Here is a 57,671-nt window from a genome sequence, read left to right on the forward strand (position 1 = left end):
CCCCCACACAGACCCCCCGACTGGGGCAGGATGCGGGCATGCGGATCGCTGTCACCGGTTCGACCGGGCTCATCGGTAAGGCGCTGGTGCGCTCCCTGCGGGCGGACGGGCACGAGGTGGTGCGGCTGGTGCGCAGGCCGCCCGCCGCTCCCGACGAACTGACGTGGGACCCCAAGCGCGGTTACGTCGCCGAGCCCGGCCTGGCCGACTGCGACGCGGTGGTGCACCTCGCGGGCGCCGGGATCGGGGACCACCGGTGGACGGACGCGTACAAGAAGGAGATCCGCGACAGCCGCGTCCTGGGCACCCGTACCATCGCCGAGGCCGTCGCCACGCTGCCCGACCCGCCGCGCGTGCTGGTCAGCGCCTCGGGCGTGGGCTACTACGGCGACGGGGGCGACCGGGTCCTGGACGAGGAGTCCCCCGCGGGAGCGGGCTTCCTGCCCACCGTGTGCGCGGAATGGGAGGCGGCCACGGCCCCGGCCGCGGCGGCCGGCGTGCGGACCGTGCTGGCCCGCAACGGCCTGGTGGTGTCGGGCTCCGGCGGGGCGTGGGGCCGGATGTGGCCGCTGTTCCGGCTGGGGCTGGGCGGACGGTTGGGGAGTGGGCGCCAGTACTGGAGCTGGATCTCGCTGCGCGACCACATCGCGGCGCTGCGCTTCCTGATCGAGGACTCGGCGCTCGCGGGGCCCGTGAACCTGACCGGTCCGCTGCCGGCCACCAACCGCGAGGTGACCGCGGCCATGGGGCACGTGCTGCACCGCCCGACGGTGTGCGCGGTACCCGAGTTCGCGTTGCGGCTCGTCCTGGGCGAACTCGCCCAGGACGTGTTGGGCAGTCAGCGGGCGGTACCGAAGCGGCTGGTGGCCGCCAGCTTCGCGTTCACGGACGGGACGATCGAGTCCGCCCTGCGGGCGGCACTCGACGAGAACGCCGCCGACCACAGCCGACGCTGACGCGGGCGCGTCGTCGCGGCACTCGCCGCGACGCCCCGCGGCCCTACCCCGCGGCCAGCGCCCCGCGACCCAACCCCGCGGCCCTACCCCGCGCCCCGCTCCCCACGGCCCGCACCCGACCCACTCCTGACCTCTCGCCCACCCCTCCCACCGGACACCCCTCCCACCGGACACCCCCACCCGCGTCTGCGCCCCACCCCACCAGTACCAGCCACCCCGCGCGCCCACGGCCGACCGAATACGACCGCCGTGCGACCGGCGTGCGACCGTATGCGACCGGACTTGCGCCCATTCTCGTACCGGACTCGGGTTCTGCTGGAGCCCGTTGGGGGAAGGAGGATCCCCACACCAGCCGCGCCGACCTCGGGGAGGGGCACGTGCTCAGCAGCGCACATCACGCGGACGTCGTCATCGTGGGAGCGGGAGTCTCCGGACTCGCGGCCGCGCACCACCTCATCGGCGCCGGAGTCAACGTCACCGTGCTGGAAGCGGCGGACGGACCGGGCGGCCGGATGGCCACCGAGACCGTCGACGGGTTCCGGCTCGACCGGATCGGCCAGTTGCTCAACACCTCGTACCCGGAGCTCAGCCGCACTCCGGGGCTGACCGGCCTCGTCCTGCGGCCGTTCACCCCGGGCGTCCTGGTCTGCGGGGAGGGCGGCCGGCAGCAGCGGGTCGGCGGCACGCGCACGGCCGCCCGCGCCCTGGCCAGCGGCTCGTTCCTGAACGCGGCGCTGGCCCGGCTGGCCGCCGTACCCGTGGACCGGCTGCTGGCGCGGCCCGAGCGGACCGCCCTCGCCGCCCTGCCGCGCCCCTTCTCGGGGGTCCTCAAGCCCCTGCTCGCTACGCTCCTCAGCGACGCCGAGCTCGGTACGTCCAGCCGGTGCGCGGACCTGGCGCTGCGCGGCTTCGCGCGCGGGCGGCTGGCCGTGCCCGAGGGCGGCGCGGCCGCCCTGCCCGACCTGCTGGCGGCGGGGCTGCCGCCCGGCACGCTGCGCACCGGGGTACGGGTGCGGTCCGTGTCGACGAGCGTGGTGCGGACCGCCGACCACGGCGACTTCCGGTGCCGGGCAGTACTGCTGGCCACGGGGGCGCGGGCGGCCGCGGAACTGCTGCCGGGGCTGCGGGTGCCGGAGTTCCACGAGGTCAGCGTGTTCCACCACACCGTGCCGGCGGGGGCGGCGGCGCCGCTGGACGCGTCGCTGCTGCTGGAGGGCGACGGGCGCGGGCCCGTGGCGCACTCGGCCGTCATGTCCGCCGTCGACCCGCTGCGGGCCCCGGCCGGACGGGCGCTGGTCTCCTCCACCGTGCTCGGGCGGCCGCCCGCCGAGTCGGTCGTCCGGGCGCACCTGGCGTTCCTGTACGGGCCTGGCGCGGCCGTGTGGGAACCGCTGGCGATGCACCACACGCGGGAGGCGGTGCCGGCGATGCCGCCGCCGCACGATCTGCGGCGCCCGGTGCGGGTGCTGTCGGGTCTGTACGTGTGCGGCGACCACCGGGACACGAACACGGTCCAGGGGGCCCTGTTCTCGGCCCGGCGCGCGGTGCAGTCGGTGCTGCGTGACTTCGGGGTGCCGGCCGCGGAGCCGCCGGTGCCGATGCCTGCGGCTGCCTGAGCGGGCCCGTCTCCCGGTCCGCCCCTTCGCCGGGCGGGGTCGTGGCGATCCACCGGCGCCCCGGGCCGGCCGGGCAACGCCGCGGCCCTGCGGGGCGGTTCCCCCACCCACCCTCCACCCTTCCCCCGTTCCCCGGGCTCCGCCCCGGGCCCACCCGGCGCCCCGCGCCGGACCCACCCGGCCCCCCGGACCCACCCGGACCCCCGGACCCACCCAGCGCCCCAGACCTCACCCGGCGCTCCGCCCCGGACCCACCCGGCGCCCCGCGCCGGCCTCCCGGGGCTCCGCCCCCGACCCGCGCCTCAAACGCCGGCGAGGCTGGAACTCCCGGAACCGGGACGGGAGGGGCCGGAAGATCCAGCCCGCGGGGGGGAGCGACGCGGTCGGCCTGCGCGCGGGCACCGGAGAGCGGTGCCCGCTTTTGACCGCACCCGGCGCGCAGCGCCAGGTCTACGGCAAGGAGGCGACCCGGTCGCGGTACGTGCGGACGGCGGCGGCGTCGCGGTACGGCTCCAGCCGCCGCTCGAAGTCCCGCACGTACTCGACCGCCCGCACCGACCGCATCTCCGTGGCCTGCTGCGCAGCCTCCGCCCCCAGCGCGCACGCCTGGTCCAGCTCACCCAGCCCCAACCGCGCCGAGGCCAGTACGACGCGGCAGAAGAGCCGGGAGCGCGCGTAGCCGGGGGCGCGCAGCTGGAGGGAGCGCTCGGCGTGCTGCGCCGCGGCCCGGTACTGCTGGAGGTCCCGGTGCGCGTGCGCGAACTCGTCCGCCAGCTGCGCCTCGTCGAAGAACCGCGCCCAGTGCGGCACGTCGTCCCCCGGCCGCGCCGCCCCCAGCGTCCGCTCGGCCCGCACCAGCGACGCCGTGCACGCCCGCACCTCGCCCAGCACGCCGTGCCCGCGCGCCTCCGCCGCGTGCAGCAGCGCCTGCACCACCGGCGGGGCGCCGGTGCCCACGCCCTGCTGCGCGACCCGGGTGAGCTGCACCGCCTCCCGGCCGTGCCCGAGGTAGACCGCCTGCCGGCTCATGGTGACGAGGACGTACGACCCGTACGGCCGGTCCCCCGCGGCCTGCGCGAGCCGCAGCGCCTGTACGAAGTACCGCTGGGCCAGCCCGTGTGCGGCGATGTCGTACGAGGTCCAGCCCGCGAGCCGGGTCAGGTCGGCGGCGGCTGCGAACAGCCGCCGCCCTGTCGCCTCCCCGTAGGTGCCGCGCAGCATCGGCTCGGCCTCGTGCTCGAGGTAGCGCACCAGCGCCTGGCGGGCGTGCCCGCCGCCGTAGGCCTGGTCCAGCGTCCGGAACAGCTCGCCCACCGAGCGCAGCGCGGCGATGTCCCCGCCGGTCACGCGCTGTCCGGGCCCGCGGTCGACGGCCCGCTGCCGGGGCACGGTGAAGCGCCCCTGGCCGGGGACGCGCGCGACGGCCGAGTCGCCGCGGCCCACCCGCTCGTCCGGGCGGCCGATGAGCCAGTCGCGGCTGGGGACGACCAGGCCGGCCGGGGTGAAGGCGATCTTGCGGAGTTCGGCGTGGCTTCCGGAATCCTTGCGCCACAGCCCGCTCGCGATGTCCACGGCCTCCTCGGGCGTGGCCGCGAACTCCAGGCCCGCGTAGACCGGGGCGCAGGCGTCGAGGCCGAGGTCCTGGGCGGAGAGCCGGCGGCCGAGGCGCCGCGTGAAGACCTCCGCGATCAGTGCGGGGGTGGTGCCGCGCGGCTGCTGCCCGCGCAGCCACCGGGTCACGGAGGTCTTGTCGTACCGCAGGTCGAGGCCGTGTTCCAGGCCGAGCTGGTCGACCCTGCGGGCCAGCCCGGCATTGGAGAAGCCCGCTTCCGCGATCAGGGCCGCGAGCTGCCGGTTGGGGACGCGCTGCGGGGGTCGTTCCGTCATCGGCTCCACGGTCTCCTGACTTCCGGACCGCTGCTGCCCGGTCCTGTGCGGACCACTGCCCGGTCCTCTGCGGGCCCTGCCCGGCCCTGTGAACGGCGTGAATGTAGCGGCCATCCCGGCCTTTCCCGCCCGCTCTGCCCCACATTCATCCGATCGTGCGAAGAACTCGCCCGCCCCTTTACGGATCACCCCTACGCCCTTGCGTACGCTGCCGGGCATGAACCCGCACGACCCCGTCCACGCACCGCAGGCCCCGGAGATCACCGAGGCGGAGTGCCGCCGGTGCGGGACCCTGATCGCCGGGTTGGACGGGCGCTACGCGTGCGGCGTGTGCGGCTGGGTGAACGACCACTCGGAGGGGCACCGGGCGCTGCCCCGGGCCGAGGACGACCCCGACTTCCCGCGCGGTCGGCGGCGCAGGCCGCAGCTCCCGCCGGAGCTCGCGGAACCGGCCCCGGCGATCGGCCCCTGACCTCGACCCCTGACCTCGACCGTCCCCTGAGCTCGGTCCCTGAGCTCGGCCCCTGAGCTCGGTCCCTGAGCTCGGTCCCTGGACCTCGGCCCCTGACCTCGGCCCCTGACCTCGGTCCCTGAACCTCGGCCCCTGACCTCGGTCCCTGAACCTCGGACCCTGACCTCGGACGCTGTCCGGCGTCCCGCACCTCGGCCCTTCCCCGGACGTGCCCCTCCCCGCCCCCGGCGGCCCGCCCCGGGGCCCCGCGAGGGCCCGCCGTACCCTGGGTGGGTGCGGTATGCACGCACAGCCGTTTCAACGAGGAGGCGCTGCGGTGGCTGAGCTGCGGTTTGTCCGTCTGGGCTTCGGTTCGGAGTCCGTCGAGTACACCGAGGCGTGGGAGGAGCAGCGCCGGGTCCACGCCGCCCGCTTCGCGGACGAGATCGGCGACACCTGCCTGCTGCTGGAGCACCCGCCGGTCTACACCGCCGGCCGCCGCACGGCGGACAGCGAGCGCCCGCTGGACGGCACCCCCGTCATCGACGTCGACCGCGGCGGGAAGATCACCTGGCACGGGCCGGGCCAGCTGGTCGGCTACCCGATCATGAAGCTGCCGCGTCCCGTGGACGTGGTCGCCCACGTGCGCCGCCTCGAAGAGGCCCTCATCCGCACCGCCGCCGAGTTCGGCGTGGAGACCACCCGCGTCGAGGGCCGGTCGGGCGTGTGGGTGCTCGGCGACCCGGTGGACCAGCGCCCGTCCCCGGGCGGCCTGGAGCTGGACTTCGACCCTCGGCTGGCGGACGAGGAGTTCGACCCGCGGCTGAACGGCCCCGAGTACGCCCCCTCCAACGCCGGCCAGCGCCGCGAGGACCGCAAGCTCGCCGCCATCGGCATCCGCGTCGCCAAGGGCGTCACGATGCACGGATTCGCGCTCAACGTGAATCCCGACGCGACCTGGTTCGACCGGATCATCCCGTGCGGGATCCGCGACGCCGGTGTGACGTCCCTCTCGGAGGAACTGGGCAAGGAGATCACCATCGCCGACGTCCTGCCGGTGGCCGAACGCCACCTGGCGGAGGTCATGGCCGACGCGACGCTGGCCCCGCGCGAGGTGCCGCACCCCGCCGCACGGGCCTCCGCGGAGCCCGCGGCCGCCCCGGCCCCCGAGGCGACCCCGGCCTGACCCGACCGGACCTACCGACGGGTAGGCCGGTCCCCGGTCCGACCCGGGAATGCCTCCGCGCAGTCTCAGGTTGGCCGGACGTAAGAGCGTACGAATAACGGGCGTACCCTGGTGGGCGCCGAGGAATCAAAAGTCACAGGGAGCCGGTCGTGTCCGCAGTCGCACCCGACGGACGCAAGATGCTGCGCCTCGAGGTCCGTAACGCCCAGACCCCCATCGAGCGCAAGCCCGAGTGGATCAAGACCCGGGCGAAGATGGGTCCCGAGTACAAGGCGATGCAGAGCCTCGTGAAGAGCGAGGGCCTGCACACCGTGTGCCAGGAGGCCGGCTGTCCGAACATCTACGAATGCTGGGAGGACCGCGAGGCCACCTTCCTCATCGGCGGCGACCAGTGCACGCGGCGCTGCGACTTCTGCCAGATCGACACCGGCAAGCCCGAGGCCCTCGACCGCGACGAGCCCCGCCGCGTCGGCGAGTCCGTCGTCACGATGGACCTGAACTACGCCACCATCACCGGCGTCGCGCGCGACGACCTCGAGGACGGCGGCGCCTGGCTGTACGCCGAGACCGTGCGCCAGATCCACCAGCAGACCGCCGGTCGCGAGGGCGGCCACACCAAGGTCGAGCTGCTGGCCCCCGACTTCAACGCGGTGCCGGAGCTGCTGGAGGAGGTCTTCGCCTCCCGCCCCGAGGTCTTCGCGCACAACGTCGAGACCGTGCCGCGGATCTTCCGCCGCATCCGGCCGGGCTTCCGGTACGAGCGCTCGCTGGAGGTCATCACCAAGGCGCGCGCGTACGGCCTGGTCACCAAGTCGAACCTCATCCTCGGCATGGGCGAGGAGCGCGAGGAGATCAGCCAGGCGCTGCGCGACCTGCACGAGGCCGGCACCGAGCTCATCACCATCACCCAGTACCTGCGGCCCACGCCGCGGCACCACCCCGTGGAGCGCTGGGTGAAGCCGGACGAGTTCGTCGAGCTGGCGAAGGAGGCCGAGGAGATCGGCTTCTCCGGCGTGATGTCCGGCCCGCTGGTCCGGTCCTCGTACCGTGCCGGCCGCCTGTACCAGCAGGCGATGGACAAGCGCGCGAACGCCTGACCGGCGACCGACATGACCGGAAGCGGCCCGCAGGGAACCCCTGCGGGCCGCTTCGTCGTTCCCTGACCGGCGCCCTCGACGGGCCTCGGCGCCACGCCTGTGGAATGGCGCACACCGCCGCACGCAGGCGATCACCCAGCGTCACATCAGCCCCATGAGCCCCACCCGCACCATCAAGGTTTCATCACTGTTTGACCGCCGGGTCATGCGCTGGTAACACCAGTCAGTGACGATGGCTCCACGCACCGCACACACCACGTTCAGAGCGCCACCACGAAGGGATCGTCACCATGCAGGCCGCGCCCGTACGCGCCACCGCCATCCCGACCGTCAAGGACGCGCTCCACGCGATCGAGTCGGTCCTCATGCGCACCGCCCGCCGCAACGCCTGGACCGCGGTCCTGGAGGACCGCCGCCGCGCGAGCGACCGCGTCGAAACCGAGCACGCGCTCGAGGCCGTGGCTACCCGTCTGCCGTAGGACACGTAAACTTCGGTTTATGGCGAGGAAGGAAAACGCAGCAGCGACTGCGAACCCCGGGCGACTCAAGCAGATCGCACTGACGTACAAGATGACCCGCAAGGCCGACCCGAAGGTCGGGCTGATCGTCGCGGGCGTGGGCATCATCACCTTCGGTGTCTTCCTCGGCATCGGCTTCCTGATCGACCACCCGGTCTACCTGGGCATCCTGGGCTTCCTGGTCGCCTTCCTGGCCATGGCGATCATCTTCGGCCGACGCGCGGAGAAGGCGGCCTTCGGTCAGATGGAGGGCCAGCCGGGAGCCGCCGCGGCGGTTCTGGAGAACGTGGGCCGCGGCTGGACCACCACCCCGGCCGTCGCGATGAACCGCAACCAGGACATCGTCCACCGCGCGGTCGGCAAGGCCGGCATCGTGCTGGTGGCGGAGGGCAACCCGAACCGGGTCAAGACCCTCCTCGCCGCCGAGAAGAAGAAGATGAACCGCATCCTCCCCGACATCCCGGTCCACGACGTCATCGTGGGTACGGGCGAGGGCGAGGTCCCGCTCAAGAAGGTCCGCACCACGCTGCTGAAGCTGCCGCGCGTGCTGGCCGGCCCGCAGGTCACCACGGTCAACGACCGGCTGCGCGCGATGGGCGACCTGATGAGCAACATGCCGCTGCCGAAGGGTCCGCTGCCGGGCCGCGGCGGCGCGCGGATGCCGCGCGGCAAGATGCGCTGACCACCCCCTCGTCGTATACGGCTGTGGCCCCGGGAACCTGGTTCCCGGGGCCACAGCCGTATACGGGGCACGCCGCAGAGCCGTACACCGGGCACGCCACAGCCGTGTACTGGGCACGGGGCCGCTGCCGGGTACGGCGGAGGAGAGCCGTGCGACGGGACGAGCGGCGGGCGGTCAGATCCGGACCTGGACGGCCTTCGCGAGCCGGTCGTGCAGTCCGCGGCCGTCGCGGTCCCAGATCAGGGCCGGGACGAAGAGCGCCAGCAGCACGCTGCGCAGCACCGCGCGGGGGAGGCTCAGCCGGCCGCCGCCCTCGGCCACCACGCGCAGGCCCACGATCCGCTTTCCGGGCGTGAACCCCACGGTGCCGACGGTCAGGACGCTGAGCACGAGGAAGACCAGCAGCGGCCAGCTGCCCATCTTCTGCACGTCACCGTCGGCGATCAGCCTGAATGCGATCAGCGAGCACAGGCCCCAGTCGACGGCGATCGCCGCCATGCGCCGCCCGACCCGGGCGACGGAGCCGGGACCGTCCTGCGGAAGCCCCAGTCGCTCCCCGCGGTACCCGAAGTCGACGCCCATCTCCTCGGCCGCCGCACGGGGTCCCGAGAGCCACGATCCGATTGCTTCTCTGTTGTCCACCCGTCCACGGTACCCGCCACCCCGGGGCGATCTTCAGGGCCTCACGGGGTATGGAATGCGACCTGACGGGGTACGCGAGCGAGGACGTCGCGTGTTACCGGACGGTCCTCCGGTTAACTTGTGCGAAACAAATGGGTCATGCTTGAGAAATCCCGCCTGCTTATGGTCGGGGCAGCGTGCGCCACCGCACTGACGCACCACGAGCTACGCAACCCGCCCCTCCCCCGGGGGTCGGGGGTAGGAGGAGTTGGATGTTCCAGAACGCCGACGACGCGAAGAAGTACATCGCGGACAACGACATCAAGTTCGTTGATGTCCGGTTCTGCGACCTGCCCGGTGTGATGCAGCACTTCAGCATCCCGGCGGCGGCGTTCGACCCGAGCGAGGAGCTGGCCTTCGACGGCTCCTCGATCCGCGGCTTCCAGGCCATCCACGAGTCGGACATGGCGCTGCGCGCCGACCTGTCCACCGCGCGCCTGGACCCGTTCCGCCGCGACAAGACGCTGAACGTCAACTTCTTCATCCACGACCCGATCACGGGCGAGGCCTACAGCCGCGACCCGCGCAACATCGCGAAGAAGGCCGAGGCCTACCTCGCCTCCACCGGCATCGCCGACACCGCGTACTTCGGCCCCGAGGCCGAGTTCTACGTGTTCGACTCGGTGCGCTTCGCCACCTCCGCGAACGAGGGCTTCTACCACATCGACTCCGAGGCCGGCGCCTGGAACACCGGCTCCGAGGAGAACAACCGCGGCTACAAGGTGCGCTACAAGGGCGGTTACTTCCCGGTCGCCCCGGTCGACCACTTCGCCGACCTGCGCGCCGAGATCTCCCTTGAGCTGGACCGCCAGGGCCTGCAGGTCGAGCGCCAGCACCACGAGGTCGGCACCGCCGGCCAGGCCGAGATCAACTACAAGTTCAACACGCTGCTCGCCGCGGCCGACGACCTGATGCTCTTCAAGTACATCGTGAAGAACGTCGCCTGGCGCAACGGCAAGACCGCGACCTTCATGCCGAAGCCGATCTTCGGTGACAACGGCTCGGGCATGCACGTCCACCAGTCGCTGTGGCAGGGCGGCGAGCCGCTCTTCTACGACGAGACCGGCTACGCGGGCCTCTCGGACACCGCCCGCTACTACATCGGCGGCATCCTCAAGCACGCCCCGTCGCTGCTGGCCTTCACCAACCCGACGGTGAACTCCTACCACCGCCTGGTGCCCGGCTTCGAGGCCCCGGTCAACATGGTGTACTCGCAGCGCAACCGCTCCGCGGCCATGCGCATCCCGATCACCGGCTCCAACCCGAAGGCCAAGCGCGTCGAGTTCCGCGCGCCGGACCCGTCGTCCAACCCGTACCTCGCCTTCTCGGCGCTGCTGCTGGCCGGCCTCGACGGTGTGAAGAACAAGATCGAGCCGATGGAGCCGATCGACAAGGACCTCTACGAGCTCGCCCCCGACGAGCACGCGGCCGTCCCGCAGGTCCCGACCTCCCTCGACGCGGTGCTCACCGCGCTGGAGAACGACAACGAGTACCTCCAGGCCGGCGGTGTCTTCACCAGCGACCTGATCGAGACCTGGATCGACTACAAGCGCCAGCACGAGATCGCCCCGATCCAGCTGCGCCCGCACCCGCACGAGTTCGAGCTCTACTTCGACATCTAGGACGGCCGGTTCCTACTGATGGGGAACCCGGCCTGAGCTCGACGAACGGCCCCCGGCCCCGCTCTTCGGAGCGGCGCCGGGGGCCGTTCGCGCTTTGACAGGCCCGCGGGACGGAGTAAGGGTGGAAGAGGGGTGAAAGCAGACGTACCGATACAAGTGCGGAGGTGCATGGACATGCGCCGCAGGATGGTTGCAGGGGTCGTCACCGGGGCCTTCGCGGTCTCGCTCGGCCTCCTCCCCGCCGTCAGCGCTTCGGCCACCTCGGTCTCGACCGCTCCGACCCACGACCGGCCGCAGTGGTGCGAGGACGCCCGGCAGTCGCACGACTGGCGCTGGTGGAACGAGTGCTGCAACCGCGACTGGAACGACCGGCCCAGCTGGTGCTGGGACGACGACCACGGAACCTGGAGCGACCCGAACCACAACCGACTTGACGACCGGAACGACAACAGGAACGACAACCTCCACCACGACGACGGGAACTGGTACTGGAACGACAGCCGGAACGACGGCCGCACCTCGTAACGGGGAGGGCAGCGGCCGCCGGTGAGCCGACAGTGAGGTCGTCGTAGCCGTCGCCCCCGGAAAGGGCGGCGGCACGATGGTGCCCCGTCAGTTCATGAGGGAGCGGACCAGGCGGCAGGTGGTGTTGGACGGGCGGTGGATGCCGGTGCGGACCGCCATCGTGCGGATCTTCCGGTTGGTCGCGCGCTTCGCGTCGTAGGTGCCCGAGTCGAGCAGGGATATGGCCAGGCGCATGGCCTTCAGCCGGCGGTTGTGGTTCTCGTACCACTCGCGCGGCAGGCCGGCGGGCAGCGGCTTCTTCTTGACGGGGACCAGGGTGGAAGCGGTCATCGGCAGCCTCCCGAAGGGCGGTGTCGGACGGTCACTTACTGCTTCGATTTTAGTGCGGGGCACTGACAATCGCCCCTGGTCGAGGGCCGGTTGAGGCCCCGAGGGCGGTTGTGGAGGGGGGTGCGGGCGGGGCGGCACGACGCCGGTTCCGGGGCCTGCCGCGGGCCCGGGTCGGGCGGTGGGGCGGCGGGCGGCGGGCGGCGGGCGGCGGGCGGCGGGCGGTACGGTTTCCGGCATGGAGATCTGGATCAATCCCGCCTGTTCCAAGTGCCGCAGCGCGCTGCACCTGCTCGACGAGGAGGGCGCCGAGTACACCGTGCGCCGCTACCTGGAGGACGTACCCACCGAGGACGAGATCCGCGCCGTGCTGGACCGGCTCGGCCTGGAGCCGTGGGACATCACGCGGACCGCGGAGGCCGTCGCGAAGGAGCTCGGGCTCAAGGACTGGGCGCGCGACGAGGGCGACCGGGACCGGTGGATCGCCGCGCTCGCCGCGCACCCGAAGCTGATCCAGCGTCCCATCATCACCGCCGACGACGGCACGGCGGTGGTCGCGCGCACGCCCGAGGCGGTCCAGGAGGCCATGGCGCGCAGCACGTCTTGACGCCGCCCTCATCCGGGGGTGCGTAACGTTGCCGCGGTCAGGGGGACGGCAGCGGAAGGAAAGACGTGAACGAGCAGCGGGCCCCCGAGACGATCCTGGAGACCGGCGCACGGCCGGAGGCGGGTACGGCGCCGGAGACCGGTACACGGCCGGAGACCGGCGCGTGGCCGGAGACCGCGGCCCCACCCGCGTTCGACCCCGTCCTGCGCACCCGGACCGCCGCGGCGCGCGGCGGGGCCGAGTGGATCTTCGGAGGGGTGTACGGAACCATCCTGTCCAGCGCGCTGCTGGCCGCCCTCCAGAACGGAGGCACCCCCTACACCCCGTTCTACGACGCGGCCTGGGTGCTGGTGACGGTCGCCGCGGCCGCGCTGGTGCACGGCTACGCCCACCACATGTCCTCGCACGGGGCGGCCTCCCCGGAGCACCGGGGCGCCGACCGCTGGAAGCGGCTGGGGCGGGAGCTGCGCGACGAGTGGCCGATGCTCGCGGCCTCGCTGCCCACGGTGCTGCTGCTCTGCCTGGCCGGCTTCGGCGGCTGGCACGAACCGGCCACGACGGCCGTCGGACTGGGCCTGAACACGGCGCTGCTGTTCGCGTGGGGCGCCTTCGCGGCGCTGCGGAGCGGCTACCGGCTCGCCCCGGCGCTGCTGATCGGCCTGGCGGACGCCGCGATCGGGCTGGCGATCGTGGTGGCCAACGCCGTCATCAAGTGACGTCCCGTCGGGCGCACGACGGGCGGCCGACGGGCGGACTCCCCCGGCGGTCGTCCGGCACGGCTCACGGCTGGGCCAGCTGTTCCTCCGCCTGCGCCAGCAGTTCGGTCAGCCGCAGTCCGAACGAGGCGTCGCAGGGGTGCGGATCGCCGGTGCGGGCCGCGTGCAGCAGGGCGTCGAGCGCCCTCCCGTAGGCGCCGGGTACGTCGGTCCAGTCGGGCAGTGCGGCGATCCCGGGCAGCCCGCGCAGCTCGACGCCGACGCCGGACGCGGCCTTGGGCGCGCTCAGCGTCAGCGCGGCCGTGCTGGAGGCGCCGGAGGTGTGCCGCAGCGTGAGGTGGACCAGGTCCGCCGGACCGCGGGCGGCCGTCAGCGCGGTGACGTCGCCGAGGACGGGGAGGAGGACGGACAGCGCGTGCGGGCCGACGTCCCACAGCCCGCCCTTCTCCTGCCGCCACGGCGAGGCGGCGTACGGGCTCTTCGTGCCGTCCGGCGGGTAGACCGCTCCGTACCAGTGCGCCCGGGCGGTGAACCAGCCGTCCCGTCCGGCCTGCTCCGCCACCCAGTCCGAGGTGGGCTCGGCGAACCGCAGGGTGAGGAAGACGATGCTGGCGACCCCGTGCCGGGCGGCGGCACCGGCCAGCGCGCGGGCGCCCGCGACCGTGGTGGCGACGGGTTTGTCGAGGAGCAGGTGGCAGCCGGCCGCGGCGGCCTCGACCGCCAGCGGGGCCTGGACGTCCGGCGGCAGCGCGAAGGCGACGACGTCACAGTCCGCGAAGAGCGCCTCCGGCGAGTCGTACACCTTCACGCCGTGCGCGTCGGCGAGTTCGGCCGCGGCGGCGGGGCGGCGGCCCCACACTCCGGCGAACTCGGAGCCGGCGTGCGCGGCGAGGGCGGGTGCGTGGGTACGGGCGGCCCAGGGACCGGTTCCCAGCAGGCCGACGCGGGGTCGGGTGCCGAGGGGTCGCCGGGCGCCGGCCGGGCCGTCGGAGTTCAAATCGTACGAAATGCTCACCCGCACAGTGTGCCGCACGTCCGGCCCGGCACCCCGGCGGGCACCCTGCACGGCACCGGGGCGGTCCGCGACCCCCGGTAACACGGGGTTCACAACCGGGCAACGGACGGGAAATCGCGCCTTGGCACGCTGCGGTCATCACCGCAGCGTGCGCAGCGCAGCGCAGCCGCCCATCGCAGCACCCGCAGCCGAAGGACGAGGGCCCGTGACCTACAAGGCCGAGTACATCTGGATCGACGGCACCGAGCCGACCGCCAAGCTCCGCTCCAAGACGAAGATCCTCGCCGACGGTGCCGAGCTGCCGATCTGGGGCTTCGACGGCTCCAGCACCAACCAGGCCGAGGGCCACGCCTCCGACCGCGTGCTCCAGCCCGTCTTCTCCTGCCCGGACCCGATCCGCGGCGGTGACGACGTCCTGGTGCTGTGCGAGGTCCTGAACATCGACATGACCCCGCACGAGTCGAACACCCGCGCGCTGCTGCGTCCGGTGGCGGAGAAGTTCGCCGGGCAGGAGCCGATCTTCGGCATCGAGCAGGAGTACACGTTCTTCGACGGGGCGCGCCCGCTCGGCTTCCCGGTCGGCGGCTTCCCGGCTGCTCAGGGCGGTTACTACTGCGGCGTCGGCTCGGACGAGATCTTCGGCCGCGAGATCGTCGAGAAGCACCTCGACCACTGCCTGGCTGCCGGGCTGGACATCTCCGGCATCAACGCCGAGGTCATGCCGGGCCAGTGGGAGTTCCAGGTGGGCCCGCTGGCCCCGCTGGAGGTCGCCGACCAGCTGTGGGTGGCCCGCTGGCTGCTCTACCGCACGGCGGAGGACTTCAGCGTCTCCGCGACGCTCAACCCGAAGCCGGTGAAGGGCGACTGGAACGGCGCCGGCGCGCACACCAACTTCTCGACGAAGAAGATGCGCGAGGACTACCGCGCCATCATCACCGCGTGCGAGGCGCTGGGCGAGGGCAGCAAGCCGCTGGACCACGTCAAGAACTACGGCGCGGGCATCGACGAGCGCCTGACGGGTCTGCACGAGACCGCCCCGTGGAACGAGTTCAGCTACGGGGTCTCGGACCGCGGCGCCTCCGTGCGCATCCCGTGGCAGGTGGAGAAGGACGGCAAGGGCTACATCGAGGACCGCCGCCCGAACGCGAACGTGGACCCGTACGTGGTGACGCGGCTGATCGTGGACACCTGCTGCACGGGGCTGGAGAAGGAGGGGCTGGTCTGACCGACCGCCCCCGTCCCCACCGCCACCCCCGCCACCCCCGCCGCCCTGCTCCCGCCCTGCCGGCCCGACCGGAGGGCGAGACGGGACGTGGACAGGGCAGCGCCCGCCGTTCCGACGGCGGGCGCTTTGCCCTTTCATGGTGGATTCGCCCCGAGGGCATCACCCTTGCATGGTGCGGAATTTGGACTTCCGGGTCTATTGACTGAGACGGGACTACGACGGAGACGTTTCGTCTGCTTCAATGGGCGCATGGCCAGCCACTGGAACACCCCGACGGGTCGCAGCGACCTGGAGCCGTTCTGGCCGTCCCGTCAGCACCACGATTTCGACCGGGTGTGTTGCCGCGCGGAGAACGCGCCGGCCCTCTAACGCCTTCCTTCCTGCCGAAGGCCTTCGGTCTGCGCGGTACGAGTACGTCCCACGTCTCCTGCCGACGACTTCCGCGTGAAAAGAGCTGACCACTCATGGCGAACACCCGTGTCTTCCCGTCCGCTGCCTCCTCCGCTGCGACCGCCACCCTTCCGGTCCCCGCCCACCGCCACCGGCTGCGCGCCGTGGACCCCGACGAGGTCCCGCGCGGGGCCGACTGGTTGCCGCCGGGCGCCACCTGGCTGCCCGCGCCGCAGCACACCGTCCCCGCGCTGCCGGGCCGCCCCCCGATGGTCGGCTACCTGGTGCTCGTACCGGCCGACCAGCAGCCGCTGCCGGCGCGGGGCCCGATCGCGCAGCCGCCCGCCTTCACCCTGGCGCCGAGCGCCGCCCCGGTCCTTCCCGACCCCTCCGGCTCCGCCCGCTCCACCCGCCCGGTGACCGGCCAGGTGTCCGGTCCGGTGTCCGGTCCGGTGTCCGCCGCCGCACCCGACGACGGCGCCGTCACCGGAGACGGCCTGGTCCGGATCGACCCGGCACGCCGTACGGCCGAGGTGGCCGGGCGCGAACTGGACCTGACCTACCTGGAGTTCGAGCTGCTGGCCCATCTGGTGGCGAACCCGCACCGGGTGCACAGCCGCGACCAGCTGGTCTCCACAGTCTGGGGCTACGGCCACGTGGGCGACGGCCGCACGGTCGACGTCCACGTCGCCCGGCTGCGCCGCAAGCTGGGCGCTGCGCACCGCGGGGCGATCCAGACCGTGCGGCGCGTGGGCTACAAGTACGCGCCCTGAGGCCCGGCCCCGGCCGGGGCGCCGCGCCCGTACACGGCGGTGGGCCCCGCACTCCGCGCCGGAGTGCGGGGCCCACCCCCGTGCGGGCCGCCCCGTTACGCGGTCCGGGCCTTCAGGACCCGGCCCGTGACGACGTCCAGTACCAGGAACGCCACGAGGCTGATCCCGAGCAGCGGCACGAACCAGCCCACCAGGCCGGTCACCGCCGCCAGCGGCAGCAGGAGCGGCAGCGGGACCCTGCGCCACGCACCCGGCGCGTACGCCGGGCCGAAGGAGGGGCCCTCGTCCCTCGTCGGCCGGCGCAGCCACCACATGCGGTAGCCCCACACCGTCAGGAACACCAGCGCCAGGCCCAGTGCGGCCAGTGCCAGCTGGTTGACCAGGCCGAACAGGACGCCCATGTGGATGTCGATGCCCCAGCGGGTCAGCTTGGCGAGCACCGGGTAGTCGGCGAAGCGGAGGGTGTCCATGACCTTGCCGTCGGCCGGGTCCACGGCGACCGAGTCGAGGTGGGTCGGGAACTGCCGGTCGCGCTCCTTGACCACGTACCCCTTGCCCTCGGCGGGCAGGGTGATCTGTACCTGCGTGTCCACGCCGGCGGCGCGGGCCGACTCGACCACCTCGTCGATGCCGACGTCCGCGGTCTTGGGCATCGGCATGTCCATGGGCATGTCGGGGCTCATGTGGTGGCCGGCGTGTTCGCCGCCCGCGCCTCCGGTCGCGCCCGGCAGGGCGGCGGCGACGGCCGGGGTGGCGCCGCCGAGCCTGTCCTGGACCTCACCGATGTTCTCGCCCGCGTACGTCGACCAGGTCAGGCCGGTGGCGGAGAGGACGACCAGGCCCGCCGCGGACCACAGGCCCACGGAGCCGTGCCAGGACAGGGTCCTGCGACGCCCGGCGGCCCCGCGCTCGGGGAGCAGCAGCAGTCGGGCCCTGCGGGCGGTGCGGCGGCGGCCGATCCACAGGGCGAGGCCGCCGAGGGCCACCACCCACATCCAGCTCGCGGCCAGTTCGCTGTAGATCCGGCCGGGCTCGCCGAGGTGGAGGTTGCTGTGGAACGTCGACAGCCAGGCGCGCAGCGGGAGCGCGTCGCCCGAGGTCTCCAGGCTGCCGCGCACGGTGGCGGTGTACGGGTCGACGAAGACGGTGAGGTCGCGGTCCTCGGTGGTGACCTCGGGGCTCGCCATGAGGACCCGGGTGGTGGCGCCCTCCTGGGGGGCCGGCCAGACGGCGGTCACCGTGCCGTCGGGGTGCGCGGCCCGGGCGGCGGCGACCTGTGCGCTGAGGGGGCGGGTCGAGTCGCCGGCGGGGACGGTCAGCTCGTGGCGGTACAGCAGCTTCTCGGCGGGGTACGACAGGGCGTACAGCGTGCCGGTGACGGCGGCCAGGAGCAGCACGGGCGCGATGAGCAGGCCCGCGTAGAAGTGCATCCGCAGGGTCAGCGGGCGCAGGGCGCTCCAGGCGGAGCGGCGGCGGGCGGCCGGCGGCCGCTCCGCGGGCGGGTCCGCAACCGGGGCCGGGGCTGTATCGGGGTCGGCGGACGGGATCCCCTTGACGGGGTCGATGATGGCCATGACGGTCCTAGGTGTTGGCGTAGACATGGGGAACCGGCCCCGCGTCACGCCGCCTCGCGGCCCGTTCGGACGTCAGGCGAGGGCGGGCCGGCCGGGGGCCGTGGCGCTCGGTGCTCGGAGCCCGGGCGGCCCACGCCGGACCAGGGTGTGGGCGGGCAGCGCGCCGCGCAGCCGACGCGGCCGGCCGGCGTACGCGCGCGGGCGGCGCGGCGGCACGGCGACCGGAGCGGCCCGCACGAGCAGGCGCACGAGCGCCAGGGCGCGGCGCAGCGGGGCCGCGGCGCGCAGCGCCACGACGCGCGCGAGCCGGAAGACGGCGGCCTCACCGCGGGCCAGCCAGAAGGCGCAGAACAGCCCGGCGAGCACGTGCGCGGCCAGCATCCCGAGGCCGCCGTGCCCGGCCATGTCGGCCATGTCGGCCATACCGGCCGCGCCGGTCATCGCGTGGGTCCCTGCGTCGATCCCCGTGTCCATGCCCATGTCCATGGACGAACTCGCGTCCGTGCCCATGTGCATGCCGGCGTCCGTGCCGCCCATGTCCATGTGCATGGACGGGGCACCGGCGGACGCGGATCCCGGACCCTCGGTGGTGGCGAACAGCAGGTGCAGCGCTCCCTGGACGGCCAGGAGCGCGCCCGATATGGCGAACGCCCCGCGCCGCCCGCGGGCGGCGACCCACGCCAGCCCACCGACCACACCAAAAGCCCCCAAAAGGGGACCAATGGGTATGTCATGACCGGACATGAGCGAATGCCCCACGGCTGCCAGCGCCACGCACATCGCCGCGAACACCGCGGCCCGCACTGCCCGCACCGGCGCCGAAACCCTGATCATGTCCTCGCCATGGTCCCACTCCGGGACGCCCCGCATCACACCGCCCCCGGCGACCCCCGCCGCGGCCCGGTCGTGCGGGGCGCGGGGTGATGGCGGATCATCAAGCACGAGCGCCCCTACGAACGAGCCGGAGCCCTTACATGACCGCCACCGCCACCCCGTCCACGACCGTCGCCAACCTGCGGGACCTCGGCGGCGCCCCGCTCGCCGGCGGGCGCACGGTGCGCGCGGGGCTCGTCCTGCGTTCGGGCCAGCTGGACCGGCTGGACGTGGCGGCCGACCCCGTGGTGGCGGCACTGGGGCTGCGGACGATCGTGGACTTCCGGACGGACGCCGAGCGGGCCGACCGCCCCGACCGGGTACCGGAGGGCGCACGACTGCTGGTGGCGGACGTGCTGGCGGACAAGGTGGAGTCCGGCGAGATCCCGGCCGCCGCACAGCTCAAGCACCTGCTGGCCGATCCGATCACGGCCGAGCGGGAGCTGGGCGGCGGACGCGTCGAGCGGTTGTTCGAGCAGACGTATCGTTCCTTCGTCAGCTCCGGATCCGGCAAGGCGGCGTACCGGACGCTCCTGACCGCGCTGGCGGACGAGGAGTCCGGGCCGCTGCTGTTCCACTGCACGGCGGGCAAGGACCGCACCGGCTGGGCCGCGACGGTGCTCCTGACGCTGCTCGGCGCCGACGAGGAGACGGTCATGACCGAGTACCTGTCCGTCAACCCGGCGGTGCGGCAGGCGTTCGCCCCGATGATCGAGGGGTTCACGATCTCGGGCGGCAACCCGGCCACGGCACTCGCGATGATCGGCGTCGTGCCGTCGTACCTGGAGGCGGCGCTGGACGAGGTGGCCACGCGGTACGGGTCCATGGAGGCGTACGTGCGCGAGGGGCTGGGCGTCCCGGACACGGCCGTCGCCGCGATCCGGGCCCGGTTGACGGCCTGACCCGGGCGCGGCGGGCACCCCGCCGCTTCGAGGGCCGGTGACCATCCGGGGATTCGCTCGTTCTGCTGAACGTGCCTACCCCGGATGCCGTCACCCGCCCCGATCCCGCCACGCCGAAGGCCGCCCCGTCCGAGGGCGCCGCGCCGCGGGGGCCGCGTCCCGCCGCGGGCGCCGCCCCGGCCGCGCACCCCCCGGCGGGCGCCCCGGCCGCGACCGCCGCCGTGGGCGTCGAGCGGGCCGAGGCCGCGATCGTCGAGCACTACCCGCGGCTGGTCCGGATGGCCTACCTCGTCCTCCCGCCCTCCCTCGGGCGGCACCGACGCGTCCTGACCGCGCACGCCCTCGCGCAGGGCGCCCTGCCCCGGTCGTCCCGCGCCACCGCCCGCTCGCGGGCCACGGGGTCCGGCACCGGCACCGGCACCGGCACCGGCACCGGGAGCGTTTCCAGGTCCGGCACCGGCACCGTCCCCACGCCCCGGGCCGGCCTGGACCGGGTGGGCGGCGACGCCGGGTACGCCTACGTCCGGCTGCGCGTGCTGCGGGCCGCGCTGGAGGCCGGGCTCCCGCTGCGCCGCCTCGCCCTGCCGAAGCGGGCCCAACTGCCGCCCCTCCTCCCCCAGGTCCGGGGCCTGCGGGTGTTCCCGCGCGCCGGCGGCGCCGACGAGCTCGCGCTCGACCAGTGGCTGGCCAGCCTGACCGGCGAGGGCCGGGCCGCGTTCGTCCTGCGGGCCATGGAGCGGCTCCCCGAGCCCGAGGTGCTGCGGCTGCTCGCGGAGGCGGGGGTGGCCGACCCGGCCGAGGCCCTCGCGCAGGTGGGCGAGGCGGAGTCGGACGCGCTGCTGGACTCCCCCGAGTTCGACCCGTGCGTGCTCCAGGCCCGGCCGACCGACCTGATGCGCCGCCGCCGGCACGCCCGGGCCTGGCTCGCGGCCGCGGCCGCCGCCGCGGTGGCCGGGACGCTGCTCGCGCTGCCCGGCGGCGGCTGGGGGGCCGACGGCGCGGCAGCCCCGCCGTACGCCCGCAACGCCGCCGCCGAGCAGGCCCTCGACCCGGCGCGCGTGACGGTGGCCGGCGCGACGGACTGGCGCGCGTCGACCCGTACGGACTTCTCGGCGTGGCCCGCGCGCGGCGACCGGACCGGCGACCACGGACTGCTGCGCCGGGCCCTCGCGGTGTGGGCGCGGCCCGGGTCGTCCGTCCAGGCGTCGGCCACCCCCGGGACCCCGTCGGGGCCGCCGATGGGCCCGCCGCAGCTGCTGTTCGCCGGCGAGGTGGACCAGGCGGTGGTGGTCCTGCTGTACGACGGCCTGCGGATCGCCCGGTACGCGGAACCGCGCGAGGGCACCGCCGGCGCCGCACTCGACTTCGCCCGCGCCGACGGCGCCTCGGCGGCGACCGCGAGCGCGGTGGTGCTCAGCCGGGTCGACGGCAACGTGCGCTACCTGACCGCCCCCTGGGTGCGCGCGGCCGCCGTACGGGACCTGCTGCGACCGGACGCGGCCGCCGTACCGCTGCGGTTGGCGGACGGGGTGACGGCGCCGGTGGCGAGTCCCGCGCTGGACCGTTCCTGCGCCTCGTGGAACGCGCTGTCCCTGACCGGCGCGCCGGACTCCGCGGAGCCGTCGGGGACTTCGACGGGTGCGTCGGCCGGTGCCTCGAAGGGCGCTTCGGCGGGCGCGGAGGCCACGCGCCTGGTCACCGACCTCGGCGAGCTGATCCCGGCCCGCCTCACCGCCGGCTCCCCGGGGGCGCCGCACGACGTGGCGGGCGGGGCCGACCGGGACCGCTGGGCGAAGACGGCCTGCCTGCTGCCGGCCGTACGGTCGCACGGCGTCCGGTCCGTCAACTCGTGGACGTACGCCCACCAGCCGCTGCCCGAGCGGGGCGGCACGGCGGCCTGGGTGTGCACCCGCGCCGAGACCTGGGGCGGCGGGCGGGAGCGCGTGCTGGCGCAGTTCCAGACGCCGGGCCCCGGTACGGGCGCGCTGGTGGCGCGGGCCGAGGGGGTGCCGGAGTGCGGTGCGCGGGCGCCCCGCGTGCTGGCGGGCGTGCTGTGGAAGTCGGGGGCCGGGCACTGGTACGTCCTGGCTGCGGGCAGCGGGCAGTTCACCTCGGTGACGGTCGGCGGGGCCGTGCACGGCACCTCCGCCGGCAACCGGCTCGCCGTACCGGCGCGGGCGGGTGCGCAGGTGGAGCTGAGCGGGCGGCTGGCGGACGGGTCCCGCGCGGGAGTCCTGCGGTAGGGGCGGCCGGGGCGGGGAGCCCGTCCCTCCCGGGAATTGCGCGCGGGGGCTGTTGCGGAGGCTTCACCCGTCAGTACATTGACGCCATGTCTAATACGCAGCCTGCCCCGGTGGCGTCCGAGCACATAGCCCTCAAAGCCCGCAATGTCGCCTTCTCCTGGGACGGGACCCCGCTCCACTGGCTTCCCGGCGACCCGTTCTCGACGCACACGATGAACGTGCTGCACCTGCTGCTGCCGGCCGGCGAACGCTGGTTCGTGCACGTCTACAAGCAGGTGCTGCCGTACATCACCGACGAGCGGCTGCGCGAGGACGTGATCGGGTTCATCGGCCAGGAGGCGATGCACTCCCAGGCCCACGACGACGTCCTCCCCCACCTCAAGCGGCAGGGCCTGGACCCGACGCCGTACACCGCGCAGGTGGACTGGCTGTTCGAGAAGCTGCTCGGCGACCGCACCCTGCCGCCCGGCCGGGCCCGGCACTGGTGGCTGATGGAGCGGGTCGCGATGATCGCGGCCATCGAGCACTACACCGCGTTCCTCGGCGACTGGATCCTCAACGCCGACGAGCTCGACCGGCGGGGCGCGGACCCGATGATGCTGGACCTGCTGCGCTGGCACGGCGCGGAGGAGGTGGAGCACCGGTCGGTGGCCTTCGAGCTGTTCATGCACGTGGACGGCGGGTACCGGCGGCGGGTGCGGACCTGGGCGACGGCCTTCGCGGCCCTGGTGTGGATGTGGCAGCGGGGCTCGCGCTTCTTCATGGAGAACGACCCCACCCTCACGGAGGGCAGGGCCTCGCTCGGCAAGCTGTTCCGCGCCGGGCAGCAGGGCACGCTGCCCTCGACCGGCGCCATGCTGAAGTCGATCCCGCGCTACCTGTCGCGCACGTACCACCCGTCGCAGGAGGGCTCGACGGCCCAGGCGGTGGCGTACCTGGCGTCCTCCCCGGGCGCGAACGGGGGCCGCGTACCGGCGGGAGCGGCACCCGCCGCGACCCCGGCCGAGGCCAAGGCCGAGGCCGCGCCCGCGCCGGCGCCGGCGTCCGCGCCCGGGAAGACCCCAGCCGCCACAACCACCACACTCACCACACCCGCCACCGGAGGCAACTGACATGCCCCGCCTCGCAACGGTCGCCGTGGTGGCGGCCGCGGGCCTGGTGGCGCGCCGCGCCGTGCGCTCCCGCATCAAGGCCTCCCCCCTGTGGCCCCTGCCCGCCCTGGCCGAGCCCGTCTCGGGCCGCTCCCCCCGCCGTCCGCTGTACGCGCGGATCACCGGCCGCGAGGAGGTCGCCGAGGGCGTGGTCCGCATCCGCGTCGAGTCGGACGACCTCCCGGCCTGGGAGCCGGGCGCGCACGTCGACGTCCACCTGCCCTCCGGCCTGGTGCGCCAGTACAGCCTGTGCGGCGACCCGGCCGAGCGCGGGGCGTACGTCTTCGCCACCCGCCTGGTCCCGGACGGCCGCGGCGGCTCGCGCGAGGTCCACGAACAGCTGGCGGTGGGCGCGGAACTGGAACTGCGCACCCCGCGTAACCGCTTCCCCCTCGTCCCCGCCCCCCGCTACGTGTTCGTCGCCGGCGGCATCGGGCTCACACCGATCCTCCCGATGCTCCGCGCCGCCACCGCGGCCGGCGCCGACTGGCACCTCCACTACGGCGGCCGCAGCCGCGCCTCGATGCCGTTCCTGCCCGAACTGGCCGCGTACGGCGACCGCGTCACCGTCGTCCCCGAGGACGAGGCGGGCCCGCTCGACCTGTCCCGCCTCGCCGAACTCCCCACCGCCACGGCCGTCTACTGCTGCGGCCCCGAACCCCTGATGGACGCGGTGTCAGCCGCCCTCGCCCCGGGCGTCCCCCTCCACCTGGAGCGCTTCGCCCCGGCCTCCCGCCCCGCCCCCGAGTCCCCCTTCACGCTCGAACTCGCCCGCTCCGGCCGCACCGTCGAGGTCTCCGCGGACACCACCGCCCTGGCCGCCGTCCGCACCGCACTTCCCGACACCCCCTACTCGTGCGAACAGGGCTTCTGCGGCACCTGCAGGCACCGCGTCCTCGCCGGCGAGGTCGACCACCGCGACGACCTCCTCACCGACGAGGAGCGCACCGACTCGATGCTCCTGTGCGTCTCCCGCGCCGAGCCCGGCTCCCACCTGGTCCTGGACGCGTAGAAGCGGAAAGGGGACCTCCGGGGCGGTGGCGGGGTGGGGGCGGGTCGGTAGGGTGGGCGGTATGACGACCGGGGTGCGCCGCAGGATGGGTGTCGAGGAGCGGCGGCAGCAGCTGATCAGCGTGGCGCTGGAGTTGTTCAGCCAGCGCTCGCCCGACGACGTGTCGATCGACGAGATCGCGGCCGCGGCCGGCATCTCACGGCCGCTCGTCTACCACTACTTCCCGGGGAAGCTCAGCCTGTACGAGGCCGCGCTGCGGCGGGCGGCCGACGAGCTGGCCGGGCGCTTCCAGGAGCCGAAGGAGGGCCCCCTCGGGGCGCGTCTGCTGCGGGTGATGGGGCGGTACTTCGAGTTCGTCGAGGACCACGGGCCCGGTTTCTCCGCGCTGATGCGGGGCGGTCCGGCGGCCGGGTCGAGCCGGACCAACGCGATGATCGACGAGGTGCGGCAGGCCGCGTACGAGCAGATCATCGCGCACATCGGCGTCACCGAACCGCCGGCGCGGCTGGAGCTGGTGGTGCGTTCGTGGGTGTCGCTGGCGGAGTCCACGGCGCTGCTGTGGCTCGACGGGCGGAAGATACCCCGGGCCGAACTCGAACTGCAGCTGGTGCACGACTTCGCGGCGCTCGCCGCGGTGAGCGCCGCGTACGACGCCGAGATGGCCGGGGTGCTCGTGCAGATCCTCTCGGGCGAGCCGGCGGACGGCCCCTTCGGGGAGCTGGTGGGGCGGTTGGCCGCGCTGGTGCCCGCACCCGTGCCGGCTCCTCGGTAGGGGCCGCGGCGGGGTTGTCCGGGAGCGGCCCGTCCGGCCGATAATTCCCGCGTGATCATTGACGATGGGATCGTGTTCCGGCAGGCCGGCGAGGACGACACGGCGCTGCTGGTCCGGCTGTACGACGGCGCCGCGGCGTGGATGCGCGCGAACGGCATCCGGCAGTGGAAGGCCGGGGAGAAGGACGCCGCGCACTTCCGGCGGATCATGCGCGAGGGCGAGGTGTGGATCGCGCGCGACGCCGACGGCGCGGTCTGCGGGGCGTACGAGCTGTGGTGGTCCGACGAGGAGGCCTGGGGCGTCCAGCCCCCGGTGGCCGGGTACGTGCACCGGCTGATGGTGGACCGGTCGACCGCCCCGCCCGGGACCGGGCGGCGGCTGCTGGAGCACGCCGAGTCGCGGATCGCCCGTACCGGTCGCGAACTGGCGCGGCTCGACTGCCAGTCCACCAATCCGCGGCTGCTGGCGTACTACCAGGGTGCGGGGTACCGGGTGGTGGGCGAGTTCCCGTCCAAGCAGGCCAAGGACGGGCGGGTGTACGGGGTGATCCTGCTGGAGCAGCGGCTGCTGCCCTAGCGGGACCCGTGCTCCGGTCGGGTCGGGTCGGCCCGGCGCCGGGGCCGGCCCGTGCCGTTCATCCCACGCGGTCGCCCCGGCGCGCAACACCGCGCGTCCGGACAGCGCTGGGCGGGTCTCGGCCGATCGGCCGGTTCCGCGGCGCGGCGGCCGCGCCGGCCCCGCTACAGATGGGGGCGACCGGTCGGACACCGGAGGAAACAGCACAGGAAGAAGCACAGGAAGAAACAGAGGAAGAAAACAGGGGTGCGGCGCCCGCACGCCTCCCCGCGCGGGCACCGCACCCCTCACCTTCCCGGGACCGTCAGCCCCTCTTGAAGACCGCGACCGTGCGGCCCGGGACCGTGAACGTCCCGTCCCGGTACGAGGCCGCCCTCGCCACCGCGTCCGCGCCACCGGCCTGTACCGGGTGCAGGGCGTACGCCCGGCCGGCCAGGTCGGCCACGTGCTGGCGCTGCTCGCCCGGAGTGGCGTTGAAGACCACGACCAGGTCGCCCAGCGCCATCGTGATCACGCCCGGGGTCTCGCCCGCGCCGGAGAGCGGGAAGGACAGGGCGGACTGCACCTCGGCGGTCGTGGCCAGGGCGAAGGCCGGCTCCGTGGTGCGGATGCGGAGCAGGTCCGCGTACGCCGCCGCGGCGCCGTCGATCTCGGCGCAGCCGGGCACCTTCAGACCGGTCAGCAGGGGCTTGGCGTAGGCCCACTTGGCCCGGTTGTCGGCGGCCGGGGGCAGGCCGCGGCCGAAGCCGTTGCCGTCGCGGCAGTCCCAGTGGATGGCGTTGAACCAGTCGCCGCTGTCGAAGGAGTTGCGGTCCAGCGACTTGGAGCGCAGCAGGTCGGTGCCGGCCTGGGAGAGCGCCGGGCCCTGGGAGAGGGCGGCGGTGGCCATGGCCAGGACCTGCATGCGGGCCCGCTCCGGGGCCGCGGTGCCGCCCGGGAGCTTGTAGGCGAGGGCGTCGTACAGCGACTCGTTGTCGTGCGCGTCGACGTACGCGAGGGCGTCGCCGGGGGCGGCGGCGTAGCCGGCCGGGGCGCCGTTGTAGTCCACCTCGGAGCCCTTGACCGTGCGGCCGCTCGAGTCGGTGAAGGCGTACCCGGCCAGGTTGCCGGTGAGGCCGACCTTGATGAGGTCCTGGTCGTGCAGGAGGCGGGCCTTCTGCTGCTCGGGGGTGCCGTTGCCGGGGGCGCCGTTGGGGTCGGTGTACAGGCCGGAGGCGAAGCCCTGCAGGCGCGGGTCCTCGTCGAAGGGGCCGCCGCCGCGGACGGCGTCGCGCGCCCGGTCGGAGAAGGTGGCGATGCCGGTGCCGGCCATGTTCTTCTGCGTGGCCTGGACGAAGCGGGCGTCGTCGGCGACCTCGCCGAAGTTCCAGCCCTCGCCGTAGAGGATCACCTTCTTCCCGTCGACGCCGTCCTTCGCGACCGTCAGCGCGTCGAGGGCCTTGCGCACCGCCAGGATGTTGGCCTTGGGGTGGTGGCCCATGAGGTCGAAGCGGAAGCCGTCGACCTTGTACTCCTTGGCCCAGGTGACGACCGAGTCGACGACGAGCTTGCCCATCATGGCGTTCTCGGGCGCGGTGTTGGCACAGCAGGTGGAGGTGGCCACGCTGCCGTCGGCCAGCAGCCGCTGGTAGTAGCCGGGCACGATGCGGTCGAGCACGGACTTGTCGGACTGGCCGGCGGCGACGGTGTGGTTGTAGACCACGTCCATGACCGTGCGCAGCCCGGCCCCGTTCAGGCCCTGCACCATGCGCCGGAACTCGACCGTGCGGGCCGTGCCCTCGGGGTCGCTGGCGTACGAACCCTCGGGGACGGTGTAGTGCAGCGGGTCGTAGCCCCAGTTGTACGCGTCCTTGGCCGCGGCCCGGGCCGTGCAGGCCTGCTGCTCCTCGGAGTCGGGCGCGTAGACGGACAGGTCGCAGGCGGGCTCGGTGCGGTCGGCCGGCTTCTCGGGGATGGTGCCGATGTCGAAGGCGGGCAGCAGGTGCACGTACGAGGTGCCGTGGGCGGCGAGGTCGCGCAGGTGCTTCATGCCGGCCGAGCCGGTGTCGGTGAAGGCCAGGTACTGGCCGGGGTGGGCGGAGGTGCGGTCGGCGACGGAGAAGTCGCGGACGTGCAGCTCCTCGATCCGGGCGTTCCGGAAGGGCACGGCGGCCGGCTTCTTCAGGGTGGCCCAGCCGGCCGGCTTGAGGGCCGGGGCGGCGAGGTCCACGGCCAGGCTGCGGGCCGAGTCGGTGGTCAGGGCGGTGGAGTAGGGGTCGGTGACGAGGTTGGTGACGACCTGCTGGACGGTGGGGGCCCAGACGGTGACGGCGTACCGGTAGGGCTTGCCCTTCCAGTCGGCCGGGCCGGTGGCGGTCCACACGCCGGAGGTGTCGTTCCGCTTCATCGGGACGGTGCGGCCGTCCAGTTCGAGGGCGACCGACTGCGCGGTCGGGGCCCATACGGACAGGCGGACGGAGCCGTCGCGGCCGAAGACCGGGCCGAGGGCGGCGGGGGCGGCGGTCGCCGCGTACAGGTCGTCGAGGACGCCGGCGAGCTGGACGCCGGTGGCGGCCAGGACCGCGCCGTTGGCGGCCCGGGCGGCGGCGACGAGCTGGCCGCGCAGGGCGGCGGGTACCCGGTCGCGGTCGCGCGGGTCGACGGAGTAGGCGGCGTAGGAGGCCAGGTGCGGGTAGCGGGCCTTCTGGGTGTCGGTCAGCGTCGTGCGGTTCAGGCGCAGCCACCGGGCGGTGCCGGTGAGGGTCCCGTCCGTCGCCTTGACCGAGCCGTCGCGGGAGGCGAGCAGCTGGGCGGAGGCGGCGGCCTCTGGCGCGTTCCAGGCGAGGGTGTCGCGGTCGATCCAGACGGCCTGGGCCTTGGTGAGGTCCAGGGCGGCGGCGGAGCCGGCGGCCTGCGGCAGCAGGTGCTTCTCCTGGCCGGCGAGGAGCCAGGCCTCGCCGCCGGTGGCCTTGAGGTCGAGGGACTGGTCGGCGGGGAGGTCCTTCTGGTCGCCGTTGTGGAGGATGTAGCTGAGCGAGGTCGCGCCGGGGGCCAGCGGTACCTCGTAGACGGCGCCGTACGCGTCGAGGCGGGCGGGCATCAGGGGCTTGGACCAGTCGGTGGGCTGGGCGGCGCCGGTCCAGGTGTGCAGGCCCCAGCCGTCGTACCGGCCGTCGGCGCGCCGGTAGTGCAGGACGGCCTTGCCGGCGTCGGGGGCCGGGTAGGGAGGCCGGTCGGCGCGGGCGGCGTCCTTGCCCTGCTCCAGCCAGATCTCGCCGGTCCTGGTGACGTCGATGGTGCGGTCGGCGCCGACGTCCTTGGTGCCGTCCTTGTCGATGACGAGGTAGCCGACGGAGGTGGCGCCGGGCTTCAGGCGGACCCAGGCGAAGGCGCCGTAGGCGTCGCGGCCGGTGAAGGCGTGCCCGGCGGGCCACTGGGTGCCCTCGCCGTCGGCGATGTCGCCCCAGGCGTACAGGCGCCAGTCGGTGTAGTCGCCGTCGGGGCGCTTGTAGTGGACGACCGCGTAGTCGCGCTGGGTGGCGGTGGGGACGTCCTTCGGGGGGACCCGGCCGGCGACGGAGTCGGCGAGCGCGCTCGCGGTGCGGCCGTCCGCGGAGACGGCCACGGCCTTGTAGCGCAGGGCGGTGCCCTCGGGGGCGGTGACGTACTGGGTGACCTTGTACGGGGCGTGGTCGGCGGAGCCGAGCACCTGCCAGGGGCCGGTGCCGACCTGGGCGGCGAACACGACCCGGTCGCGGCCGCCGCCGGTGACGTCGGCGGAGAGCTCCACGGTGCCGGTGGCGCCGGCCGCGGGGGCCTTGAGGGTGACGGCGGGTGCGGTGGCGGGGGCCGGCAGCGGGGCGTCGGCCTTCAGCACGACGGAGCCGAGGGCGGGGACGGTGACGGTGACCTTGCCGCCGTCGCCGGTGCGGGCCGCGTCCTCGGTGCCGTACAGCGGGGCGAAGTCGGTGCCGGCGGCGCTGTCCACCGGGATCTCGACGGTCCGGGGCGCGGTGGCGTTGTTGGCGGCGACCAGGTACTCGGTGCCCGCGTAGGCGTCGGTGCGGGTGAAGGCGTAGACGGAGTCCCGGGAGAGGCGCTCGGTCTGGGTGCCGCTCGCGAGGCCGGGGTGGGCGCGGCGCAGCTTAGCGAGGGCGGCGATCTCCTGGTACAGCGGGTGCTGCGGGTCGTAGGCGTCGCTCGCGTGGGTGCGGTCGGTGCCGAGCTCGTCGTCGTCGAGGTAGTCGGCGGTCTTCGAGGCGAACATCGACTGGCGGGCGTCCTTGTCGCCGCCGGCGCCGGTGAAGCCCTGCTCGTCGCCGTAGTAGACGACGGGGTTGCCGCGGGAGAGGAACATCAGCTCGTTGGCGAGCCGGTAGCGGTCCAGCAGCTCGCCCTCGGCCTTGCCGGGGTTGTCCTGCTTCAGGAAGGTGCCGAAGCGGCCCATGTCGTGGTTGCCGAGGAAGGTCACCTGCTCGTAGGCGTTGGCCTTGCCGCTGGTGTAGCGGTAGTCGTCGGCGAGGACGGCGCCGAGGCGGCCGGCCGGGCCGCCCTGGGAGGCGTACGAGCGGATCGCGTCCTGGAGCGGGAAGTCGAGGGTGGCGTCGAGCCGGCCGCGGGTGACGTACGGGGACGTGATCGCGGTGTCGGCGGAGTAGACCTCGCCGAACATGAAGAAGTCGGGGCGGCCGCGCCGGGCGGCGTACGTGTCGAGGGCGGTGGCCCACCGGGTCCAGAACTCGGTGTTCACGTGCTTGACCGTGTCGATGCGGAAGCCGTCGACGGCGAAGTCGCGGACCCACGTCTCGTAGATCTTCTCCATGCCGGTGACGACCTCGGGGCGCTCGGTCCACAGGTCGTCGAGGCCGGCGAAGTCGCCCTGGTCGGAGGACTCGCCGGCGAAGGTGGAGTCGCCCCGGTTGTGGTACATCGTCGGGTCGTTGAGCCAGGCCGGAACCTTGAGGTCCTTCTTGGCGGCGGGGACGACGGGGGTGCGCGGGAAGGAGTTCGGGCCGACCTTCGGGAAGGGGCGCGTGCCGTCGGCGTAGTCGGAGTCGTCGAAGGGCACGCCGTCCTTGGTGAGGTAGGGGAAGGCGCCCTTGGAGAGGTAGGTGGAGGAGTTCGGCTCGTACTGGACGACGTCGGCGGTGTGGTTGGCGATGACGTCGAAGAAGACCTTCATGCCCTTGCGGTGGGCGGCGCCGATGAGCCCGGCGAGGTCGGCGTTGGTGCCGAAGTGGGGGTCGACCTGGGTGAAGTCGGTGATCCAGTAGCCGTGGTAGCCGGCCGAGGCGTCCTTGCCGGTGCCCTGGACGGGCTGGTTCTTGAAGATCGGTGCCAGCCAGATGGCGGTGGTGCCCAGGCCCTTGATGTAGTCGAGCCGCTCGGTCAGGCCCTTGAGGTCGCCGCCCTGGTAGAAGCCCTTGTCGGTGGGGTCGAGGCCGGTCTCCAGGCGGGTGCCGGTGAGCCCGCCGCGGTCGTTGGCCGGGTCGCCGTTGGCGAACCGGTCGGGCAGCACGAAGTAGAACTGCTCGCGGGTGAGGTCGTGCCGGGCGGGCTCCTTGGCGAGCCGCGCGTCCGAGGGCGGGGCGGGCGGTGCGGCCGCGGCCGCCGGGAGGGCGGGCGGGAGCGTCGCCGCCAGGGCGGCGGCGAGGCTGCCGGCCGCCGCGCGCAGGGCTGGGCGTATCAAGGGAGGGTCTCCTTGAGGTGGTGGTGAGGGCCGCCCGGCGGTGGCGGGGATTCTTACGGGTGCCGGGCGGCCCTGGCTCGGGGGGCGCGGGGTCAGTTGCGCCAGGTGTCGTTGAGCGTGACCTTGCCGTTCGCGGGGACGGTGGCGGTGCGGTTGGCGCCGCTCTCCCAGGTGACGTTGCCGGCGGCGTCCTTGCGGACGTACTTGTAGGCGAAGACGGTGCCGGCGGGGAGCGCGAGGTCGAGCTTCCACACGGGGTAGGCCGCGGGGTCGAGCTTGCGGGCGTTCGCCGGGTTCCAGCTGCCGAGGGCGCTCTGGTCGCCGCTCACGTAGATGTCCTGGCCCCAGCTGGTGGTGGCGTTGACCGCGAACGAGGCTCCCGTGTCCGCGGTGGGCGGCGGGGTGGTGCAGGTGCGGGCCCCGGCGTGCAGGGCGAGGGCGGTGTCGGCGCCGAGGGTGGCCGTGAACTGGCCGGACCCGTTGACGGTGACGGTCCGGCCGCTCTGCACGTCGCAGTAGTCGCCGGCGGGGAGGGCGGTCTGGAAGGTGCGGGTGAGGGCGGAGGCCTCGTGGTTGATGGCCACGTACGCCTTGTCGCCGCGACCGAACGCGATCTGGTTGCCGCCGTTGTCCCACCAGTTCACGACACCCTGACCGTGGGCCGTGTTCCGGAAGGCGACCATGGAGGCGATCTCGCGCCAGGCGTGCTGGCACTTCCAGCCGTCGGTGTAGCAGGCGTTCACCGTGCCGCCGTTCGGCGGGCCGGCGTCCTTGTCGGTCCACTCGTAGCCGGAGTGGACGTCGGGGGAGCCGTAGGGCCAGGCCAGCATGAAGACGGACGCGAGGGTGTAGCGGGCGCCGTCCTTGTAGTTGAGGCTGTCGCCGCCGCGCTCGGTGTCGTGGTTGTCGACGAACACCCCGGCCTGCGCGCCGGGCATGTAGCCCCAGGCCTCGCCGAAGTTCTTCAGGTACGCGAGCTTCTCGGAGCCGAAGACGCGCTTGAGGTCGCGGGCGTAGCGGAACTCCTGGACGTCGCCGGTGCCGAGGTACTCGGTCGGCGAGACCGCCTCGCCGGCGCCGTAGATGGCCTCCTGCTTCCAGTAGGCGTTCGGGTTGGTGAGCCGGGACTTGATGTTGGCGAGGTCGGCGGCCGGCATGTGCTTGGCCGCGTCGATGCGCAGGCCGTCGACGCCGAGGGAGAGCAGGTCGTTGAGGTAGCCGGCGATCCGGCCGCGGACGTACTCCTCGCCGGTGTCGAGGTCGGCGAGCTGGACGAGCTCGCAGTTCTGGACGTTGGCCTTGTCCTGGTAGTTGGAGATGCTGGCCCGGCAGTCGTCCATGTCGGCGCCCGAGTACAGGCCCGGGTAGTTGTACTTCGAGTACGCCGAGCCGCCGGTGCCGACACCGGAGCCGTCCTGGCCGGCCATGTGGTTGATGACGGAGTCGGCGACGACCTTGACACCGGCCGCGTGGCAGGTGTCGACCATCGCCTTGAACGCGGTGCGGTCGCCGAGCCGGCCGGCGATCTTGTAGCTGACGGGCTGGTACGAGGTCCACCACTGGGAGCCCTGGACGTGTTCCTGGGGCGGGGAGACCTGGACGTAGCCGTAGCCGGCGGGGCCGAGGCTGTCGGTGCACGCCTTGGCGACGTCGGCGAAGCGCCACTCGAAGAGGACGGCGGTGACGTCCTTGGCTCCGGGCGGGGTCGCGCCGGCCGGGGAAGCGGCCGGGCCCACGAGGGTGGTGGCCGCGGCCGCGGCGAGCGCGGCGGCGGCCGCCGTTCTCCTGACGCCCTTTCCGGTGGGGCGCCTCGGGGTGCGGTGCATGGGGGTCCTCCTGGCGGGAGAGGCGGGGATTGCCTGGACCGTAGGGGGGCCTCGGGATCATTGCAAGAGTTTGCGCAAGAGATTGCAGAAAAGTTTCGCGCAGATGTCCCGGCGGGGCGGGAGGCGCATGGAGAACCCCGCCGCGGCCGGGGCGGCAGGCTCCGGCCGGGCGGGGTGGCGTGGGGACCCCGTGCAGTGTGGCGCCGAGGGGACCCGCGCACCCCGGGCCGGCGGTCCGTATACGGGTCAGGCGCCGGACGGCACCACCGGCGCCGGGGCGGTGGAGCCGCGGACCACCAGTTCCGGCTGGAAGACGAACTCCGTGTGCGCGACCGGGTTGCCGCCCACCGCCTCCAGGAGCGCGCCGACCGCCGCGGTCGCCATGGCGCGGACCGGCTGGCGGACGGTGGTCAGCGGCGGGTCGGTGAAGGGGATCAGCGGCGAGTCGTCGAAGCCGATGACCGAGACGTCCTCGGGGACGCGCAGCCCCCGCTGCCGCGCGGCCCGGATGGCGCCCAGCGCCATCGGGTCGCTGCCGCACACGATGCCCGTGCAGCCGCGGTCCAGCAGCGCCTGGGCGGCCGCGGCGCCGCCCTCCACCGTGAACAGCGTGCGCTGGATGTACGGTTCGGCGTCCTCGACCCCGAGCACGTCCGACAGCGCCGCCGCGAAGCCCTCCGCCTTGCGGCGCGAGGGCACGTACCGGGTCGGTCCGACGGCCAGGCCCACCCGGCGGTGGCCCAGCTCGGCGAGGTGGCGCACCGCCATCGTCGCGGCCGCCCGGTCGTCCGGTGACACGAACGGCGCGTTGATGTCCTCGTTGTAGCCGTTGATGAGGACGAACGGCACGCCGCGCGCCGCCAGCCCCTGGTAGCGGGCGGGGTCGGCCGAGGCGTCGGCGTGGAGGCCGGACAGGAAGACGATGCCGGTGACGCCGCGTGCCTCCAGCTGCTCGACCAGCTCGTCCTCGGTGGCTCCGCCCGGGGTCTGCGTGCACAGCACCGGGGTGTACCCGTGCCCGGCCAGGGCCTGCTCGATGACCTGCGCGAAGGCCGGGAAGATGGGATTGGTCAGCTCCGGGATGAGCAGTCCGACCAGGCCGTTGCTCTTGCGCCGCAGCCGCTGCGGACGCTCGTAGCCGAGGACGTCGAGGGCGGCCAGCACCTTGTGCCGGGTGCCGGCCGCGACGCCCGCGCGGCCGTTGAGCACGCGACTGACGGTGGCCTCGCTGACGCCCGCCTGGGCGGCGATGTCGGCGAGGCGCAGGGTGCCGGCGGGGCCGGCCGGGCCGCCGTCAGGAGCGGCTCCGGCCGGCCCGCCGAACGCATCGGCGTCCCGGGGGACGGGAACGGTCAAAGCTGCCACCAGACCGCGCTGTCGGCCGGCAGCTCGCCGGCCCCGGCGAGCGGGCCGCTGGCCAGCAGCGGGGTGCCCGCGACCGGGTACGGCACGGCCTCGCCCGTGGTGTTGACCGTGCACACCAGCGAGCCGCGGCGCAGGGCCAGGACGCCCTCGGGCGCCTCCAGCCACTCGACCTCTTCGCCGGCGCCCAGGTCGGCGTGGGAGCGGCGCAGCTTCAGCGCGGCCCGGTACAGCTCCAGGGTGGACTCGGGGTCGCCGCTCTGGGCCTCGACGCTGAGCCCGGCCCAGGAGTCGGGCTGCGGCAGCCAGCTCGGGCCGCCGGCGACCGGGCCGAAGCCGTACGGGGCCTCGGTGCCGGACCACGGGATCGGCACCCGGCAGCCGTCGCGGAAGCCGTCCTGGCCGGCGGCGCGGAAGAACGACGGGTCCTGGCGCACCTCGTCCGGCAGGTCGGTGACGTCGGGCAGGCCGAGCTCCTCGCCCTGGTAGACGTACGCGGAACCGGGCAGCGACAGCATCAGCAGGGTGGCCGCGCGCGCCCGCCGCAGGCCGAGCTCGCGGTCGCCCTGCTCGCGCAGCTGGGTGCCGAGGCCGGCGGGGTTGGCGAAGCGGGTGGCGTGCCGGGTGACGTCGTGGTTGGACAGCACCCAGGTGGTGGGGGCGCCGACCGGGCGCATCGCGGCCAGCGAGCCGTCGATGACCTCGCGCAGCGCGGCGGCGTCCCAGTCGGTGGTGAGGTACTGGAAGTTGAACGCCTGGTGCATCTCGTCGGGGCGGACGTACCGGGCGGTGCGCTCGACGGTGGGGGTCCAGGCCTCGGCGACCAGGACGCGGTCGCCCTCGTACTCGTCGAGGATCCGGCGCCAGGAGCGGTAGATCTCGTGGACGCCGTCCTGGTCGAAGAACGGCATGACGTCGTTGCCGAGCAGCTTGAGCTGGTCCTTGCCGCCGATGTCGGGCAGGCCGGGGGCCTTGACGAGGCCGTGGGCGACGTCGACGCGGAAGCCGTCGGCGCCCAGGTCCAGCCAGAAGCGCAGGATGGAGCGGAACTCGTCCTGGACGGCCGGGTGCTCCCAGTTGAAGTCGGGCTGCTCGGGCGCGAAGAGGTGCAGGTACCACTCGCCGTCCGCGGTGCGGGTCCAGGCGGGGCCGCCGAAGATGGACTCCCAGTCGTTGGGCGGCAGTTCGCCGTTCTCGCCCTTGCCGGGGCGGAAGTGGAAGCGCTCGCGCAGGCGGGAGCCGGGGCCCTCGCGCAGCGCCTGCTTGAACCACTCGTGCTGGTCGGAGCAGTGGTTGGGCACGAGGTCGACGATGATGCGCAGGCCCAGGGCGTGGGCCTCGCGGATCAGCGCGTCGGCGTCGTGCAGGGTGCCGAACATCGGGTCGATGGCCCGGTAGTCGGCGACGTCGTAGCCCGCGTCGGCCTGCGGGGAGGCGTAGAACGGGCTGAGCCAGACGGCGTCGACCCCGAGTTCCTTGAGGTAGGGGAGCCTGGTGCGCACGCCCTCGAGGTCGCCCATGCCGTCGCCGTTGCTGTCGGCGAAGCTGCGCGGGTAGACCTGGTAGATCACCGCGTCTCTCCACCATCCCGTGTGCGTGCCGGTGGTCGGTGCGGCGGGGGCAGCGAGGTGCTGGGTCATGTCATCCCTGAGGTTTCGGGGTGGGGCGGCGCCGCCGTGGTCGGCGGCGGCGCGGCGCTGGAACAGGTGCGTGGGTCGAGGGGCGGCCGACGGGCCCGGGCCCTGTGCGGGGGCCCGGGCCTTCGGGGTCAGCCCTTGGTGGCGCCGGCGGTCATGCCGGCGACCAGGTGCCGCTGGGCGAAGACGAAGAAGATCGCCGCGGGGACCGCGATGAGGACCGAGGCCGCGGTCATCGGGCCCCAGTTGGCCGTGTACTGGGTGACGAAGGTCTGCAGGCCGCCGGCGAGGGTCAGGTTCTCGTCGCCGACCATGAACGCGGAGGCGTACGCGACCTCGCCCCAGGCGGTGATGAAGGAGTAGAAGGCGGTGACCGCCAGGCCCGGCTTGGCCAGCGGCAGGATGAGCCGCCAGAAGGTGCCGAACGGGTTCAGGCCGTCGACCCGGCCGGACTCGTCGATCTCCACGGGGATGGTGTCGAAGAAGCCCTTCATCATCCAGGCGCAGAACGGCACCGCGATGGTGAGGTACGTGATGATCAGGCCGACGGGCTGGTTCAGCAGGCCCATGTCGCCCATCAGGTTGTAGAGCGGCACGATCAGGATGGCCATCGGGAACATCTGCGTGATGAGCAGGGTCCACATCAGCGGCCGCATGCCGGGGAACTTGAAGCGGCTGACGGCGTAGCCCGTGGTGGCCGCGATGAGGACGCCGAGCACGGTGGTGACGGCGGCGATCAGCGCGGAGTTCCCGAACCAGGTGAAGAAGGAGGTCTCGTCCACCAGGTAGCGGTAGTTGTCGAGCGTGGGCTCCTTGAAGAAGTCCGTGGTGATGGCGTACTTCGCCGGCTTGAGGGAGGTCAGGAGGACCCACAGGACCGGGAAGACGGCGATCATCGCGGCCACCGCGAGGGTGGCGTGCAGGCCGAAGGAGGCCAGCGGGGAGCGCTCGCCGCGCCGGCGGACCGGCTTGGCCGCCTTGGTGGACGCCGCGCCCGCGGGGGCGGCGGCGGTGTCGGCGGTGGGGGCGTTCGTCGTGGCCATGGTCACCACACCTCTCCCTGCTTGCGCAGCGAACGCCGGTAGACCAGCGCGAAGATCATGAGCAGCGCGAGGATCAGCACGCCCCAGGTCGCCGAGCCGGCGAAGTCGCGCGGCGTGGAGATGAAGGCCTGGCGGAAGGCCTGGGTCACCAGGATCTCCGTCGAGTCGCCGGGCCCGCCCCGGGTGAGCAGGTAGATCACCGGGAACATGTTGAAGGTCCAGATGGTGGAGAGCAGGACCACCGTCATGCTGACGGTGCGCAGTCCGGGCATCGTGATGTGCCGGAAGCGCTGCCAGGGGCCGGCGCCGTCCATCTCGGCGGCCTCGTACAGCTCGCCGGGGATGGACTGCAGGCCGCCGAGCAGGGCCACCATCATGAAGGGGACGCCCAGCCAGACGTTGACGGCGATGACCGAGACCTTGGCCCAGGTGGGGTCGTCGAGCCACGGGATCGCCGATATGCCGCCGCCGTCGAGGAGCTTGTTGAGGATGCCGTTGTCGCGGTTGAAGAGGAACCGCCAGGCGAAGACGGACACGAAGCCGGGCACGGCCCACGGCAGGATGAGCGCCATCCGGTAGAAGCCGCGGCCCCGGAAGGTCCGGTTGAGCATGTTGGCGAGGGTCAGGCCGAGCGCGAAGGTGATGGACACGCAGGCCACGGTCCACACCACGGTCCACACCAGGCGCTGCAGGAAGACCGGGTCGCCCAGCACCGCCGCGTAGTTGTCGAGGCCGACGAACTCGTAGGTGGCGTCGATGTGGTTGACGCCGATGGTGCGGGCGACGTTGCGCTCGTTGGCGTCGGTCAGCGACAGGTAGATGCCGCGGACCAGCGGCCAACCGATGATCACGCCGAGCACGATGACGACCGGGGCCACCATGGCCCAGGCGTACCAGTGCGTCGACAGGGCCCTGCGGATGCCTCCGGGGCGCTGGTCAGTCCTGCGGCTCCGGCCGCGGGCGATGTCATCGCCCGCGGCCTTCGCCACCGACTGGCTGGTGTGCACAGCCATCTCAGTCGGCCTGCCTTCCTCTACCGTCTTCCGTCTACGGCCGGTCGGCCGTTACTTCCAGCCCTTGAGGATCTTGCGGAACTCGGCGCCGGCCGCCTTGGCCGCGTCCTCGGGGCTCGCCGCACCGGTCACGGCCTTGGTGTACTGCACCTGGAGCGGGGCGAACAGGCTGCCGTTCTCCGGGATCCAGGCGCGCTCGACGGCCTTGTCGACGGCGGGCTTGAAGAACTGGACCATCGTGTTGCCCTTGACGTCCGCGGCCTCGTAGGCGGCGGTGCGGGTGGGCAGCAGGCTGAGGTCCTTGGTCGTCTGCACCTGGACCTCCTGGGAGGTCATGTAGTCGACGAAGGCGTGCGCGGCGTCGCGGTTCTTGGAGCCGGCGTAGACGGCCAGGTCGTGGCCGCCCTGCGGGGCGCCCTGGCCGGCGGAGCCGGCCGGGACCGCGGCGATGCCGAGGTTGCCCTTGTCCTTGAACTGGTCACCGGCGTAGGCGTCGGCGACGGCCCAGGGGCCGTTGACCATCATGGCGACCTTGCCCGACTTGAAGGCGGTCTCCATGTTGTTCCAGCCGTCGGTGGCGTTGGTGATCGCGGCACCGGAGGTGACCAGGTCGCGGGCGGCCTTGAAGGCCTTCACGCCGGCCGGGCCGTCGACCGTGACGGTCTTGTTCTTCGCGTCGACCAGGTCGCCGCCCTCGCCGTAGATGAGGGGCAGGAACCAGTAGGAGTCGTCGCCGCGCAGGTACAGGCCGGTCTTGCCGGTCTTGGACTTGATCGTGGCGGCGGCCTTCTTCAGCTCCTCGAGGGACTTCGGCACCTCGACGCCGGCGTCCTTGAGGATCTTCTTGTTGTAGAAGAGGCCCATCGTGTCGATGACCTGCGGGACCGCGTACGTGGTGCCCTCGAACTTGCCGGAGGCGGCGGCCTGGGCGAGGAACTCGCCGTCGACCTTCTTGGCGGTGTCGGCGGGGACCTTGTCCAGGTAGCCGAGCGAGGCGAAGTCGGCGACCCAGCCGACGTCGGCGCGGATGACGTCAGGGGCGTCGGAGCCGCTGCTGAAGGAGTTCTTGATCTTGTTCTGGGCCTCGCCGTACGGCACGTTGACGTACTTGACGGTGACCTTGGGGTGCTTGGCGGTGAAGCCCTCGGCCAGCTTCTGGAAGACGGCCTTCTCCGTGTCGCCGGAGGTGTCCCACCAGGTGACCGTGCCGGAGAGCTCGCCGCCCGCCTTCTTGTCGCCGCTGTCGTCGCCGTTGTCGCCGCCGCAAGCCGTTGCCGCGAGCGCCAGGGCCGCGACCAGCGCGGTGGCCGCTATGCCACGCCGCATGTGAACTCCTTCAGTGATGCCCGTCCGCCTCGTCGCGGTCCCGAGTTGCAGGGAACGTAACAAGGCCGAAAGCCTTCGGAAAGACCTTGCGGCAAATTTCTGCAAGGAGCGGGGATCGTTACATCCACGTGTCCGGAAGGTTGCCGCGCCTTGCTGTCGGTTTCGGCCAGCCGGCCCCGTAACCCCGGCCCCGGTGCGGATGTTGTCCCGATATGACCTTTACGTACGGCTCGAAGCCTGCAAGGACTTCCTGCAAGCCGTCAGCACGGCCCGCACCCCCGTCGGCCGCCCCCGCGGTGCCCCCGATTCGGTGGGAAATCTGACATGCGACCGGTACAGTCCACTCCCATGACCGCGAGGCTTGCCGACATCGCAGCCCAGGCGGGGGTCAGCGAAGCCACAGTCAGCCGCGTGCTCAACGGCAAGCCCGGTGTGGCCACGGCCACCCGCGAATCCGTGCTTGCCGCACTCGACGTCCTCGGGTACGAGCGGCCGGTGCGTTTGCGCCAGCGCAGCGCCGGACTCGTCGGCCTGATAACCCCCGAGCTGGACAACCCGATCTTCCCCGCCCTCGCCCAGGTCATCGGCCAGGCCCTCACGCGCCAGGGGTACACCCCGGTGCTGGCCACCCAGACCCCCGGCGGCTCCACCGAGGACGAGCTCACCGAGATGCTCGTCGAGCGCGGCGTCTCCGGCATCATCTTCGTGTCCGGCCTGCACGCGGACACCACCGCGGACACCGGCCGCTACGACCAGCTCCGCGCCCAGGGCGTCCCCTTCGTCCTCATCAACGGCTTCTCCGCGAAGGTGCAGGCGCCCTTCGTCTCCCCCGACGACCGGGCCGCGATGCAGCTGGCCGTCACGCACCTGACCGCGCTGGGCCACACCCGCATCGGGCTCGCGGTCGGCCCCAAGCGGTTCGTTCCCGTACTGCGCAAGATCGAGGGCTTCGTCGCGGGCATGAAGGAGCGGCTCGGACTCACCTCCGACGAGGCGGAGGAGCTGATCCAGCACTCCCTCTACTCCCTCGAGGGCGGCCAGGCCGCGGCCGGCGCCCTCATCTCCCGGGGCTGCACCGCCGTGGTGTGCGCCAGCGACATGATGGCCCTCGGCGCGATCCGGGCCGCCCGCCAGCAGGGGCTGCGGGTCCCCCAGGACATCTCGGTGGTCGGCTTCGACGACTCCCCGCTCATAGCGTTCACCGATCCGCCGCTGACCACCATCCGGCAGCCCGTGCAGGCGATGGGCCAGGCCGCCGTGCGCACGCTGCTGGAGGAGATCGGCGGCACCCCCGCCCCGCACACCGAGTTCGTCTTCATGCCCGAACTCGTCGTCCGCGGCTCGACGGCCTCCGGACCGGGACGGGCATGATCGGGGCCCGCCCGCGGACGTGACCGGGCCCTTGGGCGGACGTAAGGGACATGCGTCCCGCCCCCCAGGGGTCGGGGTCGTCCTCTGGGCTGATCGGGTGCGGCCAAGACCGTCCCGAGGGATGATCGGACGGATAGACCCATCTGGCAGACTCTTTCCCTATGGGTGAAGCGAGCGTGAAGACACTGGAAACCCGGACGGACGTCTCGTCACCCACCGTGAGCGAGCACCCTCCGGGGCCCAGTCGCACCCTGGTCGAGCGGCTGCGCGCCCCGCGACGTCCCCGCCTCTGGTTCGAGGTCGTGCTGATCGCGATCAGCTACTGGACGTACTCACTGATCCGCAACGCGGTCCCGGAGCAGAAGGCCGCCGCGCTGCGCAACGCCGACTGGCTGTGGCAGCTGGAGCACACCCTCGGCATCGCCGTCGAGAAGACGGTCAACCACGCGGTGGACTCCGTCACCTGGCTGATCGTCGGCATGAACTACTACTACGCCACGCTGCACTTCTTCGTGACCATCGGCGTGCTGGTGTGGCTCTACCGCAGCCATCCCGGCCGGTACGCCGCCACGCGCCTGGTGCTCTTCGCGACCACCGGCGTCGCGCTGGTCGGCTACTACCTGTACCCCCTGGCCCCGCCGCGCCTCATGAGCGGCGAGAACTTCGTCGACACGGTGCTGGTGCACCACACCTGGGGCTCGATGGCCTCCGGCAACTTCAAGCACGTGTCGAACCAGTACGCCGCCATGCCCTCCATGCACATCGGCTGGTCGCTGTGGTGCGGGCTGACCATCTTCGCGCTGGCCTCGGTGCCGTGGGCGAAGGTGCTGGGGCTGCTCTACCCGGTCGCCACCCTGGTGGTCATCGTGGCCACCGCCAACCACTTCTGGCTGGACGCCGTCGGCGGCATGCTGTGCCTCGCCTTCGGCTTCGGCGTCTCGCTGGCCTGGTACGGGTCGCTGCCCCACCGGCTGCCGAAGCAGCCGCTGGACACGTCCCCGCCGCCGCTGTCGAACGCGCTGCTGAACCGCATACGCCGCTGAGCCGCTGAGCGGCCGAGGCCTGCCGGCCGTACGCCGGCCCGGCCGAGGACACGGGCACGGGCACGGGCACGGACACGGACACGGACCACGAAGGCCCCCGTTACGTACGGGGGCCTTCTCCGTGCCGGGGGCTCTGCGCGCGGGGCTCCGCGTGCCCCGGGCCGTCGACTACTGCGGGCCGATGACGACGGCCGTGCCGTACGCGCACACCTCCGTGCCGACGTCGGCCGCCTCGGTCACGTCGAAGCGCATCGCCAGGACGGCGTTCGCGCCGCGCACCCGGGCGTGCTCGGCGAGCCGGTCCATGGCCTGGTTGCGGGTCTCCACCAGGGTCTTGGTGAGGCCCTTGAGCTCGCCGCCGATCATGGACTTCAGGCCGGCGCCGATCTGGCTGCCGACGTGGCGGGAGCGGACGGTCAGGCCGAAGACCTCCCCGATCACCCGCTGCACGCGGTACCCCGGCACGTCATTGGTGGTGACGACGAGGATGGTGGACTCGGGCCCTTGGCCGCCGCCGAAGTCATCGATTCCCATGGCGCCAGCCTCGTGGGACCCCGTCCCCGGCGCACGCCGGAGACGCCCGGACGGGCGTCCGGCGGCGTCCGGCGGCGGGCCGGCCTGAGCGGGGGCGGGGGCCGGAGCCGGGGCTGGGGCCGAGGCCGGGGCTGGGGCCGGGCTGGGGCCGGGGCCGGGGCGGGGGCCGGGGCCAGGGCGCCCTCCGGGCGGAGGTCCGCCTACTGCGGCGGCCGCCCGCCGGAGGTGGCGCCCGGCATCCGGCGCGGCTCCTTGGCGTCCTCCGGCTCGCTGACCGCGAGCCGCCACGGCTGCGGCCGCCGCAGGTCGGCCCCCGTACCGGACCCCCGGCCGGGGGCGGTGCCGGCGCCCGTACCGGCGCCGGCGCGGGAGCCGGGGTGCGCCGCGGGACCGGTACCGGGGCCCATGCCCTTCGGGTACGTCGTCCAGTGCAGCTGCGCGTCGAGCCCCAGCACCGCCATCGTGGACGCGCCCGAGGCCTCCACCGTGCCCGCCGGCGCACCCGCGAAGAGCAGCTCCGACTCGGTCCAGGCCGGCGGGACCGCGCGCGGCGCGACCGCGACGGTGCCGGCCGCCGCGCGTCCGGTGAGGAAGGTGCCGGCCACGCCCACCGCGCCGTAGCCCGAGCCGGCCCCGAGCTCGCCGACCGGGGAGATCCGCGGTCCGGTGCCGGTGGCCTCCACCCGCACGCCGCGCACCGCCCCCGAGTCCGGCTTGCGGAAGAGGATCCGTACGCCCTTCCCCTCCGGCACCGCCGTCAGCGGCACGGTGGTGGCCGGCAGGCCCGTCCGGTACGGGCCGGTCAACGGGCCGCCCGGGACGAGCTGGAGCCAGGCCAGCACGGTGCGGGCGGTGGTGCCGAAGACGTACCGGCGCCCGGCGGAGTCCTCGGCCGTCTGCGGCTCGTTCTGCAGGTCGGCCCCGCCCAGCCGCTGCCACGGGCCCCAGCGGCCGTCGGGCCCCTGCTCTCGCGCGCGCAGCGTGCGCCGGGCGTCGCGCACGTACACGGCCAGCCGGCCGCTGCCGTCGAGGACGACCGGCGCCGGGCCGCTGATGGCGGAGGTGCCGGCCGCGTCGGAGGCCTCCGGGGTGCCGAGGGACTGCCAGTAGCCGAAGGGGCCGCCCGCGGTCCGCTGCACGGCGTACACCACGTCGCGGCGGTAGTCCTCGGCCCGCTCGCCGAGGGTCGTCCGGGTGCCGAAGACGCCGATCCGGCCGTCGGGGAGCCGGACGGCCCAGGCGCCGGGGTCGAGGTCACCGCCGGGGAGGGCGTGGAACAGGTCCGGGCCGGTCCAGCGGCCCTGCGGGCCGGTGCGGTGCCACAGGGCCATGCGCCCGTCGAGGACGGCGAAGGCGTAGAGCCCGCCGCCGGGCCCCTGCGCCAGCCAGGACGTGCTCTCGCCGCGCGTGTAGCGCAGGGACTGCGCCCAGTTGTAGCCGGTGGGGCGGGCGGCCACCTTGCGGTCGCCGCAGCCGGCCGGGCTGCCGCAGAAGGGGTCGCGGTCGAGCCAGGCGTACGTCTTGAGGAAGCGGACCTTGGCGTTGACGGTGGCCGGGTCCAGCACGTGGGGCAGGGAGCTGTTGAGGTAGCCCAGGTAGTTCTGGACGGAGAAGTGCGGGCGGTCCTTGAACTGCGCGTACCGGGATATCGCGGCCTGCGCGAAGCGGGCGCCGTACACGTGGTCCTGGTGGTCGGTGACCTTGCCGCTGCGTGCGAACCGGCCCGGGGTGGGGTCCTGGATCCGTATCGTCGTGGGCTTGAACCGCTCCAGCACCCCGCTGATGGTGCGTATGAGCTGGTCCTTCGTGTACACGAACGGGCTGGTGACCGGCGTGCCGGAGGCCAGCTGCGACTCCAGCCCGCCGATCCGGCCGTTCCACAGCCCGCGCAGGCTGTCGGGCCGGTCGGCGGATACGGTCCGCGCCTCTCGCAGCTGGAGCCAGACCAGGCTGACCTCGGGGCGGGCCACGAGGGTGTCGACCTCGGCGGAGCCGCCACCGGCGGTGGGGACGGCGGCCCGCCGCCAGGAGCTGGCCCGGTCGCCGGTGGCCATCTGCGCGTACGCGGAGCGGATGCCGTTCTGGCGGGCCTCGGCGTAGCGGGCCCGGTCGGGGGCGGGGCGGGGGTCCTTGAGGTGCGGGCCGCGGGCGGCGTTGACCCCGTCGGACTCGCCGGAGGTGAGGTAGGCGGTGGTCAGGCCCGAGCCGGTGGTGAGGGAGCGGCTGAGGTCCGGGTTCATGAAGAAGAGGTCGTCGTCGGGGTGCGCGACGACCTGGAGCACGGTGCCCCCGATGGTGCGGGTGGGGGCGGCGGCGGGCTCCGGCGAGTCCAGCGCGGTGACCTCGTCTCCGGTCACCACGGCCGCGGCGCCCACCGCGCCCGCGAGGAGCACGGTGACGAGGACCGCGGAGCGAATGCGGCGGGCAGAGGCCATGGGGTACGCCTTGGGGTCGAGACGGCGGGCAGGGGTGCTGGGGGTGCGTCGGGGGCTGCTGGGTGCTGGCAGCCAGTCAGAGGGAGATCGGGGGCGGTCGGTTCATCGGGCGGATCGATTCGTCGGGTTCGGTCGGTATCAAGGCGTTTGTGCAGTTGTGGGGTTGTGGGGTTGTGCGGCGGCCGTACGGACGCCGGGGCGCCCGGTCCACGAGCCGGAACCGACCCCGCGAGCCGGAACCGACCCGCGAGGGACCCGGACCCGGCCCGCGATCGGCCCGGCTCGACCCGCGATCGGCCCGGCCAGGCCCGCGTCCGGCTAGGCTCGGAACCCGGATTCCGGCGGGGCAGGCCGGAGCGGACGCCAGGGAAGCGGAGGCGGCGGGATGACGGTCCCCGGACGCAGGAGCAGTACCTTCAGCCGGCTGCTCCGGCACGGATTCACCGACCCCTCGGCCGCGGAGCGCCTGTTGGACGCACCGGAGCTGGCTTCGGTTCGCACCGATCCGGTGCTCCTCGACGCACTGGGCGCGGTTGCCGACCCAGATCTTGCCCTACGCGGTCTGACGCGCCTCGCGGAGGCCCAGGATCCGGACGGCCGGACCGCCCTGCTCTCGACCCTGCTCGCGGCCAAACCGCTGCGGGACCGGCTGCTCGGCGTGCTCGGCGCCTCCGAGGCACTGGGCGACCACCTGGCCCGGCACCCGCACGACTGGCAGGCGCTGGTCACGTACGAGGCGGCCGATCTGCACCCGGGCCTGGCGGAGTTCGAGGCCGGTCTGGCCGAGGCCCACGACCCGGTCGCGCTGCGGGTGGCGTACCGGCGCTGCCTGCTGTCCATCGCGGCCCGGGACGTGTGCGGGACCACGGACGTCGCCCAGACCGCCGCCGAACTGGCCGACCTGGCGACGGCCACGCTGCGCGCGGCGCTGCGGATCGCGACGGCGGCGGCGCCCGAGGACGCGGCGCTGTGCCGGCTCGCGGTCATCGCGATGGGCAAGTGCGGCGGCCACGAGCTCAACTACGTCTCGGACGTGGACGTCATCTTCGTCGCCGAGGCGGCCCCGCACCCGGCGGAGGTGCCGGGCGCCGCGGTCGCGGACGAGGCCAAGGCCCTCCAGGCGGCGACCCGGCTGGCCTCCCACCTGATGCGGATCTGCTCGGAGACCACCGTCGAGGGCACGATCTGGCCGGTGGACGCGAACCTGCGGCCGGAGGGGCGCAACGGGCCGCTGGTGCGCACCCTGTCCTCGCACATGGCGTACTACCAGCGGTGGGCGAAGACCTGGGAGTTCCAGGCCCTGCTCAAGGCGCGGGCGGTGGCCGGCGACGCGGAGCTGGGTGACGCGTACGTCTCGGCCATAAGCCCCCTGGTGTGGCAGGCGGCCGAGCGCGACAACTTCGTCGCCGACGTCCAGCAGATGCGCCGCCGCGTCGTCGACAACATCCCGGCCGCCGAGGTCGAGCGCGAGCTGAAGCTGGGTCCGGGCGGGCTGCGGGACGTGGAGTTCGCCGTCCAGCTGCTCCAGCTCGTGCACGGCCGCGGCGACGCCTCCCTGCGCTCCCCCACCACCCTCGACGCGCTCCAGGCGCTGGCCGCCGGCGGGTACGTGGGCCGGGCCGACGCGGCGCAGCTGAACGACGCGTACCGCTTCCTGCGCGCCATGGAGCACCGCATCCAGCTGTACCGGCTGCGGCGCACGCACCTGGTGCCGGAGGACGAGGCCGACCTGCGGCGGCTGGGGCGCTCGCTGGGCCTGCGCACCGAGCCGGTGGCCGAGCTGAACAAGGCCTGGCGGCGGCACGCTTCGGTGGTGCGGCGGCTCCACGAGAAGCTGTTCTACCGGCCGCTGCTGGACGCGGTCGCCCAGCTCGCACCGGGAGAGACGCGGCTGAGCGCGGCCGCGGCGACCGAGCGGCTGGTGGCCCTCGGGTACGCCGACCCGGCCGCGGCCCTGCGCCACCTGGAGGCGCTGGCCTCGGGGGTCACCCGCAAGGCCGCCATCCAGCGGACGCTGCTGCCGGTGCTGCTGGGCTGGTTCGCCGACTCCGCCGACCCGGACGCGGGCCTGCTGGGCTTCCGGAAGGTCTCCGACGCGCTCGGCAAGACGCCCTGGTACCTGCGGCTGCTGCGGGACGAGGGGGCCGCCGCCGAGAACCTGGCGCGCGTCCTGTCCGCCGGTCGGCTCGCCCCCGACCTGCTGCTGCGGGCCCCCGAGGCGGTGGCGCTGCTCGGCGACGCGGAGGGCCTCGGGCCGCGCGGGCGGGAGGGGCTGGAGCAGGAGGTGCTGGCGGCGGTGGGGCGCGCCGACGACGCCGAGTCCGCCGTCACCGTGGTGCGCGGCGTGCGGCGCCGGGAGCTCTTCCGTACCGCCGCGGCGGACATCGTGGACTCGTACGGCACCGAGGAGAACCCGGTCGAGGAGGACCCCGGGCTGCTGGTCGACCGGGTGGGCGCCGCCCTGACCGACATCACCGCCGTGACGGTGGCCGGGGCGCTGCGGGCCGCGGTGCGCGCCCAGTGGGGCGAGGAGCTGCCCACCCGCTTCGCCGTCATCGGCATGGGCCGCTTCGGCGGCCGCGAGCTGGCCTACGGCTCCGACGCGGACGTCCTGTTCGTGCACGAGCCGCGCGAGGGGGTGGACGAGCAGGAGGCCGCCAAGGCCGCCCAGACCGTCATCGCCGAGATGCGCCGGCTGCTCCAGCTCCCCACGGCCGACCCGCCGCTCCTCATCGACGCGGACCTCCGGCCGGAGGGGCGCAGCGGACCGCTGGTGCGCACCCTGGCCTCGTACGCGGCGTACTACCGCCGCTGGTCCCTGGTGTGGGAGAGCCAGGCCCTGCTGCGCGCCGAGCCGATGGCGGGCGACCCCGACCTCGGGGCCCGCTTCGTCGAGCTCGTCGACCCGCTGCGCTACCCGGTGGAGGGCCTCCACGAGGACGACGTCCGCGAGATCCGCCGCCTGAAGGCCCGCATGGAGTCCGAGCGGCTCCCCCGCGGCGCCGACCCGACCCTGCACACCAAGCTCGGCCGCGGCGGCCTGAGCGACGTGGAGTGGACCGTGCAGCTGCTGCAGATGCGGCACGGCTGGGCGGAGCCGGGCCTGCGCACCACGCGCACCCGCGAGGCCCTGGCCGCGGCCCACGCGGCGGACCTGCTCCCCACCGAGGACGCCCAGATCCTCGACGAGGCCTGGGTCCTGGCCACCCGCGTCCGCAACGCCGTCATGCTGGTCCGCGGCCGCGCGGGCGACACGTTCCCCTCCGAACCCCGCGAGCTCGCCGCCGTCGCCCGCTACCTCGGCTACTCCACGGGCCGCGTGGGCGAGATGCTCGACGACTACCGCCGCACCACCCGCCGCGCCCGCGCGGTGGTGGAGGAACACTTCTACGGGGCGTGAGCGGGCCCTCTCCCGCCCCTCCGTAGTCCGGGCCCGGCGACTCAAGCAACCCCGGCGTGCAGTTCTGCAGGCACCGGCCTAGACTCCCTCTCCCATGGTGAAGTCAACGCCGGAGCAGGGCTCCGGGACAGAGCCCTGGACGCCGCCCGCGGGGTCGTGGGCCTCGTCCGCAGGCAACCGCAAGAGCATGCTGGGCAACCGGGGCCGGGACACGACGCCCGAACGCGCCCTGAGGTCGCTGGTCCATGCCTCGGGGCTGCGCTACCGCGTCGCCGCCAAGCCCCTGAAGGCTATGCGCCGCACTGCCGACCTCGTGTTCGGGCCGACGCAGGTCGCGGTCTTCGTGGACGGCTGCTTCTGGCACGGCTGCCCGGAGCACTTCGTGGCTCCAAAGACGAATCCCGACTTCTGGCGGCAGAAGATCAGCCGCAACATCCAGCGCGACCGTGAAACCGACGCCCGGCTTGCAGAGGCCGGCTGGTTGGTCCTGCGCTTCTGGGAGCACGAGGACTCGGAAGCGTGCTGCCGGAGCGTCGTGGACGCCGTTGCTGAGCGGCGCGCGGCCCAGCTCACTGGGAAGCCATCCCAAGGTCGGGACCGGTCCCGACCGGATTCCCTGGAAGGACCCACCCAGGCGTAGCGAGCCTGGGCCGCAGCAGTTCCACTACCGCCCCAGCGCACGTTCCATGCCGGCCCCGAGAAGCCGCGACTGTCGTTGTCGGCGCCTCGGGGCTCCCTCCAGCTGCCGGGGCCCAGATGCCCCATGCAGCGGCGGAGCGGACAGCAAGCGGGCGGTGGCGCCGCTCCGAGTCGCCCCCCAGTCCCGCGCTACTCGTCCGGGTCGGTGGCCTCAGCGGCGACGCTAGGCTCACCAAGCGGCACCTCAGGACGCCAACGCTCCAGCTTCCGCAGGGCTTCCTCCGTGGGCGGAGCCCAGCCGAAGGCGGCACTGAGAATGTGCATGGCAAGTCGCGGCGGTACGGCATTTCCGATCTGCTGACCGATGTCCTTGCCAGACCATGGATAGTCTCCAGGGAACGTTTGCAGACGTCCGGCTTCCGAGAAAGTAAACCGTTCGAGTTCTTTTTCGTCTGGAGAGACGACCCGGTTTCGCGAGATCTTGCCAGTGACGGTGGCCGAGGGTTCCCACGAACCTCGCCGCCCCCGCGCCTTAGGATCCCCGCCCGTACCATAATTGGAAATCACCAAGAAGCGGTAGTCTCGATCAAGGACCTCCCCCATGGTCCTCCAAGGCGCCAGGGATACGTCACCAGCGTCTCGGGCGATTCCCTTCCGGTAGCTACGGTGCGTCGGGCCGGGCAGCTCGACGGACTCCACACCGAAACGAGCGATCAACACCGCCCTCTTTCGCGTCTGAGGAACGCCGTACGCTTCCGTGGGGAGGATTCCGCAGTCGACCGAGTACCCCTCGCTGACCAAGGCCTTCGCATAGGCTTCCCAGACGGGCAGCACAGCGGGTACCTGCTCCAGCACGATCGCCTTGTACGGTTTGTCATGCTGGTCGATCGCTTCGAGCGCCCAGCGAAGGGGTTCCAGCACCAACCCGGTGCGCTCATCCTCCATCTTCGCCAGATCCTTCGCGATCTCTTCGCGATCTTCACGAGCCGTCATGCGGTGCACGAACCGAAGGACGTCGTCCAGGGCGCGCCGCCCGGCTCCACCACCAGCGACGGTGAAGGTTTGACAGGGCGGCCCGCCCGCCAGCACATCAGCGTCCGGGAAGGACGAAGGGCCGTAGCGGCGTACGTCGCCTTCGATCGTGCCGAGCCCAGCCGCGCGGCGGGTTGCGCAGGCTGCCGAGTCCCACTCGACGCCTACGGCTGGAACACCCAGCTTCTCGGCTGCCACGTCCAGCCCGCCCGGGCCAGCAAACAGGTCCACGATCTGGACGGGTTGCACGTGATCTCCATGGTGTCGAGTTGCGGATGTGCGGCCTTTCAGCAACGTGAGAGCGTACCTCAGGGCACTGACAGGCCGCCGTTCCCAGCACCCGCTACCAGGAGGCGATGGACTCCACCAGGGACGAAAAGCTGAGGAGGCGACCCTGCTGCACACACTCTTCCCAAGCCTCTTGCTGGCCCTTGCTTCCGTACTGTGCGACGGAAGCAGCGAGAGCATCGAAGGCGATGTGATACACGGCATCCACTTCGCCAGTGCCTCGTGCGATGGAGGCCAAGCGAGTCGGAAGGGGTTCAGCCGTCACGGCCATCAGGTGCGGAAGCCGGCCGCGGCGGTGCTTGATCATCTGATTGAATTCATGCCGAACGTTCTGGACTCGATCGCTCCTGATCGTCCACTTGCAGCTCACTGCTGCGTGCAGAAACGGCGCATTGAAGACGGTGGGGGCGCCGAGGATCGCGACCGTCACATCAGGCTTGATGAGGTAGTCGGTCCCAATGGTGACCCGGAGCGCTGATTCCTTCTTCAGAAGTTCGTCTACTTTGCGGAGATGCTCATACTGAAAAAACTCGGAAATCACCCGTCCACGCTGGACGTGCCAGGTTCGCTCCTCAGTAACCCCCAGGGAAGCCGCCAGGTACTCCTGGACAGCGACCTCAAGAGGGCCACCCGGGTCAGCTGGCACCTTGGACGCCACAGCCGGGTCGACACCCAAAGCATCCAGCATCCCGGCAGCGAGCTCCACTGAAGCGAGGCTGTCGGAGTCGGCACAGTTGGGCACGAGGCCAGCCGGGTTGGCGTTCTTCTTGCCGGGCTTCCACCCGAGGAGTTCGGTCGCGAATGGCGCATTCATATGATGATCGTACCGAGATGAGCATCCAACTGGCAGGCAAAGTACGGTTCTTAGGCGATCTTCCGCGGGCCAGCTCGCCAGGAACCTCCGGAACGCGCGCACAGTAGCTTCTTGGACGAGGACCTTCCGCCAGCAGGGATCGCATCCGCTTACCACGGCTGCTAGCGGTGCTGTCCATACACGGCCGGTACGCTACCCCACCCAAGCGCACATCACCCGGACACAGCCAGCCTGTCGTTGGACAGAGTCCAGCCCGCCACGCGTTCTGGCGGCGGCTGCCGGTCGCACTCTGGGAGCGAGCCGAACGGCAACGGGGCCGTTCTTCTGCGGGTACACGGTGCCGCAAGGGTGAAGTGCCGGAACGCGAACTAGCTGTATGGCCGAGCAGCGTCTTCAGCATTGTCTCTCCAGGGTGAGGACGGCTTTGGCGATGACGGTCATGGGGCCGATGCGGGATCCGCGGAAGATCTGCCAGGACTTCGGCCGTGCCATGCCTCGTTCGACCGGTGCCCGCGCTGTGGCCAGGGCCCGGTTGACGGTGCGCTGGGTGAGCGTGAGTTCACCGCCCGGTGGGCGTTTGATGCCGGTGGTGAGCCAGGAACTGGCGCTCTGGTAGGCGCGGTGAGCGGGGATCGGGACGCCCCGACGCTCGCAGATCCGGATGATGCGGTGGGTGCGGGGCCGCGGTCAGGTCGTGGGAGCGGCCCGGCAGCGCGGGCGACGAAGCCGAGTACCACGAGCGTGCCCTGCGGGCCCTGGATAAGGTCTACCGGGCCGCCGGTGCGGCGGCTGATGGCCCACAGACGGCCCAAGACGGTGAGACGGGTCCGGGCCGGCGGTCGATGACCACCGGCCCGGAGTGCCGTGTGACTGCGTATACCGCCTTTATAGGACCGGGAGGTTCTTGCGGAGTTCGAAGGCGGTGACCTCCGAGCGGTATTCCTCCCACTCCTGCTTCTTGTTGCGCAGGAAGAAGTCGAAGACGTGCTCGCCGAGGGTTTCGGCGACGAGTTCGCTGCGCTCCATCAGGGCGATGGCCTCGCCGAGGTTCTGCGGGAGGGGCTCGATGCCCATCGCGCGGCGTTCGGCGTCGGAGAGGGCCCAGACGTCGTCGTCGGCGCCGGCGGGGAGCTCGTAGCCCTCCTCGATGCCCTTGAGGCCGGCCGCGAGGAGGACGGCGTAGGTCAGGTACGGGTTGGCGCCCGAGTCGATCGAGCGGACCTCGATGCGGGAGGAGCCCATCTTGCCCGGCTTGTACATCGGGACCCGGATCAGCGCCGAGCGGTTGTTGTGCCCCCAGCAGATGTACGAGGGGGCCTCGCCCCCCGAGCCCGCGGTGCGGGAGGAGCCGCCCCAGATGCGCTTGTACGAGTTGACCCACTGGTTCGTGACGGCCGACGTCTCGCCCGCGTGCCGGAGGAGGCCCGCGATGAAGGAGCGGCCGACCTTCGAGAGCTGGTACTCGGAGCCCGACTCGTAGAACGCGTTGCGGTCGCCCTCGAAGAGGGAGAGGTGGGTGTGCATGCCCGAACCCGGGTACTCCGAGAACGGCTTGGGCATGAAGGTCGCCTGGACGCCCTGTTCCAGGGCGACCTGCTTCATGACCAGGCGGAAGGTCATGATGTTGTCGGCCGTGGAGAGGGCGTCGGCGTAGCGCAGGTCGATCTCCTGCTGGCCGGGCGCGCCCTCGTGGTGGCTGAACTCGACCGAGATGCCCATCGACTCGAGCATGGTGATCGCCTGGCGGCGGAAGTCCATGCCCACGTTCTGCGGGGTGTGGTCGAAGTAGCCGGAGTTGTCCGCGGGCACGGGCCGGGAGCCGTCGAGGGGCTTGTCCTTCAGCAGGAAGAACTCGACCTCCGGGTGGGTGTAGAAGGTGAAGCCCAGGTCGGAGGTCTTGGCCAGGATCCGCTTGAGGACGTAGCGCGGGTCGGCGAAGGAGGGCGAGCCGTCGGGCATGAGGATGTCGCAGAACATCCGGGCGGTCCCCGGGGCCTCCGCGCGCCACGGCAGTATCTGGAAGGTCCCCGGGTCCGGCTTGGCGATCATGTCGGACTCGTAGACGCGCGCGAACCCCTCGATCGCGGAGCCGTCGAAGCCGATGCCCTCGTCGAAGGCCTGCTCCAGCTCTGCGGGGGCGACGGCGACCGACTTGAGGAAGCCGAGCACGTCGGTGAACCACAGGCGCACGAACCGGATGTCGCGCTCCTCCAGCGTCCGGAGGACGAATTCCTGCTGCTTGTCCATGCCTTCATCCTCGCAGTTCAGAGGGCCTGTGCACCACCAGCCCGGCGCGCGCGGGCCGACCCAGTATCCCCAGTCGTGGTTTCCGCCACATTACGGGTACGGGGAGACGTGCGGCACCCGGGTGCGACACCCCGCACTGACGGGGAGGCCGCCCCCGGCATTACCATCGGCGGCCATGGGGGACCCGGACCACACGACACGCGTACGGAACACACGTTCCGTCGCTCTGTTGTGCGCCCTCGTGTGCCTGGCGGCGGCCCTGTTCCTGTGCGCGTCGACCGGCCGGGCGGGTGCCCCGGGGCATCCGGTGACCGCCGGCGGGCCGGGGGCGGACGCCGCCCACCGCGCCGCCGCGGCCGCCGGCCCGCACAGCGGCGCCGCGATGCGGGCCGCGTTCCTGTGCCCGTACGACCTGCCCGGCTGCTCCCCCTTCGCGCACGCCACCCCCGGCGTGCTCACCGGCCCCCCGACGGCGGCCACCGTCCCCGCCGTGCTCCCGCCCGCGGGCGCCGGGGCGCGCCCCGCCGGACGGCCCCTGCCGGCCGGCCCGCCCACGCGGGCCCCCGACCTCCACGTCCTTCAAGTGCTGCGGACCTGAGAGCGGACCTGTTCGTCACGCCCGTCACATCCACCCCCCTTCGAGAAGGACACCGGACCCACCATGGCGACCAAGGCCCCCCACAACGCGGACAACTCCCGCCAGGCCCGCATAGCCGAGATGCGGCGCGCCGAGCAGGCCCGCGACCGCCGCAACAAGATCGTGGCGATCTCCGTCACCGTGCTGATCCTCGCCGGCCTCGGCGGCTTCGCCGCGTACTACGTGAACGACAAGGCCGACGAGAAGGCGAAGGTCAAGGCGGCCGCGGAGAAGCTGCGCACGGCGCCGATCACGGACGAGAAGAGCTGGGACGCGAAGAAGCTCGGCCGCAACCACGTCACCACCCCGGTGACGTACCCGATGAAGCCCCCCGTCGGCGGCGACCACAACCCCGTCTGGATGAACTGCGACGGCGACGTCTACACCAAGGCGGTGCCGGACGTGAACGCCGTCCACTCCCTCGAGCACGGCGCTGTCTGGATCACGTACAACGACAAGGCGCCGAAGGCCGACGTCGAGAAGCTGGCCGCGAAGGTCAAGAAGACCCCGTACACGTTCATGAGCCCGGACGAGGAGCAGTCCGGCGCGATCATGCTGAGCGCCTGGGGCAAGCAGGTCACCGTGGACGGCGCGGGTGACGCGCGCGTGGACGCGTTCCTCACCAAGTACGTGACCGGTCCGCAGACCCCCGAGCCGGGCGCGCCGTGCACGAACGGACTGGCGGGCCAGTGAGGCGCGCACTGTGGCCCGCCGTCGTGGTGGGCCTCGGCGGACTGCTCTTCGGCGGGGTGGCGGCCGTGGCCGCCGCCACGGACGGACCGTCCGACGACGCGCACGCCGCCCACGTCCCCGCCGTGACCTCGGCGGACGCGGGCTTCGCCCGGGACATGGCCGTGCACCACCAGCAGGCGGTCGAGATGTCCTTCATCGTGCGCGACCGCACGCAGGACGAGGCGGTGCGCCGGCTCGCCTACGACATCGCCAATACGCAGGCCAACCAGCGGGGCATGCTGCTGGGCTGGCTGGACCTGTGGGGGCTGCCGAAGGTGTACCCGGGCGCGGCGCCGATGGCGTGGATGGCGTCCGGGTCCGCCGGTCACGGCGACGCGGGGCATACGGGCCATGCGGGCCACACGGGCCACGCGGGCCACGCGGGCCACGCGGGCCACGACGGCGGCTCGGCCGGGCAGTCCCCGTCCGGCGAGTCCGGGCAGTCGGGCCACTCCGGGCAAGACATGAGCTCCATGCCCGGCATGGCGGGCACGGCCGGCACGGCCGGCGGGGCCGCGAAGGACGACGGCCGGCTCATGCCCGGCATGGCCACCGATGCCGAGCTGGACCAGCTGCGCAAGGCCTCGGGCAAGCAGGCGGAGGTCCTCTTCCTGCAGCTGATGACCGACCACCACAAGGGCGGCGTCGCGATGGCCCGGGGCTGCGCTGAGCTCTGCTCGACCGAAGTGGAGCGGAACCTGGCCCAGGGCATGGTCGAGGCGCAGCAGTCCGAGCTGACGCTGATGGCCGACATGCTCAAGCAGCGCGGGGCGGCCCCCCGCGGCTGAGAGGGTCCGGCGGATCAGGGTGGGCAGGCGGGGTGCCGGACGGCCCGGCCCCCGGCCATGATCCGCCGGCCACCCCTCAGGAGGTACCGATTGCCGTGAGGACCGCCCGCGCCACGTGGTGCGGGCGGTCTTTCATGATCAGGTGGCCGGCTCAGGCGGCGGCGCCGAGGCTGAGGAGGCGGCGACCGGCCGCGTGCCGAGCGGGGACACAGGGGTGGCCGATCCCATGGGGACGGCTACGGCCCGACCCCGTCGGGCGCGAGATACCTGCAGGGGGTATGCTGCGAGACATGCCGCCCCGCACCCTCACCCGCCTGCTGCTGCTCGCGGGCGTCCTGTTGGGGCTCACCACGATGCACACGCTCGGCCATCCGAGTGCCGCCGGCCACTCCCCGACCGCGACCGGCACGGCCCAGATGCACTCCTCGGCCGCGATGGCGCACACCCCCTCCCCGGCGGCCGCGCCGCACGCCCCCGACCGGGCCGTGGCGGCCCACACCCTCCCCCGGGCCCTGGCGGCCCACTCCCTCCGCGGGGCCGACCCGGCGCACGCCCACACCCCGACCGCTCCGGCGGACGGCGGCGACCACCCGCGGGCCGGCGGGGTCGGGAGCGGCGGGATGGATCCCATGGCGGTCTGCCTGGCCGTACTGACGGCCCTCACCGCGCTCTGGCTCGCCCGGGCCCTCGGCGACGTGCGCGCACAAGCCCGCCCCCGCGTCCACGGGGCGCCGGGTCGCACGGCGACGGGACGGTCCCCGCCCGACCGGCTGCGGTTGATGGTGATGCGCGTATAGGGCGGACCCGGTTCCAGACGGCGTCCTTCCCTTACCTCCGCACGCCCCTGCGCCCGGCGCAGCGGCTGCGCATGACCACACCCCGAGGTGCACAGCAATGCGCTCTCTCCACAGCCGTACCACCGACACCACCCACACCACCCACACCCCCAGCACTGCAAGCGCCGCAGACCTCACCCCCACCACCGGCGGCACCGACTCCCCCGACGCCGACCGGCGCCCCGGCACCGACCAGCGCCCCCACCCCGTCAGCCACACCCGCACCCGCACCCGCACCCGCCGTGCCGTGCTCGGCGGCAGCCTCGCCGTCGCCGCGGGCGGCCTGCTGGCCGCCTGCTCCGACGCGGGCTCCGGCGGCATGACCGGCATGGACCACGGCACGATGGACCCCGGCACGATGGACCACGACGGGGCGGGCCACGGCACCGGAACCGGCACCCCCACCGCTCCGGCCGGCTACGTACGCCCCGACGGCCCCGAGGTCGCCGCCGCCGAGGCCGCCCGCCCGGGCGGCGGTCGCGTCCGCGAGGTCCGGCTGACGGCCACCCCCACCCCGCTCGACCTCGGCGCCGGCACCACGGTCCGCTCTTGGGCGTACGGCGACCGGCTGCCCGGCCGCGAGGTCCGCGTCACCGCCGGGGACACCCTCGCGCTCACCCTCGCCAACCACCTCCCCCAGCCCACCTCCCTCCACTGGCACGGCCTCGCCCTGCGCAACGACATGGACGGGGTCCCGGGGCTGACCCAGGCGGACGTGCGGCCGGGGGCCGAGTTCACGTACCGCTTCAAGGTCCCGCACCCCGGGACGTACTGGTTCCACCCGCACTCCGGCGTCCAGCAGGACCGCGGGCTGTATGCGCCCCTGGTCGTGGAGGACCCGAAGGAGCCGCTCCGGTACGACAAGGAGTGGGTCGTCGTTCTGGACGACTGGCTGGACGGAGTGGCGGGCTCCACTCCCGACGCCGTCCTCGCCGAGCTCCGCAAGGGGATGTCCGGCGCCGCCCACTCCGGCCACTCCGCCCACTCCGGCCACGACATGAGCGCCATGGGCGACACGGGCACCACGGGCACCACTGGCACCACGAACGGCCCCAGCGGCACCAGCACCACGAAGGGCACGGCCACCCCCTCCCGCGTCCTCATGGGCGCCCGCAGCGACGCGCTCGGCGGCGACGCGGGCGACGTGGCCTACCCGCACTACCTGGTCAACGGCCGGGTCCCGGCCGACCCCGAGACCTTCCGGGCCCGTCCCGGCGACCGCATCCGGCTGCGCATCGTCAACGCGGGCGGCGACACCGCGTTCCGCCTCGCCCTCGGCGGCCACGAGCTGACGGTCACCCACACCGACGGCTTCCCGGTCCGGCCCGCCACCACCGACTCGCTGCTGATCGGCATGGGCGAGCGGTACGACGTCCTCGTCACCGCCCGCGACGGGGTCTTCCCCCTGACCGCCGTCGCCGAGGGGAAGGGCGGCGCCGCGCTCGCGGTGCTGCGCACGGGCGCCGGGGCGGCACCCGCCGCCGCGGTCCGCCCGGCCGAGCTCGGCCGGCGCCTGCTCACCGCGACCGCGCTGCGGGCCGCCCCCTCGGCAGCGCTGCCGGACCCGGGCCGCGCCCCGGACCGCACCCTCCGGATCCGCCTCACCGGCGGCATGGCGCGCTA

General features: G+C 73.2%; 46 protein-coding genes and 1 pseudogene (1 of these 47 running past the window's edge). 28 read left to right on the top strand and 19 right to left on the bottom strand.

All coding sequences use genetic code 11. The features are described from left to right. The first annotated feature begins 38 nt into the window (after window positions 1-38). Window positions 39-956, top strand: a complete 918-nt coding sequence (locus tag IF43_RS0109210) for a TIGR01777 family oxidoreductase (RefSeq protein WP_030196595.1) — start codon at window positions 39-41, stop codon at window positions 954-956. 377 nt (window positions 957-1,333) lie between these two features. Continuing rightward, window positions 1,334-2,572: an FAD-dependent oxidoreductase gene (locus IF43_RS0109215; RefSeq protein WP_030196598.1), complete on the top strand. Its 1,239-nt coding sequence runs from the start codon at window positions 1,334-1,336 to the stop codon at window positions 2,570-2,572. A gap of 450 nt (window positions 2,573-3,022) precedes the next feature. Here the strand turns inward: IF43_RS0109215 and IF43_RS0109220 are convergent, their stop codons facing one another. After that, window positions 3,023-4,459 carry a hypothetical protein gene (locus IF43_RS0109220; RefSeq protein ID WP_030196602.1) on the bottom strand — a complete coding sequence of 479 codons (1,437 nt, stop codon included), beginning with the start codon at window positions 4,457-4,459 and terminating at the stop codon, window positions 3,023-3,025. A 217-nt stretch (window positions 4,460-4,676) separates the two neighbouring features. On the opposite strand from IF43_RS0109220, the gene IF43_RS36280 reads away from it, so the two are divergent. The 5 genes from IF43_RS36280 to IF43_RS0109245 all read left to right on the top strand — a co-directional run bounded on the left by IF43_RS36280 (window position 4,677) and on the right by IF43_RS0109245 (window position 8,393). After that, window positions 4,677-4,931: a hypothetical protein gene (locus tag IF43_RS36280; RefSeq protein ID WP_037887876.1), complete on the top strand. Its 255-nt coding sequence runs from the start codon at window positions 4,677-4,679 to the stop codon at window positions 4,929-4,931. Between the two features lie 316 nt (window positions 4,932-5,247). Continuing rightward, the gene (gene lipB / locus IF43_RS0109230; RefSeq protein WP_030196607.1) at window positions 5,248-6,096 is read left to right on the top strand and encodes a lipoyl(octanoyl) transferase LipB; all 849 of its coding nucleotides are present in this window, start codon (window positions 5,248-5,250) and stop codon (window positions 6,094-6,096) included. Window positions 6,097-6,245: 149 nt separating this feature from the next. Further along, window positions 6,246-7,193 carry a lipoyl synthase gene (gene lipA, locus IF43_RS0109235; RefSeq protein ID WP_030196611.1) on the top strand — a complete coding sequence of 316 codons (948 nt, stop codon included), beginning with the start codon at window positions 6,246-6,248 and terminating at the stop codon, window positions 7,191-7,193. A gap of 290 nt (window positions 7,194-7,483) precedes the next feature. Beyond that, window positions 7,484-7,672 (top strand): hypothetical protein, encoded by a 189-nt coding sequence (locus tag IF43_RS0109240; RefSeq protein WP_030196614.1) that lies wholly within the window; start codon window positions 7,484-7,486, stop codon window positions 7,670-7,672. Window positions 7,673-7,691: 19 nt separating this feature from the next. Beyond that, the gene (locus IF43_RS0109245) at window positions 7,692-8,393 is read left to right on the top strand and encodes a DUF4191 domain-containing protein (protein ID WP_030196623.1); all 702 of its coding nucleotides are present in this window, start codon (window positions 7,692-7,694) and stop codon (window positions 8,391-8,393) included. A gap of 174 nt (window positions 8,394-8,567) precedes the next feature. Here IF43_RS0109245 and IF43_RS0109250 read toward each other — a convergent pair whose 3' ends face one another. Continuing rightward, complete coding sequence (locus tag IF43_RS0109250) at window positions 8,568-9,035, bottom strand: RDD family protein (RefSeq protein WP_078910019.1); 468 nt, start codon at window positions 9,033-9,035, stop codon at window positions 8,568-8,570. A 251-nt stretch (window positions 9,036-9,286) separates the two neighbouring features. Between IF43_RS0109250 and glnA the strand changes: the two genes are divergently transcribed. Then, window positions 9,287-10,696, top strand: coding sequence for a type I glutamate--ammonia ligase (glnA, locus tag IF43_RS0109255; RefSeq protein WP_030196627.1), 1,410 nt, complete (start codon window positions 9,287-9,289; stop codon window positions 10,694-10,696). Window positions 10,697-10,870: 174 nt separating this feature from the next. Further along, entirely contained in the window at window positions 10,871-11,221 is a 351-nt protein-coding gene (locus IF43_RS40540; RefSeq protein ID WP_158939255.1) for a hypothetical protein, read from the top strand. Between the two features lie 87 nt (window positions 11,222-11,308). Here the strand turns inward: IF43_RS40540 and IF43_RS0109265 are convergent, their stop codons facing one another. Continuing rightward, a complete protein-coding gene (locus IF43_RS0109265; RefSeq protein WP_030196634.1) occupies window positions 11,309-11,551 on the bottom strand; it encodes a hypothetical protein in 243 nt (80 codons plus the stop codon). 235 nt (window positions 11,552-11,786) lie between these two features. Here IF43_RS0109265 and IF43_RS0109270 point away from each other — a divergent pair, with 235 nt between their 5' ends. Both IF43_RS0109270 and IF43_RS0109275 read left to right on the top strand, forming a co-directional pair. Beyond that, window positions 11,787-12,155, top strand: a complete 369-nt coding sequence (locus tag IF43_RS0109270) for an arsenate reductase family protein (protein WP_030196636.1) — start codon at window positions 11,787-11,789, stop codon at window positions 12,153-12,155. 65 nt (window positions 12,156-12,220) lie between these two features. Continuing rightward, the gene (locus tag IF43_RS0109275) at window positions 12,221-12,871 is read left to right on the top strand and encodes a hypothetical protein (RefSeq protein WP_234332045.1); all 651 of its coding nucleotides are present in this window, start codon (window positions 12,221-12,223) and stop codon (window positions 12,869-12,871) included. Window positions 12,872-12,935: 64 nt separating this feature from the next. Here IF43_RS0109275 and IF43_RS0109280 read toward each other — a convergent pair whose 3' ends face one another. Further along, window positions 12,936-13,868 carry a Gfo/Idh/MocA family protein gene (locus IF43_RS0109280; RefSeq protein WP_030196638.1) on the bottom strand — a complete coding sequence of 311 codons (933 nt, stop codon included), beginning with the start codon at window positions 13,866-13,868 and terminating at the stop codon, window positions 12,936-12,938. Between the two features lie 223 nt (window positions 13,869-14,091). Here IF43_RS0109280 and glnII point away from each other — a divergent pair, with 223 nt between their 5' ends. Both glnII and IF43_RS0109290 read left to right on the top strand, forming a co-directional pair. Then, window positions 14,092-15,111 carry a glutamine synthetase gene (glnII, locus tag IF43_RS0109285; protein WP_030196640.1) on the top strand — a complete coding sequence of 340 codons (1,020 nt, stop codon included), beginning with the start codon at window positions 14,092-14,094 and terminating at the stop codon, window positions 15,109-15,111. Between the two features lie 464 nt (window positions 15,112-15,575). Next, on the top strand, window positions 15,576-16,274 hold the full coding sequence (locus IF43_RS0109290; protein WP_030196642.1) for a winged helix-turn-helix domain-containing protein: 699 nt from the start codon (window positions 15,576-15,578) through the stop codon (window positions 16,272-16,274). 95 nt (window positions 16,275-16,369) lie between these two features. Here IF43_RS0109290 and IF43_RS0109295 read toward each other — a convergent pair whose 3' ends face one another. After that, window positions 16,370-17,848, bottom strand: a complete 1,479-nt coding sequence (locus IF43_RS0109295; protein ID WP_030196643.1) for a PepSY domain-containing protein — start codon at window positions 17,846-17,848, stop codon at window positions 16,370-16,372. A 72-nt stretch (window positions 17,849-17,920) separates the two neighbouring features. Next, a complete protein-coding gene (locus IF43_RS41550) occupies window positions 17,921-18,544 on the bottom strand; it encodes a hypothetical protein (RefSeq protein ID WP_051794986.1) in 624 nt (207 codons plus the stop codon). A gap of 278 nt (window positions 18,545-18,822) precedes the next feature. On the opposite strand from IF43_RS41550, the gene IF43_RS0109305 reads away from it, so the two are divergent. The 6 genes from IF43_RS0109305 (at window position 18,823) to IF43_RS0109330 (ending at window position 25,377) form a co-directional block, all read left to right on the top strand. Beyond that, complete coding sequence (locus tag IF43_RS0109305; protein WP_030196648.1) at window positions 18,823-19,623, top strand: tyrosine-protein phosphatase; 801 nt, start codon at window positions 18,823-18,825, stop codon at window positions 19,621-19,623. A 221-nt stretch (window positions 19,624-19,844) separates the two neighbouring features. Beyond that, on the top strand, window positions 19,845-21,866 hold the full coding sequence (locus IF43_RS0109310; RefSeq protein ID WP_107048444.1) for a hypothetical protein: 2,022 nt from the start codon (window positions 19,845-19,847) through the stop codon (window positions 21,864-21,866). Between the two features lie 86 nt (window positions 21,867-21,952). Further along, a complete protein-coding gene (locus IF43_RS0109315) occupies window positions 21,953-22,978 on the top strand; it encodes a metal-dependent hydrolase (protein ID WP_078910022.1) in 1,026 nt (341 codons plus the stop codon). 1 nt (window position 22,979) lies between these two features. Further along, window positions 22,980-24,029: a PDR/VanB family oxidoreductase gene (locus tag IF43_RS0109320; RefSeq protein WP_030196654.1), complete on the top strand. Its 1,050-nt coding sequence runs from the start codon at window positions 22,980-22,982 to the stop codon at window positions 24,027-24,029. A gap of 61 nt (window positions 24,030-24,090) precedes the next feature. Beyond that, window positions 24,091-24,801 (top strand): TetR/AcrR family transcriptional regulator, encoded by a 711-nt coding sequence (locus tag IF43_RS0109325; RefSeq protein WP_030196656.1) that lies wholly within the window; start codon window positions 24,091-24,093, stop codon window positions 24,799-24,801. A gap of 51 nt (window positions 24,802-24,852) precedes the next feature. After that, window positions 24,853-25,377: a GNAT family N-acetyltransferase gene (locus IF43_RS0109330; RefSeq protein ID WP_030196658.1), complete on the top strand. Its 525-nt coding sequence runs from the start codon at window positions 24,853-24,855 to the stop codon at window positions 25,375-25,377. A gap of 304 nt (window positions 25,378-25,681) precedes the next feature. Here the strand turns inward: IF43_RS0109330 and pulA are convergent, their stop codons facing one another. The 7 genes from pulA to IF43_RS0109365 all read right to left on the bottom strand — a co-directional run bounded on the left by pulA (window position 25,682) and on the right by IF43_RS0109365 (window position 39,252). After that, entirely contained in the window at window positions 25,682-31,045 is a 5,364-nt protein-coding gene (gene pulA / locus IF43_RS0109335) for a pullulanase-type alpha-1,6-glucosidase (RefSeq protein ID WP_030196660.1), read from the bottom strand. Window positions 31,046-31,137: 92 nt separating this feature from the next. Beyond that, window positions 31,138-32,871 carry a carbohydrate-binding module family 20 domain-containing protein gene (locus tag IF43_RS0109340; RefSeq protein ID WP_051794990.1) on the bottom strand — a complete coding sequence of 578 codons (1,734 nt, stop codon included), beginning with the start codon at window positions 32,869-32,871 and terminating at the stop codon, window positions 31,138-31,140. A 246-nt stretch (window positions 32,872-33,117) separates the two neighbouring features. Next, on the bottom strand, window positions 33,118-34,137 hold the full coding sequence (locus IF43_RS0109345) for a LacI family DNA-binding transcriptional regulator (protein ID WP_037887900.1): 1,020 nt from the start codon (window positions 34,135-34,137) through the stop codon (window positions 33,118-33,120). Between the two features lie 86 nt (window positions 34,138-34,223). Then, entirely contained in the window at window positions 34,224-35,873 is a 1,650-nt protein-coding gene (locus tag IF43_RS0109350; protein ID WP_030196673.1) for a glycoside hydrolase family 13 protein, read from the bottom strand. A 128-nt stretch (window positions 35,874-36,001) separates the two neighbouring features. Next, window positions 36,002-36,913 (bottom strand): sugar ABC transporter permease, encoded by a 912-nt coding sequence (locus tag IF43_RS0109355; protein ID WP_037887903.1) that lies wholly within the window; start codon window positions 36,911-36,913, stop codon window positions 36,002-36,004. A gap of 2 nt (window positions 36,914-36,915) precedes the next feature. After that, a complete protein-coding gene (locus tag IF43_RS0109360) occupies window positions 36,916-37,926 on the bottom strand; it encodes a carbohydrate ABC transporter permease (RefSeq protein ID WP_030196675.1) in 1,011 nt (336 codons plus the stop codon). Between the two features lie 51 nt (window positions 37,927-37,977). Beyond that, window positions 37,978-39,252 carry an extracellular solute-binding protein gene (locus tag IF43_RS0109365; protein WP_030196677.1) on the bottom strand — a complete coding sequence of 425 codons (1,275 nt, stop codon included), beginning with the start codon at window positions 39,250-39,252 and terminating at the stop codon, window positions 37,978-37,980. 348 nt (window positions 39,253-39,600) lie between these two features. Between IF43_RS0109365 and IF43_RS0109370 the strand changes: the two genes are divergently transcribed. Next, the gene (locus tag IF43_RS0109370; protein ID WP_030196680.1) at window positions 39,601-40,623 is read left to right on the top strand and encodes a LacI family DNA-binding transcriptional regulator; all 1,023 of its coding nucleotides are present in this window, start codon (window positions 39,601-39,603) and stop codon (window positions 40,621-40,623) included. A 161-nt stretch (window positions 40,624-40,784) separates the two neighbouring features. Further along, window positions 40,785-41,666, top strand: a complete 882-nt coding sequence (locus IF43_RS0109375; protein ID WP_051794992.1) for a phosphatase PAP2 family protein — start codon at window positions 40,785-40,787, stop codon at window positions 41,664-41,666. A gap of 168 nt (window positions 41,667-41,834) precedes the next feature. Here the strand turns inward: IF43_RS0109375 and IF43_RS0109380 are convergent, their stop codons facing one another. Both IF43_RS0109380 and IF43_RS0109385 read right to left on the bottom strand, forming a co-directional pair. Continuing rightward, window positions 41,835-42,200: a YbjQ family protein gene (locus IF43_RS0109380; protein ID WP_030196682.1), complete on the bottom strand. Its 366-nt coding sequence runs from the start codon at window positions 42,198-42,200 to the stop codon at window positions 41,835-41,837. Between the two features lie 200 nt (window positions 42,201-42,400). Continuing rightward, on the bottom strand, window positions 42,401-44,635 hold the full coding sequence (locus IF43_RS0109385; RefSeq protein ID WP_063753293.1) for a PIG-L family deacetylase: 2,235 nt from the start codon (window positions 44,633-44,635) through the stop codon (window positions 42,401-42,403). 385 nt (window positions 44,636-45,020) lie between these two features. On the opposite strand from IF43_RS0109385, the gene IF43_RS0109390 reads away from it, so the two are divergent. Continuing rightward, a complete protein-coding gene (locus tag IF43_RS0109390; RefSeq protein ID WP_030196688.1) occupies window positions 45,021-48,035 on the top strand; it encodes a bifunctional [glutamine synthetase] adenylyltransferase/[glutamine synthetase]-adenylyl-L-tyrosine phosphorylase in 3,015 nt (1,004 codons plus the stop codon). Between the two features lie 94 nt (window positions 48,036-48,129). Then, on the top strand, window positions 48,130-48,675 hold the full coding sequence (locus tag IF43_RS0109400) for a very short patch repair endonuclease (protein ID WP_078910023.1): 546 nt from the start codon (window positions 48,130-48,132) through the stop codon (window positions 48,673-48,675). 188 nt (window positions 48,676-48,863) lie between these two features. Here IF43_RS0109400 and IF43_RS0109405 read toward each other — a convergent pair whose 3' ends face one another. The 4 genes and pseudogenes from IF43_RS0109405 to IF43_RS0109420 form a co-directional block, all read right to left on the bottom strand. Beyond that, on the bottom strand, window positions 48,864-49,955 hold the full coding sequence (locus tag IF43_RS0109405) for a DNA cytosine methyltransferase (RefSeq protein ID WP_051794997.1): 1,092 nt from the start codon (window positions 49,953-49,955) through the stop codon (window positions 48,864-48,866). Window positions 49,956-50,049: 94 nt separating this feature from the next. Next, entirely contained in the window at window positions 50,050-50,808 is a 759-nt protein-coding gene (locus IF43_RS0109410; protein WP_030196693.1) for an NgoMIV family type II restriction endonuclease, read from the bottom strand. Between the two features lie 393 nt (window positions 50,809-51,201). Continuing rightward, window positions 51,202-51,529 (bottom strand): annotated as a pseudogene (locus tag IF43_RS39215) (transposase family protein); the annotation flags it as partial. Between the two features lie 164 nt (window positions 51,530-51,693). Next, a complete protein-coding gene (locus IF43_RS0109420; protein ID WP_030196698.1) occupies window positions 51,694-53,055 on the bottom strand; it encodes a glutamine synthetase family protein in 1,362 nt (453 codons plus the stop codon). Window positions 53,056-53,284: 229 nt separating this feature from the next. Here IF43_RS0109420 and IF43_RS0109425 point away from each other — a divergent pair, with 229 nt between their 5' ends. From IF43_RS0109425 to IF43_RS0109445, 5 genes are all read left to right on the top strand, one after another. Further along, window positions 53,285-53,653 carry a hypothetical protein gene (locus tag IF43_RS0109425; RefSeq protein ID WP_234332047.1) on the top strand — a complete coding sequence of 123 codons (369 nt, stop codon included), beginning with the start codon at window positions 53,285-53,287 and terminating at the stop codon, window positions 53,651-53,653. A 63-nt stretch (window positions 53,654-53,716) separates the two neighbouring features. Beyond that, window positions 53,717-54,385, top strand: coding sequence for a DUF3105 domain-containing protein (locus tag IF43_RS0109430; protein ID WP_030196704.1), 669 nt, complete (start codon window positions 53,717-53,719; stop codon window positions 54,383-54,385). After that, window positions 54,382-55,212, top strand: a complete 831-nt coding sequence (locus IF43_RS0109435; RefSeq protein ID WP_030196708.1) for a DUF305 domain-containing protein — start codon at window positions 54,382-54,384, stop codon at window positions 55,210-55,212. The genes IF43_RS0109430 and IF43_RS0109435 overlap by 4 nt, the downstream gene beginning before the upstream one ends. Before the next feature lie 290 nt (window positions 55,213-55,502). After that, entirely contained in the window at window positions 55,503-56,009 is a 507-nt protein-coding gene (locus IF43_RS0109440) for a hypothetical protein (protein ID WP_051795001.1), read from the top strand. A gap of 97 nt (window positions 56,010-56,106) precedes the next feature. Next, window positions 56,107-57,671 carry the 5' portion of a multicopper oxidase family protein gene (locus IF43_RS0109445; RefSeq protein ID WP_078910024.1) on the top strand. It continues 313 nt past the right edge of the window, so only the first 1,565 of its 1,878 coding nucleotides appear in the window; the start codon lies at window positions 56,107-56,109; its stop codon lies beyond the right edge, outside the window.

The sequence above is a fragment of the Streptomyces sp. NRRL S-87 genome (genome assembly GCF_000719335.1).
Lineage (GTDB): Bacteria > Actinomycetota > Actinomycetes > Streptomycetales > Streptomycetaceae > Streptomyces.

Excerpts from the sequence above, each read along its gene's own strand:
- IF43_RS0109305 (WP_030196648.1), top strand. The coding sequence starts at position 18,823 with ATGACCGCCACCGCCACCCCGTCCACGACCGTCGCCAACCTGCGGGAC.
- IF43_RS0109320 (WP_030196654.1), top strand. The coding sequence starts at position 22,980 with ATGCCCCGCCTCGCAACGGTCGCCGTGGTGGCGGCCGCGGGCCTGGTG.
- IF43_RS0109270 (WP_030196636.1), top strand. The coding sequence starts at position 11,787 with ATGGAGATCTGGATCAATCCCGCCTGTTCCAAGTGCCGCAGCGCGCTG.
- IF43_RS0109295 (WP_030196643.1), bottom strand. The coding sequence starts at position 17,848 with ATGGCCATCATCGACCCCGTCAAGGGGATCCCGTCCGCCGACCCCGAT.
- IF43_RS0109365 (WP_030196677.1), bottom strand. The coding sequence starts at position 39,252 with ATGCGGCGTGGCATAGCGGCCACCGCGCTGGTCGCGGCCCTGGCGCTC.
- IF43_RS0109350 (WP_030196673.1), bottom strand. The coding sequence starts at position 35,873 with ATGACCCAGCACCTCGCTGCCCCCGCCGCACCGACCACCGGCACGCAC.
- IF43_RS0109385 (WP_063753293.1), bottom strand. The coding sequence starts at position 44,635 with ATGGCCTCTGCCCGCCGCATTCGCTCCGCGGTCCTCGTCACCGTGCTC.
- IF43_RS40540 (WP_158939255.1), top strand. The coding sequence starts at position 10,871 with ATGCGCCGCAGGATGGTTGCAGGGGTCGTCACCGGGGCCTTCGCGGTC.
- IF43_RS0109360 (WP_030196675.1), bottom strand. The coding sequence starts at position 37,926 with ATGGCTGTGCACACCAGCCAGTCGGTGGCGAAGGCCGCGGGCGATGAC.
- IF43_RS0109240 (WP_030196614.1), top strand. The coding sequence starts at position 7,484 with ATGCAGGCCGCGCCCGTACGCGCCACCGCCATCCCGACCGTCAAGGAC.
- IF43_RS0109430 (WP_030196704.1), top strand. The coding sequence starts at position 53,717 with ATGGCGACCAAGGCCCCCCACAACGCGGACAACTCCCGCCAGGCCCGC.
- IF43_RS0109375 (WP_051794992.1), top strand. The coding sequence starts at position 40,785 with ATGGGTGAAGCGAGCGTGAAGACACTGGAAACCCGGACGGACGTCTCG.
- IF43_RS36280 (WP_037887876.1), top strand. The coding sequence starts at position 4,677 with ATGAACCCGCACGACCCCGTCCACGCACCGCAGGCCCCGGAGATCACC.
- IF43_RS0109420 (WP_030196698.1), bottom strand. The coding sequence starts at position 53,055 with ATGGACAAGCAGCAGGAATTCGTCCTCCGGACGCTGGAGGAGCGCGAC.
- IF43_RS0109370 (WP_030196680.1), top strand. The coding sequence starts at position 39,601 with ATGACCGCGAGGCTTGCCGACATCGCAGCCCAGGCGGGGGTCAGCGAA.
- IF43_RS0109355 (WP_037887903.1), bottom strand. The coding sequence starts at position 36,913 with ATGGCCACGACGAACGCCCCCACCGCCGACACCGCCGCCGCCCCCGCG.
- IF43_RS0109410 (WP_030196693.1), bottom strand. The coding sequence starts at position 50,808 with ATGAATGCGCCATTCGCGACCGAACTCCTCGGGTGGAAGCCCGGCAAG.
- IF43_RS0109220 (WP_030196602.1), bottom strand. The coding sequence starts at position 4,459 with ATGACGGAACGACCCCCGCAGCGCGTCCCCAACCGGCAGCTCGCGGCC.
- IF43_RS0109325 (WP_030196656.1), top strand. The coding sequence starts at position 24,091 with ATGACGACCGGGGTGCGCCGCAGGATGGGTGTCGAGGAGCGGCGGCAG.
- IF43_RS0109245 (WP_030196623.1), top strand. The coding sequence starts at position 7,692 with ATGGCGAGGAAGGAAAACGCAGCAGCGACTGCGAACCCCGGGCGACTC.
- IF43_RS0109440 (WP_051795001.1), top strand. The coding sequence starts at position 55,503 with ATGCCGCCCCGCACCCTCACCCGCCTGCTGCTGCTCGCGGGCGTCCTG.
- IF43_RS0109210 (WP_030196595.1), top strand. The coding sequence starts at position 39 with ATGCGGATCGCTGTCACCGGTTCGACCGGGCTCATCGGTAAGGCGCTG.
- IF43_RS0109265 (WP_030196634.1), bottom strand. The coding sequence starts at position 11,551 with ATGACCGCTTCCACCCTGGTCCCCGTCAAGAAGAAGCCGCTGCCCGCC.
- IF43_RS0109315 (WP_078910022.1), top strand. The coding sequence starts at position 21,953 with ATGTCTAATACGCAGCCTGCCCCGGTGGCGTCCGAGCACATAGCCCTC.
- IF43_RS0109340 (WP_051794990.1), bottom strand. The coding sequence starts at position 32,871 with ATGCACCGCACCCCGAGGCGCCCCACCGGAAAGGGCGTCAGGAGAACG.
- glnA (WP_030196627.1), top strand. The coding sequence starts at position 9,287 with ATGTTCCAGAACGCCGACGACGCGAAGAAGTACATCGCGGACAACGAC.
- IF43_RS0109290 (WP_030196642.1), top strand. The coding sequence starts at position 15,576 with ATGGCGAACACCCGTGTCTTCCCGTCCGCTGCCTCCTCCGCTGCGACC.
- IF43_RS0109400 (WP_078910023.1), top strand. The coding sequence starts at position 48,130 with ATGGTGAAGTCAACGCCGGAGCAGGGCTCCGGGACAGAGCCCTGGACG.
- IF43_RS0109380 (WP_030196682.1), bottom strand. The coding sequence starts at position 42,200 with ATGGGAATCGATGACTTCGGCGGCGGCCAAGGGCCCGAGTCCACCATC.
- IF43_RS0109390 (WP_030196688.1), top strand. The coding sequence starts at position 45,021 with ATGACGGTCCCCGGACGCAGGAGCAGTACCTTCAGCCGGCTGCTCCGG.